Source organism: Desulforhabdus sp. TSK (genome assembly GCF_022836495.1).
Lineage (GTDB): Bacteria > Desulfobacterota > Syntrophobacteria > Syntrophobacterales > Syntrophobacteraceae > Desulforhabdus.
The window spans coordinates 1-57,671 of record NZ_BQXM01000010.1 but is presented as its reverse complement, the minus strand read 5'-3'; the positions used below and the strand labels follow the sequence as shown (position 1 = coordinate 57,671).

Annotated in this window: 48 protein-coding genes (1 of these 48 running past the window's edge); 14 read left to right on the top strand and 34 right to left on the bottom strand. The window is 56.0% G+C overall.

All coding sequences use genetic code 11. The features are described 5' to 3' along the window. The 3 genes in view from MWC30_RS07860 to MWC30_RS07850 are tightly spaced (at most 18 nt apart) and all read right to left on the bottom strand, a layout consistent with a single transcriptional unit that may run on beyond the window. Positions 1–210, bottom strand: partial view of a phospholipid-binding protein MlaC gene (locus MWC30_RS07860; RefSeq protein ID WP_244083617.1) — the 5' portion only. 414 nt of this gene lie to the left of the window's left edge; 210 of the gene's 624 nt are visible here — the first part of the coding sequence; its start codon is at positions 208–210; its stop codon lies beyond the left edge, outside the window. Next, positions 211–2,961 (bottom strand): MMPL family transporter, encoded by a 2,751-nt coding sequence (locus MWC30_RS07855; RefSeq protein ID WP_244083616.1) that lies wholly within the window; start codon positions 2,959–2,961, stop codon positions 211–213. An 18-nt stretch (positions 2,962–2,979) separates the two neighbouring features. Beyond that, positions 2,980–4,392, bottom strand: a complete 1,413-nt coding sequence (locus MWC30_RS07850; protein ID WP_244083615.1) for a TolC family protein — start codon at positions 4,390–4,392, stop codon at positions 2,980–2,982. Positions 4,393–4,631: 239 nt separating this feature from the next. Here MWC30_RS07850 and MWC30_RS07845 point away from each other — a divergent pair, with 239 nt between their 5' ends. Further along, positions 4,632–5,513 (top strand): carbohydrate deacetylase, encoded by an 882-nt coding sequence (locus tag MWC30_RS07845; protein WP_244083614.1) that lies wholly within the window; start codon positions 4,632–4,634, stop codon positions 5,511–5,513. Then, positions 5,510–6,523 (top strand): glycosyltransferase family 2 protein, encoded by a 1,014-nt coding sequence (locus MWC30_RS07840; protein WP_244083613.1) that lies wholly within the window; start codon positions 5,510–5,512, stop codon positions 6,521–6,523. The genes MWC30_RS07845 and MWC30_RS07840 overlap by 4 nt, the downstream gene beginning before the upstream one ends. A gap of 24 nt (positions 6,524–6,547) precedes the next feature. On the opposite strand, the gene MWC30_RS07835 is transcribed toward MWC30_RS07840, so the two are convergent. The 3 genes from MWC30_RS07835 to MWC30_RS07825 form a co-directional block, all read right to left on the bottom strand. After that, positions 6,548–6,841 carry a lipid-A-disaccharide synthase N-terminal domain-containing protein gene (locus MWC30_RS07835; RefSeq protein WP_244083612.1) on the bottom strand — a complete coding sequence of 98 codons (294 nt, stop codon included), beginning with the start codon at positions 6,839–6,841 and terminating at the stop codon, positions 6,548–6,550. 225 nt (positions 6,842–7,066) lie between these two features. Then, a complete protein-coding gene (locus tag MWC30_RS07830; RefSeq protein WP_244083611.1) occupies positions 7,067–10,288 on the bottom strand; it encodes a CHASE domain-containing protein in 3,222 nt (1,073 codons plus the stop codon). Between the two features lie 139 nt (positions 10,289–10,427). Continuing rightward, positions 10,428–10,889, bottom strand: coding sequence for a hypothetical protein (locus MWC30_RS07825; protein ID WP_244083610.1), 462 nt, complete (start codon positions 10,887–10,889; stop codon positions 10,428–10,430). Positions 10,890–11,315: 426 nt separating this feature from the next. On the opposite strand from MWC30_RS07825, the gene MWC30_RS07820 reads away from it, so the two are divergent. The 8 genes from MWC30_RS07820 (at position 11,316) to tsoB (ending at position 20,275) form a co-directional block, all read left to right on the top strand. After that, entirely contained in the window at positions 11,316–12,773 is a 1,458-nt protein-coding gene (locus MWC30_RS07820) for a cell wall metabolism sensor histidine kinase WalK (RefSeq protein WP_244083609.1), read from the top strand. An 8-nt stretch (positions 12,774–12,781) separates the two neighbouring features. Next, complete coding sequence (locus MWC30_RS07815) at positions 12,782–13,489, top strand: hypothetical protein (protein ID WP_244083608.1); 708 nt, start codon at positions 12,782–12,784, stop codon at positions 13,487–13,489. Beyond that, complete coding sequence (locus tag MWC30_RS07810; protein ID WP_368860818.1) at positions 13,486–14,907, top strand: sigma-54-dependent transcriptional regulator; 1,422 nt, start codon at positions 13,486–13,488, stop codon at positions 14,905–14,907. The genes MWC30_RS07815 and MWC30_RS07810 overlap by 4 nt, the downstream gene beginning before the upstream one ends. 55 nt (positions 14,908–14,962) lie before the next feature. Continuing rightward, positions 14,963–15,727, top strand: a complete 765-nt coding sequence (locus tag MWC30_RS07805) for a carbonic anhydrase (RefSeq protein ID WP_244083606.1) — start codon at positions 14,963–14,965, stop codon at positions 15,725–15,727. Positions 15,728–15,735: 8 nt separating this feature from the next. Beyond that, complete coding sequence (locus MWC30_RS07800) at positions 15,736–16,311, top strand: hypothetical protein (protein WP_244083605.1); 576 nt, start codon at positions 15,736–15,738, stop codon at positions 16,309–16,311. Positions 16,312–16,395: 84 nt separating this feature from the next. Next, positions 16,396–16,686, top strand: coding sequence for an Asp-tRNA(Asn)/Glu-tRNA(Gln) amidotransferase subunit GatC (gene gatC, locus MWC30_RS07795; protein WP_244083604.1), 291 nt, complete (start codon positions 16,396–16,398; stop codon positions 16,684–16,686). 68 nt (positions 16,687–16,754) lie between these two features. Beyond that, positions 16,755–18,224, top strand: a complete 1,470-nt coding sequence (gene gatA / locus MWC30_RS07790) for an Asp-tRNA(Asn)/Glu-tRNA(Gln) amidotransferase subunit GatA (protein ID WP_244083603.1) — start codon at positions 16,755–16,757, stop codon at positions 18,222–18,224. Positions 18,225–18,523: 299 nt separating this feature from the next. After that, positions 18,524–20,275, top strand: coding sequence for a rhodanese/DsbD fusion-like selenoprotein TsoB (tsoB, locus tag MWC30_RS07780; RefSeq protein ID WP_332113213.1), 1,752 nt, complete (start codon positions 18,524–18,526; stop codon positions 20,273–20,275). 142 nt (positions 20,276–20,417) lie between these two features. Here the strand turns inward: tsoB and glgC are convergent, their stop codons facing one another. The 7 genes from glgC to mfd are packed head-to-tail and all read right to left on the bottom strand — an operon-like array spanning position 20,418 to position 29,063. Beyond that, the gene (glgC, locus tag MWC30_RS07775; RefSeq protein ID WP_244083600.1) at positions 20,418–21,701 is read right to left on the bottom strand and encodes a glucose-1-phosphate adenylyltransferase; all 1,284 of its coding nucleotides are present in this window, start codon (positions 21,699–21,701) and stop codon (positions 20,418–20,420) included. Between the two features lie 8 nt (positions 21,702–21,709). Further along, positions 21,710–22,255, bottom strand: a complete 546-nt coding sequence (locus tag MWC30_RS07770; protein WP_244083599.1) for a peroxiredoxin — start codon at positions 22,253–22,255, stop codon at positions 21,710–21,712. Further along, positions 22,252–22,959: a cytochrome c biogenesis protein CcdA gene (locus MWC30_RS07765; protein WP_244083598.1), complete on the bottom strand. Its 708-nt coding sequence runs from the start codon at positions 22,957–22,959 to the stop codon at positions 22,252–22,254. The genes MWC30_RS07770 and MWC30_RS07765 overlap by 4 nt, the downstream gene beginning before the upstream one ends. Next, complete coding sequence (recO, locus tag MWC30_RS07760) at positions 22,947–23,738, bottom strand: DNA repair protein RecO (RefSeq protein ID WP_256461228.1); 792 nt, start codon at positions 23,736–23,738, stop codon at positions 22,947–22,949. Before recO ends, MWC30_RS07765 begins: the two co-directional genes overlap by 13 nt. Beyond that, a complete protein-coding gene (locus tag MWC30_RS07755) occupies positions 23,735–24,709 on the bottom strand; it encodes a helix-turn-helix domain-containing protein (RefSeq protein WP_244083596.1) in 975 nt (324 codons plus the stop codon). The genes recO and MWC30_RS07755 overlap by 4 nt, the downstream gene beginning before the upstream one ends. Positions 24,710–24,721: 12 nt before the next feature. Continuing rightward, positions 24,722–25,693: a peptidylprolyl isomerase gene (locus tag MWC30_RS07750; RefSeq protein ID WP_244083595.1), complete on the bottom strand. Its 972-nt coding sequence runs from the start codon at positions 25,691–25,693 to the stop codon at positions 24,722–24,724. Between the two features lie 34 nt (positions 25,694–25,727). Continuing rightward, positions 25,728–29,063, bottom strand: a complete 3,336-nt coding sequence (mfd, locus tag MWC30_RS07745; RefSeq protein ID WP_244083594.1) for a transcription-repair coupling factor — start codon at positions 29,061–29,063, stop codon at positions 25,728–25,730. Positions 29,064–29,509: 446 nt separating this feature from the next. On the opposite strand from mfd, the gene selA reads away from it, so the two are divergent. Beyond that, complete coding sequence (gene selA / locus MWC30_RS07740; protein ID WP_244083593.1) at positions 29,510–30,940, top strand: L-seryl-tRNA(Sec) selenium transferase; 1,431 nt, start codon at positions 29,510–29,512, stop codon at positions 30,938–30,940. 79 nt (positions 30,941–31,019) lie between these two features. Here selA and MWC30_RS07735 read toward each other — a convergent pair whose 3' ends face one another. From MWC30_RS07735 to mraZ, 15 genes are all read right to left on the bottom strand, one after another. Then, positions 31,020–31,919 carry a DnaJ domain-containing protein gene (locus MWC30_RS07735; RefSeq protein ID WP_244083592.1) on the bottom strand — a complete coding sequence of 300 codons (900 nt, stop codon included), beginning with the start codon at positions 31,917–31,919 and terminating at the stop codon, positions 31,020–31,022. 140 nt (positions 31,920–32,059) lie between these two features. Continuing rightward, positions 32,060–33,814, bottom strand: coding sequence for a radical SAM protein (locus tag MWC30_RS07730; protein WP_244083591.1), 1,755 nt, complete (start codon positions 33,812–33,814; stop codon positions 32,060–32,062). A 143-nt stretch (positions 33,815–33,957) separates the two neighbouring features. Beyond that, positions 33,958–35,172, bottom strand: coding sequence for a cell division protein FtsZ (gene ftsZ / locus MWC30_RS07725; protein WP_244083590.1), 1,215 nt, complete (start codon positions 35,170–35,172; stop codon positions 33,958–33,960). A 239-nt stretch (positions 35,173–35,411) separates the two neighbouring features. Next, positions 35,412–36,638, bottom strand: coding sequence for a cell division protein FtsA (gene ftsA / locus MWC30_RS07720; protein WP_244083589.1), 1,227 nt, complete (start codon positions 36,636–36,638; stop codon positions 35,412–35,414). 133 nt (positions 36,639–36,771) lie between these two features. Further along, on the bottom strand, positions 36,772–37,548 hold the full coding sequence (locus MWC30_RS07715) for a cell division protein FtsQ/DivIB (RefSeq protein ID WP_244083588.1): 777 nt from the start codon (positions 37,546–37,548) through the stop codon (positions 36,772–36,774). Positions 37,549–37,632: 84 nt separating this feature from the next. After that, entirely contained in the window at positions 37,633–38,601 is a 969-nt protein-coding gene (gene murB, locus MWC30_RS07710) for a UDP-N-acetylmuramate dehydrogenase (protein ID WP_244083587.1), read from the bottom strand. A 7-nt stretch (positions 38,602–38,608) separates the two neighbouring features. Further along, entirely contained in the window at positions 38,609–39,991 is a 1,383-nt protein-coding gene (gene murC, locus MWC30_RS07705) for a UDP-N-acetylmuramate--L-alanine ligase (RefSeq protein ID WP_244083586.1), read from the bottom strand. Position 39,992: 1 nt separating this feature from the next. Beyond that, positions 39,993–41,177, bottom strand: a complete 1,185-nt coding sequence (gene ftsW / locus MWC30_RS07700) for a putative lipid II flippase FtsW (RefSeq protein ID WP_244083585.1) — start codon at positions 41,175–41,177, stop codon at positions 39,993–39,995. A gap of 91 nt (positions 41,178–41,268) precedes the next feature. Further along, complete coding sequence (murD, locus tag MWC30_RS07695) at positions 41,269–42,645, bottom strand: UDP-N-acetylmuramoyl-L-alanine--D-glutamate ligase (RefSeq protein WP_244083584.1); 1,377 nt, start codon at positions 42,643–42,645, stop codon at positions 41,269–41,271. Then, entirely contained in the window at positions 42,642–44,036 is a 1,395-nt protein-coding gene (gene murF / locus MWC30_RS07690) for a UDP-N-acetylmuramoyl-tripeptide--D-alanyl-D-alanine ligase (protein WP_244083583.1), read from the bottom strand. The genes murD and murF overlap by 4 nt, the downstream gene beginning before the upstream one ends. 13 nt (positions 44,037–44,049) lie before the next feature. Next, complete coding sequence (locus tag MWC30_RS07685) at positions 44,050–45,588, bottom strand: UDP-N-acetylmuramoyl-L-alanyl-D-glutamate--2,6-diaminopimelate ligase (RefSeq protein ID WP_244083582.1); 1,539 nt, start codon at positions 45,586–45,588, stop codon at positions 44,050–44,052. 52 nt (positions 45,589–45,640) lie between these two features. Continuing rightward, positions 45,641–47,638, bottom strand: coding sequence for a penicillin-binding protein 2 (locus MWC30_RS07680; protein WP_244083581.1), 1,998 nt, complete (start codon positions 47,636–47,638; stop codon positions 45,641–45,643). A 29-nt stretch (positions 47,639–47,667) separates the two neighbouring features. Next, positions 47,668–48,003 carry a hypothetical protein gene (locus MWC30_RS07675; protein WP_244083580.1) on the bottom strand — a complete coding sequence of 112 codons (336 nt, stop codon included), beginning with the start codon at positions 48,001–48,003 and terminating at the stop codon, positions 47,668–47,670. A gap of 51 nt (positions 48,004–48,054) precedes the next feature. Further along, positions 48,055–49,002 (bottom strand): 16S rRNA (cytosine(1402)-N(4))-methyltransferase RsmH, encoded by a 948-nt coding sequence (gene rsmH, locus MWC30_RS07670; protein WP_244083579.1) that lies wholly within the window; start codon positions 49,000–49,002, stop codon positions 48,055–48,057. Between the two features lie 6 nt (positions 49,003–49,008). Continuing rightward, positions 49,009–49,461: a division/cell wall cluster transcriptional repressor MraZ gene (gene mraZ / locus MWC30_RS07665; RefSeq protein ID WP_244083578.1), complete on the bottom strand. Its 453-nt coding sequence runs from the start codon at positions 49,459–49,461 to the stop codon at positions 49,009–49,011. A 383-nt stretch (positions 49,462–49,844) separates the two neighbouring features. Here mraZ and MWC30_RS07660 point away from each other — a divergent pair, with 383 nt between their 5' ends. Continuing rightward, positions 49,845–50,045, top strand: a complete 201-nt coding sequence (locus MWC30_RS07660; RefSeq protein ID WP_244083577.1) for a hypothetical protein — start codon at positions 49,845–49,847, stop codon at positions 50,043–50,045. Between the two features lie 154 nt (positions 50,046–50,199). Here the strand turns inward: MWC30_RS07660 and acpP are convergent, their stop codons facing one another. The 4 genes from acpP to MWC30_RS07640 form a co-directional block, all read right to left on the bottom strand. Further along, complete coding sequence (gene acpP / locus MWC30_RS07655; protein ID WP_244083576.1) at positions 50,200–50,433, bottom strand: acyl carrier protein; 234 nt, start codon at positions 50,431–50,433, stop codon at positions 50,200–50,202. Then, complete coding sequence (locus MWC30_RS07650; protein ID WP_244083575.1) at positions 50,426–51,382, bottom strand: TetR/AcrR family transcriptional regulator; 957 nt, start codon at positions 51,380–51,382, stop codon at positions 50,426–50,428. The genes acpP and MWC30_RS07650 overlap by 8 nt, the downstream gene beginning before the upstream one ends. 160 nt (positions 51,383–51,542) lie before the next feature. Then, entirely contained in the window at positions 51,543–52,004 is a 462-nt protein-coding gene (locus tag MWC30_RS07645; RefSeq protein WP_244083574.1) for an NUDIX hydrolase, read from the bottom strand. A 116-nt stretch (positions 52,005–52,120) separates the two neighbouring features. Further along, positions 52,121–53,368 carry an aminotransferase class I/II-fold pyridoxal phosphate-dependent enzyme gene (locus tag MWC30_RS07640; RefSeq protein ID WP_244083573.1) on the bottom strand — a complete coding sequence of 416 codons (1,248 nt, stop codon included), beginning with the start codon at positions 53,366–53,368 and terminating at the stop codon, positions 52,121–52,123. A 550-nt stretch (positions 53,369–53,918) separates the two neighbouring features. Between MWC30_RS07640 and MWC30_RS07635 the strand changes: the two genes are divergently transcribed. Further along, positions 53,919–54,377 carry a DUF2914 domain-containing protein gene (locus MWC30_RS07635; protein WP_244083572.1) on the top strand — a complete coding sequence of 153 codons (459 nt, stop codon included), beginning with the start codon at positions 53,919–53,921 and terminating at the stop codon, positions 54,375–54,377. A 16-nt stretch (positions 54,378–54,393) separates the two neighbouring features. Then, the gene (locus tag MWC30_RS07630; protein WP_244083571.1) at positions 54,394–55,842 is read left to right on the top strand and encodes a diadenylate cyclase; all 1,449 of its coding nucleotides are present in this window, start codon (positions 54,394–54,396) and stop codon (positions 55,840–55,842) included. A gap of 112 nt (positions 55,843–55,954) precedes the next feature. Here MWC30_RS07630 and MWC30_RS07625 read toward each other — a convergent pair whose 3' ends face one another. Continuing rightward, positions 55,955–56,914 (bottom strand): hypothetical protein, encoded by a 960-nt coding sequence (locus tag MWC30_RS07625; RefSeq protein ID WP_244083570.1) that lies wholly within the window; start codon positions 56,912–56,914, stop codon positions 55,955–55,957. Positions 56,915–56,924: 10 nt separating this feature from the next. Further along, positions 56,925–57,671, bottom strand: a 747-nt coding sequence (locus MWC30_RS07620; protein WP_244083569.1) for a UPF0236 family transposase-like protein, incomplete at its 5' end; no start/stop codon positions are given.

The window sequence follows — 57,671 nt, the reverse complement described above, 5'->3', positions numbered from 1 at the left end:
GAAGTTCTCTGCAATGACCTGGCGAACCAGTTTTGCCCTTCCAGCCCTGTGTGCGTCTCCTTCAAGGTCCGGACGGGTCTGTATCTCCATGGCCTTTTCCAAAACCCCTTTCACCCGTGAAGTCGCCCCTCCGTCTGAGGCGTATACTTCCCCCACGCAGACGGCACACCATAAGGAAACCAGGAAAACTCCCCAACATCGCAGTTTCATCTAATCCTCCTCATCAAAGCTCGTTTGAGACGGCATAAAAGTGACCAAGAGAGCGGGCAGGAGTACGATGGCCGCTGCCAGCACACAAAGGCTTCCCACCGCCGAAACATACCCCAGACTGAAGATTCCCCGGTGGTGAGACAGCATGAGCGTTCCAAACCCCACAGTGGTCGTCAGGGCTGCAAGGATGACTCCCTTTGCCGTACTGAAGAGGAGCTCTCCCGGCAAGAGCCCCCCTTCCTTCCACCGATGCAGGATGATGACTCCGTACTCCACCCCGGCCGCCACCACGAGGGGCATGAAAATGCTGTTGGCCAGGTTGAAATCCATCCCCACCCAGCCCATGACGCCGACGGTCCAGAGGGTTCCGACGCCGAGAGGAGCCATGGCCAGGAGAGCCACTCCCAGGCTGCGGAATGAAAAAAACAGCAGAAGGAAAATCGCGACGACCGCATAGAAGGAAGCCAGAACGCAAGCTTGTTTGAAAGCGGAGGAAAAGACATAAAGGGAAACGGGATCCCCCACCACCTCAGGGTCCACACCTTGAAGGCTTTTGATGAATCGAGCAAGGGACCCGCTTTCCCACACGGACTCCCTGGGGTAAATCCGGATCATGTATTGATTGTTTTGATAAAATCGATCTCTCACCTCCCTGGGAATATCTTCGAGGCTCATGGGAGAGGCGGATGCTCCTTTCCTTACAAACTCCAGAGTTTCCAACAAATCCTGCCGGAACCGTGCCTGATAGTCTCCCAATCGCTGGAGAACCTCGGGGGAAGCATTCAGAGCCTGGATCACTTCCTCAGCCAGGGACCGCACCCTCGCCATCTGCTCCACCACTGGAGCGTCGGCACCCCACTGGTCCGCCTGATCCTCCTGCATCTTGAAGCGGATGCGCTTCAGTGTCGCCTGGATTTCCTCGACATCCTTCGGTCCGGGCAAAGACAGGAACGGATACAGCGATGCGCTTTTCACCAGGGGAATATCCGTCAGAAAAGATCGAAGGATTGCAAGCTTTTCGTCCTGGTCTTCGGGCAGAATCGAGTAGACACTTTCTACGGCGGCAACGGTGGGAAGTGCCTCAAAGGCTTCGATTTTCGTCTTCGCCTCTTCGGGAGAGCCGGCAAGAGCAGCACAGGACAGGAGAGATCGCTGGGAATGTTCCACAAGCCGTTTTTCCCAGACGACTGCTTCGGCGTTCTCGGCTTGAAGCCGCAGGGGATTGAGATCAAAACCCACGCGAACGGCGCTCCCCAGGCTGAGCAAGCAAAGGCTCACCACCCCTCCCAGGATCCACCGCCCCCCGGATGAGCTCAATCGCAGGAGTCGCCGTCCATCCCCTGAGGCCTCCCGAAACGCCGTGGAGCCGTTCTGATCTCCTGCCATGAAAACACTCAGGGCGGGGAGAACCGTGAGATAGGCCAGCAGCACGAGGAGGATCCCCACGCCGGCAATCACTCCCAGCTCCATAAGGCCGCGAAATCCTGTCAGCACAAATGGAAGGAATGAAAGAGAAGTGCTGAAGCCTGCCAGAACGATTCCCGGCCCGGAGCTATCCATGACTCTGCGGATGATGGATTGACGATCCTTGTATCCCAGACGTTCTTCCTCTTCATAGCGGCTGAACCAGTGGATGCCAAAATCGTCTCCAAGGCCGATCAACAGGGGTGCAAACACCGCCGAAAGCATATTCAAACGACCGACAAAAAGGGTCGCCCACCCGAAGGTCCAACAGAGTCCCACTCCCAGAGCCACCATTTGGATGAGAGGGCGGCGAAAGCTTCTGCGAAAGGTCACCAGGAGGAGCCAAACGCATAGAAATGAAATCCAGCTTGCCCGTTCCATATCTTTCAAGACCGTGGTCATCTGGTCATCGTTGAGGGCTTCCTGGCCGGTTACACCCGCCTGTATATCGGGAAACGACGCCTGAGTTTCATGGATCAGCCGCCGTAGATGCTTCAGAGCGTCCTGGAACTCGGTGAGAGTCCCATGGGTTTTTCTGGGAACAACGGTGACGAGGAGAAAACGCTTCTGTCCCTCCCAGAGATAACCTTCCTGGTGGAGGGCCAGTTTGTCCTGGGCAAAGAAAGAAGACCAGGGGGAGATATAGTCGGGATTTCCTTTAAGGTAACGGGAAAGCCCTTCCAAAGTTTCAATGAGGAAGCCGAGGTCCATCCCTTCCCCGGCACGCTCCGACCCCTCCTGGGTGGCCTCTTCGTCGAGGAACCCGGTGAAGAGCTCCCCCACCATGCGCCGGGCCATTTCATCATTGGCAAGAGCCAGAAACGTCGGTACGCTCGGCTGCTGCGCAAGCCCCTGAATCATGTGCGCATGCTCCTGCAGGGTGGTGCGAAGGGCGAGCAGATCTTCCCTTTCCAGGTAGAGAAGCGCCCATGGCTTGAAAACCCCGGGGTCCACCCGGTAAAAGACCTTCTCAAAATGCTGCGTTTCCGATTGGATGCGTGGAACGAGGGTCAGCAGGAACGACACCCCCCGATCGGGCGTGGGGGCTTCGATGACGACCGTAAGGCTCCTCTTACCCCCGTCGTCAAAGGGATCCACCCGATCGGAAAGGGCAATGAGGGGATGATGGGGGGAAATGAGCTCCAATTGATCGGTTGCCACGTCCAGATGCGCCGCCGTATAGGCAAGGGAGAGCGCCGCGGAGACAAAGACAACCCCTAAAACAAGACGTGGCCTGGGCAGGACCCAGGCCATCCAGGCTCGGATGCATCTCACGATCAGCTTCATTGGGTTTGGGTATTCCCTTCAAGGGCCAGATTGTGCATCAATTCCCGACGCGTATTCCAGGCGGGCCACTGCGACATGGTAGTCGAAGAGTGCTCGCAGGTAGTCCCCCTGATTTTTCCCGTAGCGGTCGATGGCTTCGAACATATCCTTTGCCGTGCCCACTCCCATGTCAAAGTTTGCAAAAGACGCCACGATCCATTTTCGCGATGCTTTGGCCGCCTTTTCGTAGGAAATGTAAGAGCTCCTCGCTTCCAGCACGTCCTGGTATTCCTTGGCCACCTGCAGAGGAATGCTTTGCTCGGCAAAATCCCTCTTGTGCAGCAATTTCTGATATTCGGCCGCAGCCTTGCGCACCTTGCCCTGCCCGATGCCAAAATCGAAATGCCACTGCCCACCCAGCAGAACACCAACATAAGCATGGTTGAAATCATCTTCAAAGTAGGAGATGGGCATGCGCTCACGGCCCGGTGCCCCGGCCAGCGACGCCACTCCCGCGAGAAAAAAAGAAGGATAAAGGTCGGCTTTGGCGGCATCCAGCATCGATTTTTGGGCCTGCAGCCCCTTTTCCAGCTGCTCCAGTTCCGGGCGCGTTTCCAGAGCCCGGCGGATATATTCCTCTCGATCCGCCAAGGTCCGCATGTCCTTGGGAAGTTCATACCGATCCAGCTTGAAGTCCTTGGCCGCTGGATAGCCGATGGTTCTCTTGAGGGCCGTGTAGGCCAATTGAGCCCCGGAATCCGCCTTGACCTTGAACCGTTGTATGTCGGCTTCGAATGCATCCAGGCGGTACAGGTCCGTCTCGTCGACGTTGGTGGAACCGGCTGCAATCAATTTTTCGATCCGCTGACGCGCATCCCGGATGAATCCATCGGCATCCTGGGCTGCATCCTTGCCCTGCCCCGCTACGATCAGGGCATAATAAAGCTCCTTGATGCTCAATATGATGTCGTTGTTCTTCTTGATCCTGGCAGACTTCTGGGCCTCCACCCCAAACGCTGCGGCATCCTGACGATGAGAAATCTTCCCGAAAGTATACAACGGCTGTACGAGGTTGAAATCAAGGCGGCCAAAGACACCGATACGGTCTTTGTCATTGTTCTGCAGCTCGCCCAGGAACAACCCGTTTCCCAGGGTTTCATTCACCACAACCGTGGGCAGATCGGCATCCTCCACCGGCCCTGTCACTCCTGTGATATCGAGCTGCGCCCACCGGCCGGCCTTCGCCTGGTCCAGGTCGCTCTGGGCCACTGCAATATCCTGGTCCGCCTCCTTGATTTCCGGGCTTTTCTCCAGGGCCATGGCAATCAGCTGGTCCAGGTTGAGGACTTCAGGTTCCGCAGCCCGGGCATTGATTACCGCCATCAAAGTTACAACAAGCAGCAGCAACAGGGAGCACACCACGCGGCACTTTTCCCTTTTACTGGAAGTCATATCTGTCGCCCTTTCCCGAATAAAGTTCACAGAATCCAAATGGGCTCAAAGTATCGTAAATCGCAATGAATGGAAAGCAGGAATACATCCGTTGCCAGCGTGCCGCCTTGACACGTTGAGGCGCTTCTGGTAGCTATTCCCCTATCTCGAGGGTCGAAAGAGTCATTGCTTGCGCAGTGAACGAGGGACAGGGTTACCCCTCGGGAAAACTATCAGCTCTTCGGATCCGACTCCAAACCATGACGCGCCAACTGATCATCAATGCCGACGATATGGGCTACACTGCGGGCGTCAATCGGGCTATCCTCCAGTGCTTCATGGAGGGAAGCCTGAGCAGCGCCACACTTCTGGCCAGGGGGCAGGCCTTCGAGGAGGCCGTCGAGGTCTGTAAGGCCACTCCGGCTCTGGGCATCGGGGTGCACCTTGCTCTCACTGAAATGCCCCCCGCCGCACCCCAGCATGAAATTCGGGAATTACTGACTTCAGACGGGCTTTTACTCCCAACACCCGGCTGTCTCCTCCTTTCCCTGAAACGGGGTAAAATTCCGCAGAAGGCTCTCGTGAGAGAACTGGATTTTCAGGTGAGCAGAGTCGTGGATGCAGGCCTGAGACCTACCCATCTAGACAGCCACAAGCACGTCCATGCCATCCCGGAAGTGCTGGAAGCCGTCATTCAGGTGGCACGAAGGCATGCCATACGATGGATCCGGAGCCCCTTTGAAACATCGGCAGGGTTGGACCTCTTTCCCTTTGTGGGAAGGGGAGAAAAAATCCTGTTCTGTAAACAGCATGCCAAAGCCAGGATCTTTTCCATCTTCAAGCGCCACTTTCTGCACCGCATCGGGCAGGAAGGCCTTAGGTGCGCCGAACATTTTTGCGGCGTCTCCCTGACCGGAATTTGGAACGAGGCTGCCATGATATTCCTGCTCCAACATCTCCCTCACGGCACCAGCGAATGGATGCTGCATCCCGCCTTCTGCGATAAAGACCTGTCCCGGCAAAAGACCCGGCTCCTGGAGCAGCGGCAGAACGAGCTGGACCTTCTCCTTTCAGCACGCTGGCGAGACTTCCTGGACCGATACAAAATTGCCCTCGTGCCCTATGGTGGAGCAACTGAGTGAAAACGAGCTTTCAAGCATCGCCGTCCCGATGCGATGCGGAACCGAGTGTGGACGGACCTGCCATTTCCGTCGTCGTTCCTTTGCACAACGAAGCCAGGACTCTCGAAGAGCTCTATCAGCGGATCAAGAATACCCTGGAGAAACAGGAGAAAAAGTGGGAATTGGTGCTGGTGAACGACGGCAGCACAGACGGCACGACGGGAATTCTGGACAGCATCTACGAAAGAGATTCCCGTGTGACCGTGGTCCAACTGCGCAGGAACTTCGGCCAGACAGCGGCGCTTATGGCAGGATTCGATCATGCCAGGGGAGAAGTTGTCGTGACGATGGACGGGGATTTGCAGCATGCGCCCGAAGAAATCCCCAATTTTCTCAGTAAGATCCAGGAGGGATATGACCTGGTTTCAGGCTGGAGGGTATCGCGTTCGGACGCCCTCCTGACGCGCACCATTCCCTCCCACATCGCCAATTGGCTGATGGCCAGAGTCTCGGGGGTACAGCTCCATGACTTCGGTACGACCTTCAAAGCTTATCGCCGGGAAGTTCTCGCGGATATCCGCCTTTACGGGGAGCTGCACCGATTTGTTCCCGCTCTTTCCTCCCTGAGCGGAGCACGCATCGTCGAAATTCCCATACAGGACATGGGACGTTACTCGGGCAAATCCCATTATGGGCTCTCCCGAACATTTCGGGTCATGTTCGATTTGCTGACGGTGGGATTTCTCCTGCGCTATATGACCCGCCCGCTTCATTTTTTCGGAAAGCTGTTCCTGCTGTGCTCAGGAGGCTCATTCCTCATGGGAATGTTCCTGCTCTTCCGAAAGGTGTTCTCCGGCGTTCATATCTTTCAGGAGCACGGTCCCCTGGCATTGCTGGCGTCAGTCCTGATGCTGGCAGGAGTTCAATTCCTCGCCATAGGTCTTCTGGGGGAAATACTGGCCCGCGTGTACTTCGAATCCCAAGACAAGAAGATCTACTCCGTCCGGAGGATTCTCCGGCGGGAGGTATGACTTCCGCGAGCCATCACTGCACCGTCACTCAAGCGATCCTGCCTTGACGGCGCTCCTGCCGGCCAAACGCTCCTTATAGATGAGGCAAACATTCCGAATATAGATGAGCAATCCGCCTGCCTGCCCAACGATGAACACAGGGTCTCGCCGCAGAATGGCATACAGGAGCAGGAGCGCTCCGCCCGCGAGGCTCAAAATCCAGAAAGCAAGTGGAATGACGCTTTTTCCAACTCGCTCACTGGCAATCCACTGCACCAGGAACCTTGCCGAAAAAAGTCCCTGGGCGATGAAACCCAGAGCAAGCAAGCTTTTGTCCATAAAATGACCCTAATTTTGCATTGTCAACATGCCGGTGAAAAGGACAACCGTCGGAGCGCCGGGGGCGATGAACTTCTCCACAGCGCCAGGACCATCCTGCACGCTTCTCTGCCGATGCGCCCTGTGGAGCAGCTTTGTCGGCTGAAAATCATGACAAACGGTTGTCTATTTTCATACACAATCAGGTGGTCGGAGCCAAGCCATTTTTCCTGGATGCACAAGTGCTCAATGCCCCAGCGCTTCTGCGACCTTGTCGGAAAGGGCCTTCGCGGCAAAGGGTTTTTGAAGGAATCGTACTCCGTGTTCGAGAATACCCTGGTGTGCGATGACATCGGCAGTGTATCCGGACATGTAGAGGCATTTCATTTCGGGATGCAGGACTTCCAGCCGCTTTGCCAGCTCCCGACCGTTCATTTCCGGCATCACGACATCCGTGATGAGAAGATCAATGAGCCCAGGATACTCCTGGACCCGGCGTATGGCCTCACCAGGAGTCCCGGCTGAAAGCACCGAATAGCCCAAGCGCCGAAGCATTCCGCCGGCAAGCTCCAGGATCGCATTTTCATCCTCGACAATGAGCACGGTTTCCGTGCCTTTTTTCGGCGAGCCCGGGTCACTTGGCATACCCGCAGCGGAATCGGCTGTCCCGGACTGAAAACGCGGGAGGTAAATATTGAAAGTCGAACCACAGCCCTTTTCACTGCAGAGGTTGATGTAGCCTCCGTTCTGCTTGATAATCCCAAATACCGTCGAAAGCCCCAGTCCGGTTCCTTTTCCAAGTTCCTTGGTGGTGAAGAAGGGCTCGAAAACCTTGGCCTGCATTTCCGGCTCCATCCCGCAGCCGTCATCGCGCAACGCTAGCAGCACGTACTCACCGGGTACGCATCCTGCGTGATTGGCACAAAATGTTTCATCGAGCGCCACGTTGTTCGTTTGGATGGTGACTCTCCCCACCCCGTCAATGGCATCGCGGGCATTGACCAGCAGGTTCGCCAACACCTGGTCAAACTGCGAGGGATCGATTTGCACATTCCAGAGGCCATGCCCCGGGACCCATACCAGGTCGATGTCCTCACCGATGAGGCGGCGGAGCATCTTGAGCATGTTTTCCACTGTTTCGTTCAAGTTCAGAGGGACGGGGTTGGCGACCTGTCTACGGGCAAAGGCCAGTAACTGTCGCACAAGATCCGCCGAGCGATGCGAGGCGGACTTCACTTCTTCCAGGATATGGTGGATCGGGTCTTGATCGTCAAGATCCATCAAGGCCAATTCAATGTATCCCAGGATGACTCCCAGCATGTTGTTGAAATCGTGGGCGACTCCCCCTGCCAGCCTTCCCACGGCCTCCATCTTTTGGGCCTGATGGAACTGTACTTCCAGTTTTTTGAATGCCGATTCCGCCCGCTTCTGTTCGGTGATGTCGATCCATGCACCCACAACTTCTTTGGCTGGGCCATTGCCACAGCGAGTCACCCGAAGCTGATCTCTTATCCAAAAGATGGCACCATCCTTTCCCAAAAACCGGTATTCCTGGGTGAGGCTCCCCTTTTCCATCAGATGGCTCATATTCTCCATGACCCCATCGACATCTTCAGGATGCAAGTGCATGGTCCACCATCCGGCCGTTAAAGCCTCACTCGCCGTATATCCCAGGAGGTTTTCAATATTCTCGCTCACCCATATGGGCTGCATGCGTCCAGCTTCCTTTGTTTTAAGGATATAGATGATCACCGGACTGACTGTGAAATAGTATTGGAGGCGTTCTGCCAGCTCTCGAGCAGTCTCTTCGACCCGCTTCTGCTCAGTGATGTTGGAAAGAGTGAAAGCGAATCGACCTTCATCCATGAAATGCGCGATAACGTTGAAATGCCGCTGTTCCTTTTCCAGGAACAATTCGAAGGCAACAGGCTCCCCCCTCATGAGAGCCTTTCCATATCTCTGGAGAAAGCTCATCGTTTCAACGCCCAGTTGAACCTCCGACGCAAGTTTCCCCAAAATTTCTGCAACCGGCAACCCGGTATGCGCCTCAAAAGCGGGATTGGCATGCAGGTAGATATAGTCCACGGGCTCTCCCTGCTCATCCAAAACAAATTCACACAGGGCGACGCCGCTCATGGAGTTTTCGAACAGAGCGCGGAACCGCTCTTCGCTTTCACGGAGGGCGGTGGTGCGTTCCACGACCTGGGCCTCCAGCCGCGCTTGACGATTGCGCAGGAAGCCGACAAACAGGGTGAGGACGGCTGTCCCGACCAACCCGGCGAATCCTGCCAGCAAGCCCTGCCGGAGAGGATTCGAGGCGTAGAAGCCGGAGGCTGGGTGAAGGACGAGAGCGAATGTGCGTCCAAAGGCAAACACCGGGAGCACCTGGGAGAGGGGATATCGCTGGAGACTATCCCTGCCCATGATGATACGACAGTCGTCCGCCGTTGCGTGCGGATAGGCGGCCAGAAGCGTCGGGCTCCTGGGGTTCATCAAGCCCAACAGGTGCGCCTCCAGCAAGGGAGATTCCGCAGTGTAGGACTTCAAGCCCGCTTCGAGAAAAGATTGCAGGCGCAGCCTCCCTGTGACAAAACCCCGAAGATTCGCATGGGCTCCACCCTCATCGCCCGGGAATTGGCTGTCGGCATTCGCTGCCTGGAAGACCGGTCGAACGGCCAGTATTTCGATCGCTTCAACACCGTCGAAGACCACGGACACGGGATCCGCAGGAATCCAGAATTCGACACAGGCTGCCCGATCGAACGCAGACGACCACAATGGCCTCGAGCTCATGTCGAACCCCATTTCCGCCTCCCTCCCGGTCTCCGGCGCGGCATAACGCACTGGAAAATAGGCTGGGCGTACCGAAGCGTCAACCCGCTCCCCTCGTGCCGATTTCTCCCATATGGCTGGATCCAGAGGGGCCTCAGCCGTTGCCTCCGCTTCATACCTGGACCGTTCACTCTGACGGACAAGCTCGACCCATTGGTATCCTTCTACGACGGCATTTCTTGCCAAAGGCTCCACGAAGGCGGCAAACTCCTGTCGCCTCACACGCCGGCTGGCTTCGAAAAACCGTGCGATGGACGCAAGGTCCTCGCAAATGCCACGAAATATGCTTCGAATGGCCTCCGCCTTGGAATCGCTGAATTCCACAAAAACCCTTGCCTCCTCCCTGCGTTCGGCCTCGATCAACACCAGGGTAGTCACAACCGTAAGCGCAAGTCCCAGGACTCCAACCATCGCGGTCTCCATGTGTCTCAGGGGACGCGCACCTTCCACGGGCAGATTATTGCGCCGGTGGATGCAAGCGGCACCGCCGAGGACAAGCAACCCGAGAAAAAGCGTCATCGCGGCAGGAGGCAGGCGCGCGGCGCTGACCGCAGCCCTCCAGTCATCGGCCAGGATGTCCATGCCGACGACCATGAGCACCTCTCCGGTTCGAGGGTCCAGAACTAGGGCGTCCAAATCGGCTTTCGGCCGTTGCCCGGTTTTTGGACCCGGCGAAAGCCTCCCAAGTCAAGCTCTGGCGGCCATTTTCCCGGAAAATCCGGGAGACCAAAAACCGGGTAAAGAATCTGGGCGATTCAGATCTTTTTTGGACGCCCTAGTCCAGAACCGGTGCGAATGCTGTCACAAACGTCCCGTATTCGTCCGTTACAGGCCCTATGGTCACCGGCTTCCGCCGTGAAAATACTTCATAGGCCTCCGGGGCGGGATTTTCATAGAGCGTACCCGGAGGGCTTGCCATGGGATCTCCTTCCTCGTAGTTCTCAGGACCGAAGAAAAGCTTCCCATGCCGCAAAGTCATGCTGTAGATGCCACGCTGCCAAATGAGGCGACCATAGGCCGTCATCTGCTCACGGAGACGCTCATAGGGCAGCGAACCTTTGTCCGCGGGGGTAAAGGAAAGCTCTTTGACCAGTTCGGGGTTGACTGCCTGAGCAATTCGCACCACCTGCCGCAGCATCTGTGCCCGCATCTCCTCATCCACTTTTCCGGCACGCCATTCCACGCAAAACCAACCGAGGAGCACCAACAGCACAAGCGCCGAAACAGCATGGATCATTAACTTGTTGTGCCTGATCCATGAGGGTTGAAAACCGGGGTCCATCACTATCCTTTCCGACAGGGCTTCCTACAACGGAGATTCATGCAGAGGCTTCTCGTCGAGAGTCGGAAAATGAGGGCAAATCGATGAATCTTTATGGCCATATTTCCAACGCTTCGAAGTGGACGAGGGAGATCCGGTTCTCTCGAAAACACTGGACTCCCAGGTGCGCATGGTATCCCCCCATTCCCCGGCAGGCCTCGCTTACACGCTTCATTCGTGCCGACGCACGCTGGAGGAATGACAGCCCCATGGACTGATTGACTCGCTGAAAATCTAAGTATATTCTACCTTCTCGCCCCCGCAGAGCACCATGGCTCCGGGCAAATGCGACATTCCGTTTTCAGCTGCCCCTTCACCCTGAAGACTGTCGACAGGAGATGGATGAAGATAAAATTTGGAATAATGATCAAGTTCTTCTTGTTTTATTTTATCCTCATTTCAATATTCAATGGGACGATCGTTGTTCTGTTCATCCATATTCAGGAAATCATGAAAATATCCGAGGATGTCGTCAACAAGAACTTCAGGATATCTTCAGCTTCGAAGAAAATGATCGAAAGTCTCCTGTGGATGGCGGAAACGGAGAGCAAATACAATCTACTGAAAAAGGATGATTACAAGACTTACTTCGCTTCAGCGCAGAGGCAGTTTGAGGAGAATCTGACAGAAATACTCCTGTTGATGCCCATGGAGGGCAAGGCCGAGAATCCCTGGAAGGAGCTTTTCAAAGATTATGTGGATCAGTTACCGGGAGGACTGGAAGGCCACAATGGCGAAGAATCCTCGGACGTCCTGTGGATTCCCGAAGAGGCCATCAACGACTGGGTCAAACGAATTTCCAAGGCCAGATCCGACAATGAGCTGCAGATAGAAGCCGAAATGCGGGGGCTGAACCACCGGGGAGAGATGGCCGTGAAGTGGGGGCTGGTGGGACTGGCGTGCTCCGCCCTGCTGGGTCTCATGGGCATCATCTTTCTGACGCGCTCCATGAGCAGGCCCCTCCGGGAGCTCCTCCGCGGGATACATTCCATTTCACGGGAAGGCCTTCGAGAACCGATCCGCATCCGATCCAAGGACGAATTCGGTGAACTGGCGGGAGCCTTCAACGACATGGCCAACCGCCTGAGGGATGAAGAGCGGATGCGATCGGATTTCATCTCCATGTTGAGTCATGAAATCAGGACTCCTCTGACCTCCATCAGGGAGTCCGTCAATCTCATTTCCGAAGAGGTCATGGGAAACATCAACGACCGGCAGCGTCGATTTCTGGAAATCGCCAGCAAAGAAATCGAGCGCATATGCGAACTGCTGAACCACCTCATGCAGGTGTCCCGACTGGAGGCAGGCGCCGTATCCATCCGACGCATTCCCTTCTCCCCGGCTGACCTCGTTTCGGGCAGCATCTACCGCGTGACGCCGGCCGCCGAAGCCAGAGACATCAAAATCCGGACGGAAATTCCCGCCCAACTGCCTCAAGCCATGGGCGACCCTGAAAATCTGCAGCAGGTCCTGATGAATCTTTTGGGGAATGCCATCAAGTTCTCTTCCCCTGGAGACAATATTGTTGTACGTATACATGTTGATCAGGGTCCGGCGGGGAAATGGCTGAAATTCAGTGTCGAGGACAACGGCCCCGGGATCCCGCCGGATGAGTTGACCATGGTTTTCCACAAGTACTACCGGGCTTCAGGAATACGGAATCAAGTCGATGGCGCAGGTCTCGGCCTGAGCATTTCCAAGCATATCGTCGAAGCCCATGGGGGGGTCATTGGGGTGGAAAGTCAGGTAGGGAAAGGCAGTAACTTTACCTTTACCCTTCCCATTTCCTCTGAGGAATAACAAGCATAATGAAAGCACGGGACCATCGGATCACGCTTCATATGGCATGGCTTCAGTTCACATTTTGCCCGCTCCTGCTTCTCCTGATGTTGAATCTTCCGGGATGTGCTTCCACACAGAGACCTGAGAAAACCGCAGTCCCCCAGACCAGCGAATCGGCCGTGGCTCGCGTTGAAGAGGGTTTTACCGAATCATGGAAGCAGGGCATGGAAGCCTTCCACCGAGAGGATTATAACGCGGCTGCAAGCCTGTTTGAGGTTTTGAGCGAAAGTGCCCCCCATGAGGCCAACCGGCAAAGGGCACTTTATGCCCTTGCCGCCACCAGGCTGATTCTGGCAGACAATCCCGAAGAATATACGCAGGCCATGGGCGTTTGGGAGCTTTGGAGCCGGAAGCATCTCCCAGAGTCCGAGGGGGAGGATCCCGCCATGCTGACTCCTTTTTTGGAGCGGCTGGTCCCTCCTGGAGCACCCCAGACTTCGACTGTGGCAGAGAGCCCCCCGAAACCACACAAGCACGTCGAGCGCAGCAACATTTACAACAGCTATATGGTCTGTAAAGAGCTCCTGCGTACCCGGGAGAAGGAGCTGGAACGTATGAAAGCCAGCATTGGGGCAAAGGACAGAGAGATCCGAAAGCTGAAAAAACAGATCACTTCCCTGGAAGAAATCCATTTAAAATTCCAGGAAAAAAAGCAAGAGATAACCTCCCCATGACCCCCGTGAAATCGGAGCGAGCTTTGACCACGAAACAAACCATTCTTGTGGTGGACGATGACCCCCATATTCTGGAAGTATTGGAAGCACGGCTCACTTCTGCAGATTTTCGTGTCCTGACAGCCTGTGAAGGTCCGGAAGCCATCGAGATCCTGAGGGACCAGCCGGTGGATCTCATGATCTCCGATGTCAAGATGCCTGGAATGGGAGGAATGGACCTTTTCCAGGAAGCACGCTCCCTCAATCCAGACCTGCCCGTGATGTTTCTTACCGCGTACGGCACCATTTCCGATGCGGTGAGCGCCGTGAAAGCCGGCGCGGTGGACTACCTGACAAAGCCCTTCAGTGGACGAGACCTCCTGCAGAAAATCACCGAAATCCTCAAAAAACGAAGCGTCCCTGAGCGCCGCAAGGAAAAGGAGCCGATCCTTCCCCTGGAGCAGGTGCTCTACGGGGGGAAGAGTCCGGCCATGCGGGAGCTTTACGACCTCATTGAACGGATTGCTCCCAGTGACGTCAATGTGCTCCTGCTGGGAGAGAGCGGAGTCGGGAAAGAGCGTGTGGCCCATCTGATCCATGAGAGAGGTCCTCGCCGGGAGCATCCTTTTGTCGTGGTGGACTGCGGTTCGACTCCCACCGGACTCCTGGAAAGCGAGCTCTTCGGGCATGTGAGAGGCTCTTTCACCCACGCCATTCGGGACAAAAAGGGCCTCATTGAGGCTGCGGATCATGGGACCCTCTTCCTGGACGAGATCGGAAACATTTCACCGGAAATGCAGGTTCGCCTGCTGCGTTTCCTGGAGGATCGAAAGATTCGAAGGATCGGGGACCTGAAGGAGATACCGGTGGATTGCCGCGTCATTGCCGCTACGAATGTGGATTTGCCCGAAGAGGTGGAGGCAGGGACCTTCCGGGAGGATCTCTACTACCGGCTGCGGGTGGTCACCCTCAAAATTCCTCCTCTGCGTGAGCGGCGGGAAGATATTCCCATATTGGCTCAACATTTTACTCAGGTGTTCTGTGAAAGCCACAAGCTGCCCCCGGTGAAGCTGCCTCCCGAAACCGTCAAATGGCTCACCGAATACCCCTGGCCCGGAAATGTGCGGGAGCTCAAGAATGCACTGGAAGCGGGCGTGGTGCTCTGCAGAAGCGGGGTCCTGCACCCGAGTGATCTGCATCTCTCCGGGCTTCCTCACGCCCCGCAGCGATCGGCGCCCTCCCAGGAAATCGACACCCTCTCTCTCGAAGGAAGCGAGAGGAACGCCATCATCCGCGCTCTGCAGCAGGCCAACTGGGTTCAAAAGGAAGCGGCGGAGCTCCTGGGAATCAGTCGTCGGGCGATCCATTACAAAATCAAGAAATACGGCATCGAGCTTTCAGGGAAGCGTTCGGGTGGAGAAAGCCAGCCCGAAGATTAGGCCATGTAGTGTTTTGCTGACTCATGAACCACTGACCCAAGACCGGAGGAGACCCATGATGAAGAAGACAAGCCTGCCCCTTGCCCTCACCATGCTTTTGCTGCTGAACAGCATTCCCCTCCAGGCATCGAGTGCCGGACCGGGAGTATCCGCCGACGAGGCCATGCAACAATTGAAGGAGGGAAACGCCCGCTATGCTGCCGGGGCACCGACCCACCCCAACTGCACCCAGGATCGCCGCAGGGCGACCACAACCGAGGGGCAGCACCCCTATGTCACCATCCTGTCCTGTTCCGATTCGCGGGTGCCGGTAGAGATCCTTTTCGATAAAGGACTTGGGGAAATATTCGTCGTCCGCGTCGCAGGAAATGTGGTGGATACGGATGAAGCCGGATCCATCGAATACGGTGTGGATCATCTGGCCACGCCACTCATGGTGGTTCTGGGCCACACCCGCTGCGGCGCAGTGACGGCAGTAGCTCAGAACGCAGCCGTCCACGGCAATATTCCTCGCCTGGTGGACAACATCAAGCCGGCAGTAGCTGCCGCCAAAGCGAAGCATCCCGACCTCGCCGGAGAGCCATTGGTGGAAGAAGCGGTCAAGGCCAACATCTGGCAGGCCATCAGCGATCTGCTCCGGACCAGCGAGGTCACTCGAGAGCGTGTGAAGGATGGAAGGCTCAAGGTCGTGGGAGCCCTTTACGACATCGATTCGGGCAAGGTCGAATGGCTTGGGAGCCACCCGGATCAAGACCAACTCCTCAAAAAATACAGTGTCGAGGGCAGCAAACCTCATCATAAGGCCAAAACAAAGAAATAAGACGTGCCGTGAGCGAAATGCCCCAAGAAATGAAACGGGTTCCGTTCGGCCGGGAAGAGATCGAGGTCCTGAGGCAATCCATTTCTGTTGCGGAAGAGCTCATCAGCGATTTTTACAAAATTTCCACATCGGAATGGAAGCGCTACCGCTACGATATTCAGTCGCTGAAGGACCTGCTGGAGGAGGAAATCATCGACACCGCCTTCGCGCAGGTCCATCGCTACTCTCAGTCGCCCCACCAACGGCTGCGGGGCAGCGAACGAGGGGAATTTTTCAAGATCTGTATCCAGGATCACATGGTCCGGAAGGCTGTGCAGCGTGACGCGCACATCCAGCTGTTTCCCCTCATGACCTATATCGTCACCCATGAGCTCATTCATGTGGTGCGCTTTGCCAGGTTTCTTCACCAATTTTACAGTACTCCGGCCGAAGAAGCCGCCGAGGAAAGGCGGGTCCATGCACTGACCTATCAACTCCTGGAGAATCTGAAAATCAAGGGCCTCCCGGAGGTCTTGCAGGCCTTCACGGACTGTCGCACCATGGAAACCTTCCATGGAACGCAGGAAACGGCCTCCCAGGGATGAAAGCTAACCATTTTCGAGATTAAGATAGCGTTTACATTGTGTTTTGTGCGATTAAAGCCCCTCAAGCAAGGATGAGTTAGACAGATGAAGGAAAAGATCACGCGCCAAGAAGTCCGCCATGTTGCCCAGTTGGCGAGACTTGAGCTCTCCGAAGAGGAAGAAAAGCAGATGACTGCAAAGATGAACCAGGTACTGACCTACATGGAGAAGCTCAACTCCCTGGACACCTCCCGGGTCCCTCACATGACACACGCCATTCAACTGCAGAACGTTTTCCGACCGGACGAGGTTCTGCCGTCCATGGATCGGGAGCAGATTCTGGCCAACGCCCCCGAATGCGACGGGGTCAGTTTCCTGGTCCCCAAAGTCATCTGAGCGTTCCGACACGGTACCCGGTCGTTCTCAAACATTTTTTTGTGTCAATACCAAAAGAGGTAATCAGCATGGATCTCCATTCCCTCACCATTCACGAACTCCACGATCACCTGCTCCGTAAAGAGGCAAGCGCCACCGAAACGGTTACAGCCTATCTCCAGCGCATTGAACGCATCGATCCCCTGCTGAATTCCTTTGTGACCTTGATGGGCCAGGAGGCACTGCGAGAGGCGCAGCTCTACGACAACGGCCGGAAAGACCTGGAGGCATCCCCACTCGCCGGGGTCCCCCTGGGGATCAAAGACGTGATCTGTACGAAAGGGTTCCGCACCACCTGCGCATCGCGCATTCTGGAGAATTTTGTTCCCCCTTATGACGCGACGGTTACCGAACGTCTTCACAAAGCCGGGGCCATCTTGCTCGGAAAGACCAACATGGACGAATTTGCCATGGGATCGTCCAGCGAAAATTCGGCATTTTTCCCCACACGCAACCCATGGGATACAGAGCGCGTCCCCGGCGGGTCGAGCGGCGGCTCTGCCGCGGCCGTTGCGGCCGATCTCTGCGCCGGCTCCCTGGGCTCCGACACGGGTGGATCCATACGCCAGCCGGCTTCCTTTTGCGGCGTCATAGGATTGAAGCCCACCTACGGCCGCGTTTCCCGCTTCGGCCTGGTAGCCTTCGCGTCCTCCCTCGACCAGATCGGCCCTTTCGCCAAGGATGTGGAAGACGCCGCCATTCTCCTCCAAGCCATCGCAGGCCACGACCAACGGGATTCCACCTCGGTGGATCAACCGGTTCCCGATTACCGCCTGGCCATGAAGCGATCCATCAAAGGCCTTCGCCTGGGAATTCCACGGGAGTATTTCATCGACGGAATCGAGCCCGATGTGGCGGCGGCCGTTCAGCAGGCCATGACGACATTGAAGGAACTGGGTGCGGAAATGGTGGAGATTTCTCTGCCTCATACGGAATATGGTGTGGCGGCCTACTATATCATTGCTCCGGCCGAAGCAAGCTCCAACCTGGCCCGCTTCGACGGCGTCAAATACGGACTGCGTGCTCCCGATTCCAAGGACCTCATGACCATGTACTGTCAGACCCGTTCCAGGGGGTTCGGGATGGAGGTGAAACGCCGCATCATGCTCGGCACTTACGTGCTTTCCGCCGGCTACTACGACGCGTATTACAGAAAGGCTTCCCAGGTTCGAACCCTCATTCGCCAGGACTTCCTTCAGGCTTTCGAACAGTGCGACGCCATCGTAACGCCTGTGACCCCTATTCCGCCTTTCAAAATCGGTGAGAAAACCGATGATCCGCTGCAGATGTATCTGAGCGACGTATTCACTCTGCCTGCCAGCCTGGCGGGCATTCCCGGCATATCGATTCCCTGCGGTTTTTCGGCGGGAAATCTGCCTGTAGGCCTGCAGGTCCTCGGCCCTCACTTTCGGGAGGATCTCATCCTCCAGATCGCCTATCAATTCGAACAGGCCACTCCCCACCATAAAGCCAGACCGCAGATGGACAGCCACGGATAAGCTCCCTGTCGCCCACAGACATTGGGATGGGCAGAGGCTTTTGCCCGTCCCCACCACTGCCATTGTAAAAACCCCGTCCTTTGCAGAAAAGAACGGGGTTTTTGCATGGATTACAGCAGGCAGAAAATCGACCCCATTGGATGCGGAGAGGGGGCCGTTGCCTGCCCGTGCCCTCCTTCAAATTCAGTATTGACATCCTAAAGTATGAGCATATAAATGATCACTAATATGATTGCACCCTGCTGTGCCAGGTTCCGGGGCATGCTAACCTGATTTTTTCATTCCGGGAAAGGTCATTCATGCAGAACAAGAAAACGACAATCGTCGCCATCGTGGCGGTGGTGCTAACGGTCGGAGCCCTGTGGCTCACCAGGCACGCCGTCACTCCAGGGCAGGCCACATGGGATGATGTCTTAGGCGAGGCGAAGGCAGGTGGCTATAAGCTCATCACCACCGAAGAGCTTTCCGAGCGTTACCTGAAAGATGCAAAAAACCTTCTTCTTGTGGATACTCGCCAAGGTTGGGAATACCGTACAGGGCATGTCAAAGGGGCGGTGAACTTTCCCATGGAGCCTACCGCTTGGTCGAGGTGGCGCAGGGCATCTGCCCTTGAAATTTTCCTGGGACCCGATAAGAATCGGACAATAGTATTCTACTGAGCGGGCCTCACATGAGTCCGCAGTGACTCGGCAGCCCGTGTGGCCGTTAAACTTGGTTATAGAGATGTCTATCGCGATCCTGTCGGCTATCCTGAATGGCAGGGAAGAGGTCTGCCTGTTGAGAGTACCCCGGCCGGACCCGCTCAAACGAGTGAAGAACCAAAGGCGCCGGGACCCTTCAACGGCTGGGCGATGCTATGGACACTCCTGGGGATCTTTGCAGGAGGCATGGCTTTGAACCTCACCCCGTGCGTCTATCCCCTCATCCCCATCACGGTCTCTTATTTTGGGGGCCAGGCTGCCAGGGGAGGAGAAGGCCAGGGGAGACTCGTCGTGCATGGTTTGTGTTACATGCTGGGCCTTGCCGCCACCAATTCCGTGCTCGGAGTCGTCGCCTCCCTCACAGGAGGCCTCATGGGATCCATGCTGCAAAATCCCATTGTCTTGATCTTCGTGGCTGCGGTTCTCGTCTCTTTTGCCACAAGCCTCTTCGGACTCTGGGAAATGCGTCTTCCAAGCGGCCTCACCCAGGCTGCGGCCAAATCCTACACCGGCTATTTTGGAAGCCTCTTTATGGGGCTCACCCTGGGAATAGTTGCAGCGCCCTGCATAGGCCCTTTCGTGCTGGGGCTACTCACCTGGGTGGCCAGCATGGGAAGTCCGTGGCTCGGGTTTCTGATCTTCTTCACCCTGAGCCTCGGCCTTGGGCTGCCTCTATTTCTACTTGCCATGTTCTCGGGGCAGATGGAGAAGCTCCCCCGCTCGGGCGGGTGGATGATCTGGGTGAGGAAGCTCATGGGCTGGATCCTGGTGGGAATGGCCGCTCACTTCATACGACCTCTTCTTCCCGGTCAGTGGGGAATGATCACTCTTGCCCTGGTGGCACTGGCAGCGGGTCTGCACCTTGGCTGGATCGACAAGAGCCAGGCCGGCTTCCGCGCTTTCCCATGGCTTAAAGGCGGAGCAGGCGTAACATGCCTGGTTCTTTCAACCTTCCTCATCACGTCCTGGGCCATGCAAGGCCCCGGTGTCACCTGGGTGCCCTACTCAGAGGAAGTATTGAAAGAGGCTCAAAACACCCAAAAGCCGGTCATCATCGATTTCTATGCCACATGGTGCACACCTTGCCGGGAGCTCGAGGAGGTCACCTTCCACGATGCCTCGGTCGTTAAGCAGGCGGATAGTGACTTTGTCATGGTGGAAGTCGATGTCACCAAAGGTGGAAACCCCGTGCACGAGCGTCTGCTGGAGCAATACGAAGTGAAGGGGGTTCCGACCATAGTGTTCCTGGATGCCAGCGGTCAGGAGAGGCGGGACCTGCGCCTGGTCGATTTTCTCTCCGCCGATCAGTTCATGAGTCGTATGACAGAGCTTAAAAAGGGCGGCAAATAGAGAAAGGATCTTTGGGCCGGCTCTTCGGAAACTAAGCCTGTGTGCAGCAGTAATTTTAAAATTCTTGACTGCCATCGAACCCGTCATTCCGGCATGTTGCAAGCCGGAATGACGGTCCTGCAGAAAAGCACGCGCCGGAAAATTATCCGTTGGCAGCTGGAAAATACCGCTTAGGAACCACCACAATGCCTCGCGGAGTCACATGGAACCTCTTGCGGTCTTCCTGGGGATCGATTCCAATCCGCGTGTTTGGGGGAATGACGTTGTGCTTGTCGATGATGGCTTTCTTGATCTTGCAGTAACGGCCGACTTCCACGTCATCCATGATGACGGATTCATCGACTTCCGCCCAGCTGCGCACGGTGACCTTGTAGGAAAGCACCGAGCTTCGGACGGTGCCTCCGCTGATGATGCAACCCGGGGAAACGATGGAATCCACGGCGCTGCCCACCCGGGGAGGATTGCTGTCGGGCTGGTTGAACACAAACTTAGCCGGCGGATACTGACGCTGGAATGTCCGTATCGGCCAGAGGGACCCGTAGAGATTGAAGAAGGGATCGACCCCCGTGAGATCCATATTGGCATTCCAGTACGCATCGAGGGTTCCGACGTCCCTCCAGTACTGGGAATCGCGCGTGCCGTCCACCAACTGCAGCCTGCGGACGCCGTCGCGATCCATCATGTGAATATAATCCTGAATCTTGTTCATGCGCCGATAGGGATAGGCGAAAACCTTGAAGTCATCGATGAGCTTGGGAATGATGTCTCGTCCGAAGTCATCGTCCTCGCTCTTGGTGAGCAGATCCAGCAGAAGGTCCGTCCTGAACAGATAGATCCCCATGGACGCCAGGGATCGCTCAGGGTCGTCAGGAATGGCTTTGGGATCCTGGGGCTTCTCCACCCATGCCCGAATCCTGAAGTCGTTGTCCACTTCAGCGATTCCAAATTCTGACGCCTGGCTACGTTCCACCTCCAGGAGCCCCACGCTCACATCCGCTCCATTTTCTTCATGATATTGGCGGAACGCGGCATAGTCCATCTTGTAGACGTGATCCCCCGAGAGGATCAGCACATACTTGGGGCGCTCCCGCTCCAACAAGTAGAGGTTTTGCCGGACACAATCGGCCGTTCCGCGGTACCACTGCTCCCCAGTTCTCTGCTGTGGGGCTGCGATACGCAGGTAGTGTCCCAGATCCCCTGAAAAAATGTTCCACCCCTCCTCCAGGTGATCCACCATGGACTGCGATTTATACTGCGGAAAAATAAGGATCTTGTAGAGCTGAGAATTGATACAGTTGCTCAAAGGAATGTCGATGAGGCGATAGATGCCCCCAAAAGGCACCGCAGGCTTGGAACGATCCTGTGTGAGCGGCATGAGCCGCTGCCCTTTCCCTCCGGCCATGATGATGGTCAGAACATCTTTCATAATTCCCCTTACTTCAAATATTTCATGGGATTGTCCGGCAGCGAATTTCCTCTGTAGACTTCCTGTCCTTCCTTGTTCACGATGACGAAGAGGGGAATTCCCTGGACTCCGTAGCTGCGGGAAACCTTTCCCTGAGCATCGAACAAAATGGGAAAGGTCGAAGGATGCTCTTCTTCGAATCGCTTCACACGATTCAAGGAATCTCCGCCCCCTACGTTGATGCCGAGAATCTCCATCTCTTTGGGGTCGATCTCCTGCCTCAATTTCAGAATGCCGGGCTTTGCCGCCACACAATAGGGACACCATGTGGCCCAGAAATAGATCAGCACGGGCCGCTGCCCCTTGTAGCTGCTGAGTCGAACAGCCGTTCCCTTGAGATCGTTCAATTCGAAGTCGGGCGCTTGCGTCTTGGAATCCGACCCCAAGACCGAGGCCAGCACCGTATTTCCTTCGCTGGCTGACGTTTCACCCGGCAAAGCCCACACGAGGTGAGCACCCAACAGCAGAACGAGGGCAAATTTCAAAACACTCTCACACTTTCTTTCGAGACTCATAGCCAAAATTCTCCTGCTTTAATGAAGAAATACTGAGAAGCCAAGATCATGACCAGGCCAAAAAACCGTTGAACGCGTCGCATCCAAATCCCCGAGCGAGGGAAAGACGCCAGCAACCCGGTAAAAGTCCCCACCAGTATCACCAGCCCCCCCATGCCGTACGCAAAGGCAAAGAGCATCCCCATTCCCCAGACCAGATCCTGCTTTGTCGCCACTATGGCCAGGAGAACACCCAGGATGGGGGTCGTACAACTGCTGACCACCAGGGCGGAAGCCCCTCCCAACAAAATACTCGTCATGATATCATGACCTTGGAGAGTCTGCACTCTGAGCCGGTTCAAAAATGCAGGAGGCGAGAGAGGCATCACTTCGAGCATCACCAGACCAAAGAACAGGCAGACATTGCCGACGAACAGATAGGTCCACTGATTGTTGGTCAGGGTTCCAAACAACTGGCCTGTCAAGGCGGCAAAAGCCCCCAGCGCAGCATAAACGAGGGCCAGCCCGAGGACATAAAACACCGAAAGCACAAAGCCTCGCCACCGACTCCCCTGGGACCTGCCTCCAATGTACGCCACCGTAATGGGCATCATGGGGTAAACGCAAGGCGTGAAGCTTGCCAGGAGGCCACCTCCGAAGGCCAGGAAAACTGCCAGGATGGGATGAGAGACAGCAATTTGTTCAAACTGATTTATCCACTCCAATTTCGGTTCCTTTCACTCTTGCGACTGCATGCTGCACGGATTTGCTCCAGCAGCTTCAAGCTCTTCAAATCCTTTCTGATGAGGTCTTGAATCACACGGATCAATCCCTGGAAAAGGGGAGCCTTTTTCTCCTGCAGCAGGTGCAGGCGCCACATCCTGTCCAGGCTCAACACCCTGGACTGCTCCATCAATACGAGTGTTCCTACATCTAAAGGAAATCCAGAGGGCTGAATCGAGCCATGCTTCTGACAGACGAGATCTCCCTGCTTCACCCGCCACAACCATCTCCTGGAAGCACGAAGGGGCGACCGGCAGACACTGCAATGAGAGAGCTCTGGAAGGTACCCCATTTTGTCAAGGAACCGGACCATGAACAACAGCATCACATTCAAGGGGTCCCTGTTTTTTGTAAGCTGCAACAAGGTCGCGTTCAGAAGGTCAAAGAGCTCTTCCTGGGCCTCCCCTTCCGGGGCCATTTCCAGGAAAATCTCGGAGAGGAGAGCCGCATACCCCCACCGCTCCACCTCAGCCCTCAACTCTAAGTACGGCTCCAACAACTTGCAAGCTTCGATCCAAATGAGGGATTTCCGCTCACGGCAGGTCATCAGCACAAGACTGGAGCTTTCAAAAGTGTGGACAAATCGTTTTTGACTTCGCCGTGCTCCTTTGGCGATCCCTCTCAGCTTCCCCGCCTCCCGGGAGTAAAAGGTGATCAGCCGGTCCGACTCCCCATGGTCTCTCGTGCTCAAGACAATGGCTTCCGTCTCGAAAATCTTCATTCCTTCAAATAGCGTGGATCCGGGAGGCGAATTTTGACAACACTTCCGGACTTACCGGGAAGGGAAACGGCTTTGCCGTCCCATTTCACCTGCACGCCGCCTGCATTGCCGACCAGGATAGCGGCAGTTTCCTCCATTTCCCATTCCCGCGTGTCCCCGGGTTTGAGCAGCACACTCTGGGACTTCCCATTGTCTGTTTTGACCTGGACCCAGGTCTCCTGGGTCGCTTCGAAAAATAGCCGGTGCTTCTGGCCTTCGCTGCCTGTAGAAAGCGTCGTCGGCTGAACTGCCTCCGTTTCCCGTGGTGTATTTTCCACGGGAGCCTTGGGCAAACTTGCTTCCACAGGTGCCTCAGGGGCAGGCTTGGGAGCAGGTGGGGGCTGGACAGGGGGAGCGTCAGCCGTGGCGCTCCGGGATTCGGCCCCCTTTGCTTTCAGTTCCGGAGGGGACGACTGACGGACAGTGGCTGGAGTCTGAGCTTTCTCATCAGGCAGTTTGGAAGGAGCCTGCTTTGTTGAGAGATCGGACGGTAATTCCTGCTGAGGGTAGCCCTCCTGTTTCACCGGTTGAGACTCGGACAATTTTTCCTGGCGATTGGAGATCAAGACGCCCCCGTAGAGTGCCCCCACCAGGGCCAGCCCGAGAAGCAATATGGAGAAGACGCGCGTCTGCCTGGTTCGCTTGAAGGATTTCGTCATGGTTCTGTAACGCTGAATCCCTTCGTCCTGCCAGTTGCGGGCTTTGATTTCCCCGGCATATTTCTCCAGCACAGGACCGGCTTCGACGTTCAATGCTCCGCAATAGGACGAGACAAAACTGCGCAGGAGGAGAGGGGCGCCAATACGGGCAAAATCTCCATCCTCCAGCGCATGGAGCACATTGACGCTCAGCTTGCTTTTTTCCGAAACAGCCTTGAGAGTCAAGCCCTGGCGCAATCGCTCAGACTTCAAAAATTCCGACAGCTCACTCATGGATTCAATCCCCTATAGAGAGACCTGAATGAAGGATCGTGCTTCCAGTTCTTTGACCCAGTTCTCGAACTTACGGCTCATTTCCTGTTGAAACAAAATTCTTCGCGCTTTCTCTCTGGCGCCCTCACCCGAAACATCCAGCTTTTCCCGGCGGGTATCGATGACCTTCACGATATAAAAGCCCGTGGAGGACTTCACCACGTCGCTCACCTCATTGGGCTTCAGGTCCCGTACCGCCGCAGCAATGTAAGGTGCCAGCTCTTCCGTTGCGATGTATCCTATATCACCGCCATCCGCGACAGCCGGTCCTTTGGAATATTCCCTGGCGAGCTTGGCAAAGTCCTCGCCCTTCTTGATGCGATCAAGCAGATCTTTGGCGAGCTTTTCAGCACCTTCTCCCGTCTTTCCCTGAGCCCCCTCCGAGACGGGAAGAAAAATGACGCCGAGCCTCAAGCGGTCCGGACCACCGCTTTCCTGCGTCCCGGCCGTTTTCAGATAAGCATCGACCTGTGCATCCGTGATGACGGTCTTGGATTTGAGCACACGCTCCAGCAGCCGCGATCGCTCCATTTCCTTCTTGATGCCCTCCCGGAACTGCTCCACCGTCTGCCCGCTCTGCCCCACGACGTACTCGAATTGTGCATCCGTGAAGTTATTATCCTTCTTCATGGCCTGGAGGGCATTGTCCACTTCCTGCTGGCTGACGGAGATCTTCATACGGCGGACTTCCTGATCGGTCAATCGATCTCGAATCATCTGATTCAGCACTTCTCGTTCAAACTGAGGCTGGAGCGACGGATCACCGGGTCTTGCCCCGGGAGTTGTTTTTTCTATGAGACGTATTTTAGCCTGAAGATCACTATACAGAATAATGTCTCCATTCACAACCGCCACAATCCGGTCAAGTGTCTCTCCGAAGGCAGCCCCAGCCCACAGAAACGATATCCACAACACCAACGCACACCCTTTTCTCGAGATACGCATGCAGTCCCCCTGCTCAATCAGTCACGTCATCTTTTCAAGCCGCCGCATCCTGGCGACATTTCTCTTCGAGATCACTCAAGATCTTCTTCAGTCGAGCCAACCGCTGGGGCAAATGACGCCCCCAGATTTCTATCTTGAGTCTACGATCCGCTTCCATTTTCCAGTTGTATTTATGTTGTTCGAAAAAGAGCTGCACCCTTTTGTTTTCAGTGTCTTTGGCAAAATGAAGTGTAAATGTCTCTTCCCCTCCGTCCATTCGGACAATCCCGAACCGCTTCAGCAGCAAACGAATCTTAGCCATCAAGACCAGGTTCCGCACACTGTCGGGAAAAGGTCCATAACGATCCCTCCATTCACTGGAGAGCTCGTCCACATCCTCTTCACCGGAAACCGTTGCCAGCCTTTTATACGCCAAAAGCCTCTGATCGGTGTCAGGAATGAACGCATCGGGCAGAAAAGCCGAAAGAGGAACATTGATTTCCGTATCGAGGGCTTCCGTCTCGGAAGTTTCACCCTTCATCTCCTTCACCGTCTTTTCAAGCAGTTCCAGGTAGAGCTCATAGCCGACGGCGGCTATGTGACCGGATTGGGAAGACCCGAGGATGGTTCCTCCGCCCCGGATCTGCAAATCATTGAGGGCGATTTTGAAGCCTGCACCCAGTTCACTGAAATCCATGAGTGCCCGCAGCCGCTTCTGCGCATCCCGGCTGATAATGTCCTCGCCGGGGACAAGCAGGTAAGCATAGGCCTGCTCCGTGGATCGACCCACGCGGCCGCGCAACTGGTAAATTTGGGCCAGTCCAAACTTGTCGGCCCGGTTGATGATGATGGTGTTGGCCGCTGGAATATCCAGGCCTGATTCGATGATGGTGGTACAGACCAGAATGTCTATTTTGCGGCCGATAAAGTCGAGCATCACCTTTTCGAGCTCCCGTTCCTTCATCTGTCCATGAGCCACGGCGATGCGCGCCTCCGGAACGAGCCGGTTCAGGGCATTGGCCATCTGAAAAATACTCTGCACATGGTTGTGGACGAAAAACACCTGCCCCTTCCGGTCGAGCTCCCTGCAGATGGCCTCCCTGATGGTGAAATCGTCATACTTGCACACGAAGGTTTCAATGGAATGACGGTCCTGGGGTGGGGTTTCAATGGTGCTGAGGTCCCGGATTCCTGCAAGGGACATATGAAGCGTGCGGGGGATGGGAGTGGCGGTCAGGGTCAGGACATCAACGGATACTCTGAATTCCTTCAACTTTTCCTTGTGCTTCACCCCGAAACGATGTTCTTCGTCAATGATGAGAAGTCCCAGGTCCCGGAACTCCACATCTTTTTGGATCAGCCGATGGGTGCCGATGACAACGTCGATGGCTCCCTTTTTCAGTCCTTCGATCACCTGCTTTTGCTGGGTAGGGGGCTTGAAACGGCTGAGACTCGCCACGACCACGGGAAACCCTTCGAAGCGCTCCCGAAACGCCTGGTAATGCTGTTCGGCGAGGATAGTCGTGGGCACAAGCAGGGCCACCTGCTTTCCGTCGGAGACCGCCTTGAATGCGGCCCGAAGGGCCACTTCCGTTTTACCGTACCCTACATCACCACAAATGAGGCGGTCCATGGGGCGTCCCGAGGCCATGTCCTCCAGCACATCGTCAATGGCCTTCAACTGATCGGGAGTTTCCTCGTAGCCGAAAGTCGTCTCAAATTCCTGAAAGAGGCTGTCGGGGGGTGAAAATCGGAATCCTTCCCGGACTTCGCGGGAGGCGTAAAGATTCAGAAGCTCCTCTGCAATCCGTTCCGCCGATTCGGCAGCCTTCTTCTTGGCAGCTTCCCAGGATTTCCCGCCCAGCTTGTCCAAACGGGGCTCCTGCCCTTCCACTCCCAGGTATTTCTGGACCTTTTGCAGCTTGTCCACCGGCACATAAAGGCGGTCGGCGTCCTGGTAGTGAATGAGCAGAAAATCGCTTTCAATACCCCGGACGTTCAGATGCACCAGTTCTTTGTAGATCCCTATCCCGTGGTCCACATGGACGACATAGTCATCAACGTGCAGATCCTGGAAAGAATTCAGAAACACGCCGGCCAAGGACTTCCTGGCCTGCCTTCGAGACCGCCTGCCGAAAATTTCTTCTTCGACGACGACAGCAAGTCTTTCAGCCGCCCAGAGAAATCCTTTTTCCAGCTCCCCTTCCATGACTTTGACGGCGGGGGCCTCATAGGATTCTTCCCCAAAGGGGGCACCGCTGAAAAGGGCATCGACGCCATAGCCTTTCAGCAATTCCACCATGCGTTTGGCCTGCCCTTTTTGATGGCAGACGAGAAAGCATACGATTCTCTCCTGCTGCCACTTTTGAAACTGCCGCGCCAGTGGTTCCAGCAAACGATCTTTGTGAGGGAAGGACTTGACGGCGAGGGTGAGCTCTTCGTGACCGCCGGCATCCAGGTCAAAACGTACCGCCTTGTTGGCTGAACCGGAAATGGAATTCACCCAGACCTGGCGCAGAGGCTCCAGGGCACTCTGCAGCTCCTCAGGCTCCAGAAACAATTCCTCGGGCGGGCGCTTCCATTCGTGAGTAGACCGGTTGTCACTCCAATCCCGCCAAACTTTCCAGTGGTGCTCATTGATCTCTTTTCGCACCAGGGCATCATCGGACCAGACCATCACGGTTCGAGGCTCGAGATAGTCCGCAAGGGTTCCCAGGCGCTCATGGAAAATGGAAAGAACTGATTCAAATGTTCCAGACTGGTGGCTTTCCTGCAGCTTTTCCAACCAGACATTCCCGGCAGCCCGCGTCAGGTGCTCCGCCTCGATATCGTCGTAGATGGCCTGACGCGCACGCTCCCGTGCTTCCTCATCCAGTATGATTTCGCCGGCGGGCAGGAGGATCACGTCTTCCAGCGCTCCCATGGAGCGCTGGGAAACGGGATGAAAAAGCCGGATGGATTCCAGCTCCTCTCCGAAAAATTCCAGCCGCAGGGGCCATGGATAGAGTGGGGCATAAATGTCCAGAACTCCCCCTCTTCGGCTGAAATCCCCGTATTCCTCTACGAGTGGCACCCCATAGTAGCCGCAGTCCACCAGTCTTCGAGTCAATGCCTTCAGATCGATTTCCTCGCCGGCGACTCTATATTCGGTGTGTTTCAAGAGATGCTCGGGAAGGGGGATGCGCTCCATGAGTGCCAGGGCCGAAGTCACCAGCAGACGGGGCGTGGAGCTGTTCCTCAACGCGTAGAGAGCCTCCAGCCGACGGGCTGTCCCCTCCATCTTCCCCAGAGACTGCACTTTTCTGCCCGTCCGGGAGGGGAAATACCACACGCGCTGGTCCAACGGAGCATCCGGGCGGGAGGAGTGTTTTCCGAGAAAAAAGCGGATCATCTCCGCATATTTTCCTGCTTCCCGGTCCGTAGGAGCAACCAGCACAAAGTTGCGTTTTACAGCTTGGATTCCTCGGGACAAGAGATAGGCTAAAGCTGTGGGATGCGCACCGCGCAGCGAAAACGAGTCGTTTGAATCACTCAGGAATGAAAGAATTTCCCCGGAAGTATCCTTCAAGGAAACGTCATTCACATCGTCTCTCACGGAAGAGTCCTGTTCTTCCCTAAATACCGGTGTTTCCATCTGAGGTTGAACGTCCTCTTGTATCCTTGGGCGGCAGGCACATCTAAAGCCGCCATGGGAAGCAACGAAAAGGGTTTCATTCTGTTTAAAGTTTGAAATATAACGGAGAAGCCTTTAGAAAGAAAGTTTTCATATGGTCTGCCTCAACAGTAAAGGCAGCTCCATGGATTCCCAAAGAATCACTCAGGAAGGATGAATCGATCATGGCCAACACGAGCGTCCAAGACTTGCTGCGAAAGCTCCCGGGCGTTGATGCCCTCCTTCAGTTGGAACCCCTCCGGGAAGCTCTCACCCAGCACCCTCGGAAACTGCTTCTGGAAAGCATCCGTCACGTCCTGGAGGAACAGAGGCAGCGAATCCTGGACCCCAAAGGATCCGGTGCTTCCGTCAACCTGGAGCCGTCACACCTGGTCCAGCTCATCCTTCAGCGCCTGGTGCAGGTCAGTGACTATGCTCTGCGCCCCGTCATCAATGCCACCGGCATCGTCATTCATACCAACCTGGGACGCTCCCTTCTCCCACAGGAAGCCATCGAACGACTGGCCCTGCTCTGCCGCAGCTACAACAACCTTGAATACGACCTGGAAAAAGGGAAAAGAGGCTCCCGTTACGTCCATGCCGAAGCGATCCTTTGCGAGCTGACCGGCGCCGAGGCTGCGCTGGTGGTGAACAACAATGCGGGCGCGGTCTTCCTGGTGTTGAATACTCTGGCCCAGGGAAAGGAAGTCATCGTCTCACGCGGCCAGCTCGTGGAAATTGGAGGCTCCTTTCGCATTCCGGACGTCATGCGCAGCAGCGGGGCCATTCTGAGGGAAGTCGGATGCACAAACCGCACGCATGCAAGAGACTATGAGGGGGCCATCAACGGTGAAACCGCCCTTCTCATGAAGGTTCATACCAGCAATTATCGCATTGTGGGCTTTTCTTCGGAAGTATCACTGGAAGAACTGACTGCTCTGGGCAGGACACACGGTCTGCTGGTCATTGAAGACCTGGGAAGTGGATCATTCATCAACTTCGCCCCCTTTGGCCTGCAGGGTGAGCCGACAGTTCAGGAGACGGTCCGTGGCGGGGCAGATGTCGTCACATTCAGCGGAGACAAGCTCCTGGGCGGCCCCCAAGCGGGCATCATCCTCGGCAGAAAATCCCTCATCGAGAAGTGCAAGAAAAATCCCCTCACCCGCGCTCTGCGTGTGGATAAAATGACACTTGCAGTTCTGGAAGGGACCTTGCGCCTTTACCGCGATGAAAGACTGGCGATGGAGCAAATACCGACCCTGCGCATGATTGCCACCCCACTGTCGGTTCTGGAGGAGCGGGCTGCAAAGCTGGCCGCAATGATCTCAGGAGCCGATGCTCATTCCATCTTCGAAGTTACCGTGGAGCCCAATGCATCTCAGGTGGGCGGGGGATCCCTGCCGGCGCAAAACCTCCCGACCTTTGTCGTCGCGGTGAGATCCGAGCGGTTGAGCACCCAAAAAGTAGAGCTCTTTATGAGGAATTACACGCCTCCCCTTATCGGGCGCATCGAATCAGACCGTTTTCTCATGGATGCCCGGACACTTCAGGATGATGAATTCACCGTTATCCAGCAAGCCTTCAAAAGCCTTCTTGCAACCATCGTGACGGACTGAAGGCCCTTGAAATGGCGGCTCCCTTCGCGCAAAATGTCAACCAGTCCGGCTTCAGGCGACCGGCAGTGTACCGCTTACCTCACATCACTTGCAGCTCGATATAGAGATCGCCACGATCGGACATATTGCTCGCAAAGTTGCGTCCCATATCCTTCAGGCGGAGCTTCGTACCGGATTTGACTCCGGGTGGAATACGGATGGACACCCGCTTTCCTTCCCCCATATGGGGAAGTCCCACTTCCACGACCGCCCCGTTCATGGCGTCGCCCGGAGAAATCACCAATCGGTAGGTCATGTCATGGTTTTCCTCATGTAGAGCACCCTGATCTTCAGAGGTGGAGGGAGCGCCCGACCATCCCAATGCTTTCCTGAGGAGATACCCTCCGAGCTTTTTCCCCGCCTTGACGAGCAGCGAAGCTCCCTGCTCCAGAAGACCTTTTGGCTTTTCAGGCTCGGGACGAGCCTCTTGACGCATGGTCTGCCCCCAATTCGGCGCCTTCTGCCCTGTCGTCCCACTGTATCGGAAGACACGGGTACCCTCGGGGCCGCCCCAAAAGATTCCTTGAAAGAATATGGTCTTGTCTCCGAAAAAGAGGCGGTTGAGGAATGTATCGTCGAAACGGAAGCCCATGCGCTGAAATTCCCGCTGCATATCTGCAAAAGCATCCTGAGCATACCGGCTGCTGAAAAAGTCGCGGAAAATTTCTTCCTGCGAGTATCCAAAACCCGGCCCGGCGGTTCCATTGGGACGCTGCTGGAATCCCAGATTGCGATACTGATCGTATTGTGAACGCTTGTTGGGGTCAATGAGCACTCCGTAGGCCTCACTGATTTTCTTGAAACGCTCCTCGGCGTGCCGATCGTTGGGGTTCCTGTCTGGATGAGTCTCCAACGCCAATTTGCGGTAGGCCTTTTTGATGTCATCCCCTGAAGCATCCGGCGAGACGCCCAGGATTTTGTAGTAGTCTTGCTGAGACATATTTATATCGCTTCTCCTTTGGATCTTCTCCCCCATCGGGTAGAAAACAGTTTGCATAGATCATAACACGTCGCAAATTCAGCGTCAGAAAATAAGAACCATATTTGGCAAGATCAATACCTTATGACCGCTCGCCCCCTTCAGGGTGAGCAGGCGCCGCACCTTCTGCAGTTTTCCTCCAGCCGGCAGGGAGGGCTGCTCACTCCTTTCAGTGCCCGCTGGTATTCTTCCCACAAATAAGATCGCTTCACTCCATGATCGATGATCTCCCAGGGGAACAATTCCTCCGATCCCCTCTCCCGCATGACCCAGAAGTCCGGATTGAAGGGGAATTCTCGAAGTGCCTGCGTCCAGGCCACTCCCCCCAAAGCAACCCTTTGGAGCAGTTCTGCGGCCCGGCGGTCCCCCCGTGCCAGCAGGGCCTGCACGTAGGCCCATTTGGGCATATCGAAGTGTACCCGGACATTGGGAACCTTTTGGAGAGCCTTCTGAATCCACCTGGACCGATCCTTCAATTCCCTCACGCCTGCAAAGGGAGCCCACTGAAAGGGTGTAAAAGCCTTGGGCACAAATCCATGAATACTCAAGGTGATCGTCCCCAATCGTTTCTTTCCCCGGCTGATCTTGAGCACATGGTGCTTGATGTCCTTGGCAAGGTCTACAATGGCCTGAAGGTCTTCCAAAGTCTCCGTAGGCAACCCGATCATGAAATACAGCTTCAGATGGAGGATGCCCTTTTCGGTCAGCAGATCGACTGCCGCGTGAATCTGTTCGACGCTAATGTTCTTGTTGATGACCCTTCGCATGCGTTCAGACCCCGCCTCGGGAGCGATGGCAACGGACTGATGCCGGCTCTCCTGTAGGGCTGTCACGATTTCAGGGGTGAGACTATCGGCCCTCAGGGAAGAGAAGGAGAGCGCGCCTCCTTTTTCCAGGAAAGCATCACAGAGAAAAGTGATCTCGGGATGATCCGAAACCGCCGCGCTCACCAGTCCCACTCGTGGGATTTCCCGGATCACCGGTTCGGCCGCATTCAATAAGGCATCGGCCCTGTGGTACCTCACGGGGCGATAGACATAGCCGGCGGCACAAAAACGGCAACCACGTCCGCAGCCCCGCCCGATTTCCAGGAGCAGGACATTGCTGAACTCCGCATGGGGAGTGAAAATGACCGTATGACAGGGTTTCCCCTGCGAAAGATCGGCACGTCGGTAGCGGATCCGGCGAGGGATGTTGCAGCCAGCCAGAGGCTCCATGGATTCCAGAGCTCCCTCGGGGCTGTACGAAACCTCGAAGAATGACGGTACGTAAACACCGGGAACCTGTTCCGCAAGGGTTTTGAGAAAATCCTTCCGTGGAAGGTCTCCTTCACGCAATTCCTTCCAGAGGCTTTCAAAATCCGGCAGAAGCGCCTCCGCCTCCCCCACAAAAATGAAATCCATGAAGGGGGCCAGGGGCTCGGGATTTAAAAATACAGCGACCCCGCCGGCCGCCACGAAGGGATCGGACTCGCTGCGGTCCTCGTCTCTGAGGGGAATCCCCCCCCACTGCAGCATTTCAAGGGCATTGACGTAATCGTTTTCAAAAGGAAGGGAAAAGGTCACGAGGTGAAAGTCGGCAAGGGGCCTTTGCGACTCCACGGAGAGGAGCTTCCCCGGGTCCCGGCGCAAAAGCGGTATGTCTTCAGGTTCCGGGTAGAAGACCCTTTCGCATACCACGTCATCCAGCGTGTTCAGGGCTGCATACACAGACTGGAAGCCCAGATTGGACATTCCCACGGCATAGCGATTGGGGAAGGCGAGGGCGATGTGCACTCTTCCCCGCCAATCCTTGAGGATGGTTCCTTTTTCCTCGGCCAGCCATTGCTGCTGGCGTTTCTTGAGTTTCCAGAGCATAAATCGGACCGCTGTTCGGGGGCCACGGACAGTGTCCCAAAGAGGGGGTGAAGGTGGAAATGAGAGCCGGGTGATCGAGAAGCGGGGTCCTCCACCTGCCCGCCATGCTCACATGAGGAGGACCCCTGCTTTCAGATGGATTTTCAGTCAGCCTGACGACGGATGAAGGTGGGTATGCTCAAATCTTCCTCCTCCTTGGGTGCCCCCGTCAATTTCTGAAGAAAGGTGCGCCTCTTGGGCTGCTGCTCCTGCATGGTATCCATTTCCCGGGTCGGGCGATGCCGCACGACCGTGGGAACCTGGAGATAGTCGTAATTCAGCTCTGGAACGATACCTTCCGAAGCGAGCCGCCTGGATCGCGTGGGAGCTTCCTGTTTTTGGGGATGCTCCATTTTGCCGATGCCCGTGGCGATGACCGTCACTCGAACCTCTTCTCCAATCCTGGGATCCAGCGCCATTCCCAGGAAAATATTGGCATCCTCGTCCATTTCCTTGTGGATGAGAGACGCCACCTCTTCAAACTCGTGCATTCCCAGATCCACACCCGTGGAAATGTTGATGAGGGCCGCACGGGCGCCATGAATGGAGATATCTTCCAAAAGCGGGCTGGAAATGGCCTGCTGAGCTGCCTGGGAAGCACGGTTTTCGCCCACGCCCATGCCCGTCCCCATGAGGGCCAGCCCTTTTTCGCCCATGACGGTTCTGAGGTCGGCAAAATCCACATTGATATAACCCGGGTGCGTGATGAGGTCCGAAATACCCTTCACTGCGTAGAGGAGGACGTCATCTGCGCGCTTGAACATTTCGAGAAAAGTGGCCCGACGATCGGCCAGACACAGGAGGCGGTTATTGGGAATCGTGATGAGGGTATCCACCGAATCCTGGAGGGCTTTGAGGCCCTCTTCCGCGTTGCGCTGCCGCACTTTCCCCTCGAATGCAAAAGGCTTCGTGACCACAGCCACCGTCAACGCCCCGATTTCTTTGCACACCTGGGCCACCACGGGAGCCCCTCCCGTTCCCGTTCCCCCACCAAGACCGGCGGTGATGAACACCATGTCGCTCCCGTCTATGGCTTCGCGGATCTTATCCATGTCTTCCTGAGCCGACTTGCTGCCGACCTCGGGATTGCCGCCGGCACCCAACCCCTTGGTGAGGTTCACGCCCAGTTGGATTTTAGTGGCAGCCAGATTTTGATCCAGCACCTGAAAATCAGTGTTGGCGGCGATGAATTCAACTCCATCCAGGCCCGCACTGATCATGTTGTTGATGGCATTGCCGCCACCGCCGCCAATTCCCAAAACTTTGATTTTCGCACGGCTGCTGCTTGCTACGACCGGACTCTCGATTTTTTTCTCCATATCTGCGCCTTTCCCCGTCCTTGAACCAGTCATCTCCAAATGACATTCAAGATCGCCACCCTGTTTCGACTTCACTCAAAAATTACAGAAAACAAACAGCTTATTCTTCCGAACCAATATCACGCAGCACGCATGCTCAGGCTGAAAAATCGCCTGGGGCTCAAACCCACGAGCCGGGACGCCCCCGCCTCTTCAGAGTTGGAGGAGCGGCATCGCCCCCATGCCCTGCAGTTCCAACCTCACCAGAATTCCTTAAACCACCGCTTCATGATCATCAGCACTTTGTTCACCAAACTGTTGGATTCCTCCACAGGAAGACGCACTTTTCCACGTTTTCGGCCATACGCAAGCAAGCCCGTCGCCGTGGCGAACATGGGATTCTTGACCACGTCTCCCAACCCTCCAAATTGATAGGGAACACCGATGCGCACCGGCAGATCGAAGATCTTCTCCGCCAATTCCCGTATGCCGGGCAGCAGGGATACCCCTCCCGTGAGGACGACTCCTCCATGAAGCGATTCCACAAAGCCCGAGCGGACAAGCTCCCATTCTATGATCTTGAGTATTTCTTCAACCCTCGCCTCGATGATCTGGGCCAGGATGGATTGTGCCAGCTGACGCGGTTTCTGCCCCCCCACGGAACCGACTTCGATCATGTCCTGCTGCCCGATTCGGTCTACCAGGGCGCAGCCATATTTCTTCTTGATCTTCTCCGCCTCGTCCATGGAAGTGCGCAGGCCGACGGAAATGTCCGACGTAATGTGATTCCCTCCCAGTCCCACGACACAGGAATACCGGATGGCATGGTCTTGAAATACCGCTACATCGCTCGTTCCACCCCCGATGTCCACGAGAGCCACGCCCAGGTGCTTCTCATCCGCATCCAGTACCGCCTCACTGGAGGCCAGGGATTCGAGCACCACATCCTGAACATTCAGGCCGGCCTTTTCACAGCACTTGATGATGTTCTGAACCGCACTGACCGCCCCGGTGACAATGTGGACCTTGGCTTCGAGGCGTACGCCTGCCATGCCGACCGGATTCTGTATCCCCTCCTGATCGTCCACCAGGAACTGTTGGGGAAGGACATGGAGAATCTGGCGGTCATAGGGAAGAGCCACCGTTTTGGCGGCATCCAGGACCCGGTCAATGTCCGACTGCGTGACCTCTCGGCTCTTGACGGCGATGACACCGTGGCTGTTCAGGCTCTGAACGTGCGTCCCCGCAACCCCCGCATAAACGGAAGAAATCTCGCAGCCGGCCATGAGCTCCGCCTCTTCCACCGCCTTGCGAATGGACTGGACGGTCTGCTCGATATTGACGACCACGCCTCCTCTCAGCCCGATGGAAGGGTAGGTTCCAACCCCAACGATATCGATTCCTTCGGAAGTGACCTCCCCCACCACTGCACAAATTTTGGTGGTCCCGAGGTCCAGGCCGACAATCAATTCCTCTCTTCTTCCCATCGATTCCTTCCCCCTCCAAATCATGAGAGCTGGCGCATTGCATCCGTGTCATGTGCAAAAAGAACCTCATGGACCTTCCAACCACCGCCCCTCAGGTCCAGGGTCGCTCTCTATCCTTGCCTCTCCCCTTCCGTCATGCACCGTTCGGTGGAGAGACAGCCCGCTCCACATACACCCGATTTGTATAATCGAGATCGATCCGTGTCACAGAATCCAGCCATTGCCTCTCGCGCAGCACCGCCAGGACAGCCTTCAAACGATGCAGTCGTTGATCAAGATCTTCTGCCCCCAACTGGACGGCAATCGGCTTTTGAGCCATTTGCAGGGCGAACCCCGCCGCTCCCAGCCAGCGGCATTCGGCAATGGACTGGACCGGAAGCCAATCCCTGGATACCGCCAGAGCGTCGCTGAGCTCTTTCAGGCCGTCCAGGAGCTCTTCGGGAAAATCGCCTCCCTCTTTCAGGTCCATCCCCTCGAAGCCGGTGACCAAGAGTAGATCCGGATTTGCTTCCCGCTCGGTGCGCGAGAAAATATTGCCCTCGCGATCGACCAGCAGGAGGGCTCCTGCCTGCACCATCGCCAGGGGCTCCCGCTCTTTTAATTCGACCACAATGCGCCCCGGGGGATCGATCCGCACCACCGACGACTGGAGCCAGAGGATCGGCTTCAACCGTTGGGAAAGCTCGGATGTCTTCAAGGTCAGCAGATTGGCGTCTCTCGGCACCCGAAGGGCATTCAAAACATCCTTCCGGTCCACGTGCTTCAAACCGATGATCTCTATTTCTTCCACACGAAGCCAGGGAGCTTCGAGGAGCGCGTAATACGCGTGGGCCAGGGCTGAACTGATGAAGGCCACCGCAGCAAACACCAGGACCAGAGTCAGAACGGCCTTGAGGCCCCTTCTGACCACTTTCCGGCGCCTGACGGTATCAGGGCGATATCGGTTCTGTTTTTTCCGCATGGCCCTCATACCGGAGGAAAAAGGCACAGTACATCATTCACCCCATACCCGGATCTCCCGTTCCAGCCGGATTCCGGATCTCTCCCAGACAGTCTTTTCTATATGCTGGATCAGCCCCAGGATATCCTCACGGGTGGCATTGCCTCGGTTGATGATCCAATTGGCATGCTTGTCCGAAATCTCCGCCCCCCCCCATCGAACCCCCTTCAACCCCAATGCATCGATCAGCGCACCAGCAGCAGCATTTCCGGGATTCTTGAAAACACAGCCCGCTGAAGGCCATCCGAGGGGTTGTGTTCTCCTGCGCTGCCCCATGATTTCACGAAGCCGGGCTTTGATGCGGTCCACCGGCGATCGCTGCAGCTCCAGGCAGGCGCCTGTCACGATCTTGTCGAGAGGAAGGCCCATGGAACGATAGCCGGCCGGCAGCTGCCACCGATGGATTCTGTCGGGATTCCCCCGTTCATCCAACAAATCCACCCAGGACAGCACCTGAGAAATGCTGCCTTCCCTCGTCCCGGCGTTCATGACCAAAGCGCCCCCCACGGTACCAGGAATCCCCACCATGGGCTCGAGGCCGCCCCACCCATGCTCGACGCAGAAGCGAAGCAACCGTGCCAGATGCACCCCTGCTCCAGCATAGACACGCACTCTACCCGCTTCGAGGTCTTCACAGTGCAACAACTCCAAATTCGATAGGGTGAGTTGGACGACCAAAACATCCCAGGGGGAATCGGGGGGCAGCACGTTGCTTCCGCCACCCAGGATGATGCGCGGAATCTTTGCGCTCCAGGTCGCTTTCAGCAGCTCCCTCAAAGAGCTCTCGGTGCGGGGGCGCACAAGACAGGCAACCGGTCCCCCCACCCGAAAAGTGGTGTGCCTGGCCAGGGGTTCGCTCCAACAGACCTGGAGATCCGGAATCCCTGCCAGAACAGAAGCACAAAGAGCGGCAAAAGCCGGTTCCGGCAGATCGAGCTTCGGAGCTGAACCTTCACCATCCATAGGTTGATCACCGAGTCTCTTCAAGGCGTTTCAACAGAGCCTCGCCCACCTGGTACACATTTCCGGCACCGAGCGTCATGACCACGTCCCGAGGCTGAACGATGGCGCTCAGCTTTTCCAGCATATCATCGACACCGGCGCAAAAATGGAGATTACTGTGGCCATGGGCTCCAATCTGCTCCACCAGACGAGCCCCTGAGACTCCGGGGATCGGTTTCTCACTGGCTGCATATATTTCTGAAACGAAGAGAACGTCTGAATGATAAAAACATCGGGCAAATTGATCCATGAGGGCCTGCGTGCGTGAGTAGCGATGTGGCTGGAATGCCACGATACGGCGTCGATCGGGGAAGCAACCCGCCAGAGTCTCCAGAACAGCCCTTATTTCTGTGGGATGATGCCCGTAGTCATCGAGCACCAGGACACCCTTCGCCTCTCCCTTGATCTGAAAGCGGCGCTGGACCCCGGTCATGTCTCTCAATCCGCCCTGGATGTTTGCCCAATCCAGCTCCAATTCCCTGGCCACCGCCACGGCAGCAAGGGAATTGAGCACGTTGTGGCGACCTGGAATGGGGATTTCGATCTCCCCCAGCTCCTCTCCATGGCAAAAAACCCGATATGTCGTAGAAAGTCCGCCGGTCTTGATGTCGCGCGCCTGAAAATCCGCCTGGGACGAAAAGCCGTAGGTGACAAAGCGTTTGCTCATGCGGGGAAGAATCTGCTGAATGTTTTCATCTTCCAGACAAAGAACCGCCTGGCCGTAAAAAGGGATCTTGTTGATGAATTCCAGAAAGGTTTCCTGAATGTGCTCGATGTTTCGATAAAAATCGAGATGCTCCAGGTCGATGTTCGTCACGACTGCAATGGTTGGCGAAAGCAACAGAAACGTCCCGTCGCTTTCGTCCGCTTCCGCCACCATGAAATCTCCATGGCCGAGCTTGGCGTTGGTTCCCCAGGCGTTCAGCTTGCCTCCGATGACGACTGTCGGATCCATTCCCCCACGGGCCAAAACCGTCGAAACCATGGAGGTTGTGGTCGTTTTCCCGTGTGCTCCCGCCACCAGCACCGAATACTTGAGGCGCATGAGCTCCGCCAGCATCTCTGCACGTCGAATGACAGGGACCTTCGGCAGAGTCCGGGCCGCCTGGACCTCTGGATTGTCCTCGGTGACGGCGGAAGAGAGCACGACGACATCCGCACCATGTACATGCTCTGCCTGGTGACCGATCCAGACTTCCGCACCCAAACCTGCCAGGCGGCGGGTGATATCCGATTCCTTTACATCGGAACCGCTGACACGGTATCCCAAATTCAAAAGGAGCTCGGCAATCCCGCTCATGCCGATTCCCCCGATCCCGATAAAATGAATGTGCTGGTAACGTTTGAACATTCTATTCCATTCGCCTTTCAACGCTCCGGGCGATATTCATGAGGATACCGACGGCCAGGCAGTTTGCCGTAAATGCGCTCCCGCCATATGAAATGAATGGGAGCGGCAGGCCCTTGGTGGGGACCAGCCCCAGGACCACTCCCATGTTGAGCATCGCCTGCAGAGCGAAGAGCATCGTCAGCCCCAGTGCCAGGAGCATCCCCATAAGATCCGGCGCCTGTCTCGAAATGGTCATGCCAGTGCGGAACAACAAAAAGAACAGCAGGCACACGGTCAAAATCCCTATGAAACCCAATTCCTCCCCCACGACCGCCAGAATGAAATCCGTATAGGATTCCGGGAGATAAAAGAGCTTCTGTTGTCCGGCCCCCAGCCCCTTTCCCAACCAGCCCCCGGAACCGACTGCTATCCAGGCCTGAATGAGCTGATAGCCCGTATCGAGAGGATCGGTCCAGGGATTCAAGAAAGCAGTCACGCGATCCCAGCGATAGGGAACGAGGTAAACAAATTTATAGAACCCAATGACCGCAATGGGTGTGAAACAAAATATGTGGCGCAACAAGACTCCGCCAGCCATCAACATGATGACTGTCAAGCATCCAATGATAAAAGTCGTTCCGAAGTCGGGTTCCTTGAGAAGCAATGCGCCCAAAATACCGCACAATATGACATGAGGCAAGAAACCAATTTTAAATTGTCTGATTCTTTCCTGTTTTTTGACGAGGGAAACACTGAGATAGAGGATCCACACGACCTTGGCATATTCTGCCGGCTGAAGAAGAAAAAACTTCAAAGGGAACCAGCGCCTTGCATTGTTGATTTCCGCACCGATCCCCGGTATCAAAACGAGAATCAGGGCGGCAATTGTTCCAAGGACAAGCAGGCCGATAAAGTTCTTGTAGCGTGCATACGGGATACGGGCCGTAGCCAGAATGATGGCCATGCCGAGGACGATGCAGAATACTTGGCGCTTGAGATAATAGGACGGGTCTGAAAATTTCTTCAAGGCCATGATGGAACTGGCGCTGTAGATCATGACAAGTCCGAACAGGACAAGGAGGGATATCTCGATCCACAGCTGATTTTCGAGAGAGAGTGCACGCCAGGACGCGTTCGTCCTCTCTTCTTCCCGGGGCTCTGCCCGGAGCATTGGGCCATCGACAGCGGGTCTGGATACCTGGCTCATGGTTCATCGCTCACAGTGAATGGTCCATCGTTCATGCTCTCCTCTCCCACCCCTCCAGGAAAAAACAGCCCGTCAAGGATTCAAACGATCTTCAGGAAGCCCAGACTATTTCCGGAAGTCCCCTCACGAGGCTCTTGAAATGATTCCCCCGTTGCGCATAGCTCGTGTACTGGTCAAAAGAGGAGCAGGCCGGGGACAGCAAGACAACGTCTCCAGGCTCCGCACAGGTCATGGCGTCGGCAAAAGCCGCTCCCAGGTCGGGATAGGACTGGGTGGACACAGAGGACTCCAGGGCCGCCTGAAGACGCGGAGCCGCTTCTCCAAAGACAAACGCCTTTTTCCCCTTGTGCTTCAGAACCTCTGCCAAGGGACCATAGGATCCCAGCTTGTCCCTTCCTCCCAAAAAGAGGAGTACTCGGCCCGGGAAATTTTCCAGCGCCTTGACCACCGCCCCCACATTCGTCCCTTTGGAATCGTCGTAGAAATCTACCCCCCTCCAATTGCCCACCCATTCCACACGGTGAGGCAGCCCACGATACACATCCAATACCTGCTGTAGTACATCAGGGGAAACATCCAGCGCTGCCGCCGCCAGGACTGCAGCCAGGATATTTTCTTCGTTGTGGATTCCTTTGAGCCTGCAGCGCTCCAGACTCAACTGAAACGGCTCCTTTCCCGGTATCCCCACCCGTACCCTCCGGCCTTCAATACTCGCGTGTGCCCGAGGGTCATTGCGCCCGGACAGGAGGAGTCTGCCCGGAACCTTCATGGCCCTTTGGCGGCACAGGGGATCATCCAGGTTCACCACCGCCACCTGAGCGGGACCCTGACGGGAGAAGATGGAGAGCTTCGATTCCACGTAGGCTTCGAAGTCTTCATAGCGATCCAGGTGGTCTTCCGTGATGTTGAGGAGAACCCCGACGTCCGGAGCAAACTGTGAAGCCGTATCGAGCTGAAAGCTGCTGACCTCCAGTACGAGAAGGTCGGCTGTTTCCCCCTCCAGGAGCCACCGGCTGAGAGGCGTCCCGATGTTCCCTCCGACGAATACCCGCCTTCCAGCAGCCTTGAACATCTCTCCCAGGAGGGAAGTGGTCGTGGTCTTGCCGTTGGTTCCCGTCACCGCCACAGTAGGGACTTTCACCTGGCGCCAGGCCCAGTCCAGTTCGCCGATGATTTCGATTCCCTTATCCCTGGCCATACGCAACGGTTCCACATCCAGGGGGATTCCAGGACTGACGATGATCCGGTCGGCATTCACAAAGTCTTCGGGGTCATGAAATCCCAGCCTCAGCAGGCAGCCCTTCCCTTCAAGGGCATCCAGGGAGCCCTCGAACGACTCACGACTTCGAATATCGTTGCCGATGACCTGCACACCTTGCCTCAAGAGCAGCTCGCACACGGATTGGCCGGAAATCCCCATTCCCACCACCAGGGTCTGTCCGGACCGGCTGTTTCGCTCCGATTTCATGCCTTCAGAATTCCTTCCACCACCCGTTCCATAGCCATGGCACGGGAGCCTTTCACCAAGATCCATGCCTTGGCCGGGCAATTCGCCCGCAGCCAGGAAAGTATTTCCTCATGAGTACCGAAAGAGCGGCAGTCGGTATCCGACATCCCCGCTTCCTTCGCTCCGCGCACGATCTCAGCGCCCATGCCCCCCAGGGTTGCGAGATACGACACTCCTAATTTTGCGATTTTAATACCCAATTCATGATGCAATGCGGCGCTGGTGGAACCAAGCTCCCTCATTTCCCCCAAAATGACAAGCAGCGGATGTCCTCCGCTGCTCGTGTGCGCCGCCTGAACCGCTGCGTAAGTTGATCCCGGATTGGCGTTGTAGCTGTCATCGATCAAAACCCCGCCATCCGGCAGGTGATGCACCTGCATGCGCTGCTTGACGGGGAGATGCCGCGAGAGACCTTCCACAATGGTATCGGGAGCCTCTCCCATGGCCCAGGCCACCGCTGCCGCGGCTACCGCGTTTTGCACCTGGTGCAGTCCGAGCACCGGCAGTCGAACCTCTCTCTTTTCTCCTCCCAGAACCAGGGGATACACCGAGGCGTCTTCCTGGACCTTCACAGCTCCCGCCAGCCGCACATGAGCCGAGGGATTGTTCAGGGAGTACGTGACAAGAGGCCCTTTCAGATTTCTGGAAGATTTCACCAGAAGCTCATCGTCCAGATTGACCACCGCCGGATGGCCTGCTCCCAGTCCCTCCCAGAGAAAGGTTTTCTCATGGACAATCCCCTCCAGGGAGCCGAGCCCCTCCAGGTGGGCAGGGTGGATATTGGTGATCAAGCCCACGGTGGGGCGGGTGATTTCCACCAGACGCTCCATTTCGCCGGGCACATTGATCCCCATTTCCACGACCGCCGCCTGGTGTTCCGGCAGCAGGGAGAGGAGGGTCAGGGGCACACCGATGAGGTTATTGAAATTGCCCTGGTTTTTGAGCACCCGATGCTTGAGGGAAAGAATACCGGCAACCATCTCCTTGGTGCTGGTCTTGCCATTGCTGCCGGTTATGCCCGCGACGGGGATGGAAACCTGCTTCCGGCAATAGCGTGCCAGTTCTCCCAATGCATACAGGGTATCGGGCACCTCCACCACCGCAGCCTCCCCGGCAGTCGGCAATTGAGCCTCCGGCCTCCGCTGGGCAACAACGAGTACAGCGGCCTGCTGCTCGAGGGCCTTGTCCAGGAAGCGGTGCCCGTCGTGGTTTTCCCCGATGAGCGCCACAAAGCAGCTCCCGGGCTCTATGAGACGCGTGTCCGTGGAAATGCTCCGCACGTGGGAATCGGGACTCCCCTGCAGAAGGCGCCCGCCCGTGGCTTCTAAAATTTTGGCGACTGTCCAGTCCATTCCTGCATACTCTCTAAGGGGTCGTTCCCCCAACTCTTTCATAATATTCTCGAACCACCAGGCGGTCATCGAAGGGATGCACCTCACCTCCAACGATTTGGTATGTTTCGTGCCCTTTTCCACCGATGAAAATCATATCGCCCGGTTCCGCACCGGCAAGGGCCCACTCGATGGCCTTTCTACGGTCGGGTTCAATACGATAGCCCTTTTCTCCGACACCCGGTTTATCGCCGGAAACAGGGCTCAGCCCTCCAGATCGCACCCCCGGTTCAATCTCACGGATGATGTCTTCAGGGACTTCACTCCGGGGGTTATCGCTCGTGATCACCACGACATCCCCTGCCCTGGCTGCCACTTCTCCCATGATGGGACGCTTGGTACGGTCTCGATCACCGCCGCAGCCAAAAACGACCCAGAGGCGTCCCCGGGTCATTTCGCGCAGGCAGCTCAGGCTCTTTTCCATGGCGTCCGGGGTATGGGCATAATCGACAATCACATCCACTCCAAGGTGCCGCGGAACGGGCACGCGCTGCAAGCGCCCATCCACATGACTCACCGCTTCCAGTCCCTCCTGAACCGCATCCCCGGGGCAACCCAGAGCGAGAGCCGTTGCGACGGCGCAGAGCACATTGTAGAGATTCAGACGCCCCAGGAGAGGAGAACGGATGCTCAAATCCCCTCCAGGTACGGCCAGGACAGCACGGATGCCCTCGGCCGAAAGCTCCGACGATTTCACAGAAACCCTCGCGCCGGCCTTTTCCGTCGAATAAGACCAGAGGTTCGCGTCCTCGGCATTCTGGAGGAAACGCGCGCCAAAAGGGTCATCGGCATTGATCACCGCGATGAAGTCTTCCCCGCAGGAAAGGGATGCGTCGCGGAACAGGATCGCCTTGGCGGCGAAATAATCCTCCATCGTTGCATGGAAGTCCAGATGGTCCTGGGAAAGGTTGGTAAAGACTCCCGCACGGAATACACAGCCTTCCACCCGTCCGAGGGCCAGAGCGTGGGAGGAAACTTCCATGACCACGTGGGAAACATCGTCCTGGAGCATTTGGTGGAAAAAGGACTGGAGGTCCAGGGATTCGGGCGTCGTCATGGGGGCCGTCCGATTCTCTCTTCCCCATCGATAGCCGAGGGTCCCCAGAACTCCCACCGTATAGCCCGCCTTTTTCAGAATGCTTTCCATCAAAAGGGTGGTCGTCGTTTTGCCGTTGGTACCCGTCACCCCGATCAACTGCATCTTGCGGGAGGGGTGATCATAAAAATTGGCAGCCATGCGCGCCAGAGCACTCCGGCTGTCGGAAACCCGCACCAGGACGACATTCTCACAGCCTTCGGGCAGGGTTTCAGCCACGACGACACGGGCTCCCCGCCGGATGGCATCACCGATGTAGCGCGCCCCATCCTCCCGGGTTCCCGGGATGGCAACAAAGAGATCCCCCTCCGTCACTTTCCGGCTGTCGTAGGCGAGGCCCGCCACTTGAGTCCCAAGGTCTCCAAGGACGGCCAGACAATCCACTCCATCTATGAGCGATTCTAACGTCTTCAGCATTTAAGGAATTTCATTTTCTAAGAGTTGAGTGCATCCAGACTGGAATGAGTACTCAGTCGATCCTTTTCGTATCGCGCTTCTCAGCTTTAAGGGTATAGAGATTCACAGGAATGGGGGCAGTGACTTTGGGACGGGCGGCAGCCGATTCCGGGACAGGGGCAGCGACCTTGACGGCTATCGCCTTTTTGGGGACAGCAGCCTGCTCGGTACTTTGTTTAGCCTGAATGATTGCAGCGCTCTTCGGGCCGTTGTCCTTTCGAGCCGCAACCGCAGGCCCTGGAGCAGGTGGAGCTGAATTATTTTTGGCCGAATGGACGCCGGGAGGATAACTTTCTCCCCTGGTCGACGGCAGCACTCCCAAGTGAGGCAGAGCTTTGGCTGCAAAATTTCTGAAGACAGGCGCAGCGACCACTCCACCATAAATGGCCCCGTGTGGCTCGTGGATGACAACCGTAATGACGAGTCGGGGGTTTTCAACCGGGACAAAACCGGTGAAGAGCGACGTATATTTGTGGCTGTCATAGTGCTTGGACACAGGATCCATCGTTTGCGCCGTCCCCGTCTTCCCGGCTACCTCATATCCCTCGGGGGCAGCGCTCACGCCCGTCCCCCCCTCCTCGGTGACTTTCCGCATCATGTTGGCAACCTTCTTTGCGGTAGCCTTTTGAATGACGCGATTGCGGGGCCGAGGCGGTAAATCCTTCACCGGATTCCCCTCCGAATCCACGATCGCCTTGACGATACTGGGCTGGATATATTCACCGCCATTGGCGATGGCCGCTACGGCCGCAGTGAGCTGCATGGAAGTCACACCAATGCTCTGTCCAAATCCGGTTGTCGCCAGATCGATGGGGCGCCACTTTTTAGCGGGCCTCACAAGGCCCTTCACTTCCCCGGGCAATTCGATCCCCGTCGGCGAACCGAAGCCGAAGGCCTTGATGTACTTGTAATAACGTTCATTGCCCAACTGCAGGGCGATCTTGCTGGCTCCGATGTTGCTCGAATACTTGATGACCTCGGGCATGTTCAGCCATCCGTACGGATGGGTATCGTTGATAAAATGCCCGGCGATCTTCGCTTTTCCATTTTCACAGAAAACGCGGTCATGCTCCCGGAAGACTCCCTCCTCCAGGGCAGCGCTCATCAAGAAAACCTTGAAAGTCGACCCGGGCTCGAAGGAGTCGGTGATGATCCGGTTTCTCCAGGCATCCGCCGTTTTTCTGGCGGCAAAATTCGGATCAAAATAAGGCCAACTGGCCATGGCCAGGACTTCGGAGGTCCCGGCATCCAGAACAACAATTTCCGCAGCCTTGGCCTGATATTGCTCTACGGCTTTTTCCAGCTCAAACTCACAGACATACTGGAGGAACGCGTCGATGGAAAGCTTCACGCCCAGACTTTCCGCCGGTGCCGGCGGCGGCTCGTCTTCGATCCAGAGGCACTTGCGCACGCCGTCACGGACTTGATCCACTTTTACGGGGTTTTCACGCAGAACGGCATCGAAGCCTTTTTCTACCCCTTCAAGCCCGGCGCCGTCCATCCCCACGAACCCCAGGACCTGCCCGGCCAGCTGCCGATAAGGGTAGAACCGCTTGTAGTCACTGACAAGCCGTATCCCACGCCCCTTCAGGTCCTCCACTGCCAGCGCCTGCTGATCTGTGAGATGGCGCTTGAGATAAACGAAATTCCGTTTGCTCTCGAACTTGCGCTTGATGGCGTTTTGGGGCTCACCCAATACAGCAGCCAACTGCCCGGCCAACAGCTTCATGTCCTGCATGGCCTTGGGCTCGGCACCCAACGAGCACTGCGGCACCGAAAAGGACAGGAGGCGCCCCTCGCGGTCGTAGATGGACCCCCGGTAGGCCGGCACCTGGAGCTTGACTTCCGTCTGAGCCCGTCCCCGCTCCACCCACACGGAGTGATCGAGAACCTGCAATTGAAAAGCCTTGGCCAGGATGATACACGATCCCGCAGCTACGAGGATGTTGAAAAACACATAACACGACCAGTAGCGTGCATTGAGAAAATTTCGAGAATTGCGCCTCTCCACCAGCAGCCCCTTTTTAAAATTCTGTATGTTCAGCGCATCATGAACTTTTGATCAGCCCGGGGTGGCTGCAATCCAAATTGATTGCGGCCCATCTCCTCCAATTTGTAAGGATCTTCAAAGCGGCACCACTCCAGGCGCAGTTTCCTCTGTGTCGCCAACAGCTGCTCCTGTTCATGGTACAGCTTTGCCAAACGATAGCCGTTCTGGACCTGTAAATCATAAAGCCACACATATGCGATGGCCATGATCGCCGCCGTCACGCCCAGGGCCGCGGAAAGGAAAAGCCAGTTTCTGAAGCCAAAATCCAGGCCGACCAACAGTTTTTCATGGAAATCTAGATTTTTCCCGGATTTCAGACTGTCCATTCCCAACCTGCCTCGCCGAAAAAGACCGGCCACCCCCCACCGGTCCGGCCATCAACACTTTTCAATTCCCCGCAACCTCGCACTGCGCGCCCGAGGGTTCCGGTCCAACTCCTCTTCCCCGGGACGGAGCACTTTTTTTGTCAGGATCTTCCCCAGAGGCCGACCTTCACAGTGACAGGCGAGCACCGCTCGGGGGCATCGACACGCCCTGGCCCAGTCTTTGAACTGCTCCTTGACCATGCGGTCTTCCAAGGAATGGAAGGACACGACACAAAGGCGTCCCCCCGGCTTCAAAACATTCAGCACACCCGACAGGAATCCCTTCAACGCCTCCAACTCCCCATTCACAGCCAGCCGCAATGCCTGAAAAGTACGCGTAGCCGGGTGAATGCGCCGGGTGTCGGGGCTCCGGGGAACGATTTTCTCTATCAACCGGGCCAGTTCCCCGGTGGATTCAAAGCGGCGCTCTCTGCGATGGGCGACAATGGCTCGTGCAATCCTTCGCGACAACCGCTCCTCCCCCAGGTGAAAGATCAGGTCGGCCAGCTCTCCCTCCGGCAGTTCATTCACCAGGTCTGCAGCCGTTCGGGGAAGTCCTCTGTCCATGCGCATGTCCAGGGGACCGTCCTGTTGAAAGCTGAACCCCCGTGAAGGATCATCCAAGTGGAAACTGGAAACGCCAAGATCCACCACGACGCCGTCTACCGGTCCCAAACCCAGCTTTTCGATGACCTCCGGTAAAGCGGCGAAACTTGCCCTTTCGAGGATCAAGCGATCACCATAAGCCGAAAGTCGGCGATGTACCCGGAGAATCGCTTCGGCATCCCAATCCAGCGCCAGCAATCTCCCATCCGGCGCGGTGGCATGGAGAATGGCCTCAGCATAGCCGCCTCCCCCCACGGTCCCATCGACATAGATGCCCCCAGGGCGGCACTCCAGGATGGTCATCACCTCCCGAAGCAGGACCGGCACATGCTGTTGGGCCGGAGCGGGTTGCATGATCTCCTATAATCCTTCAGCAGCAATGCCTTCCAAGATTTCCTGGTAATGACTTCGATTCCACTCGTCGTGACTCTCCCACGCTGCCACATCCCAAATTTCAAAGCCTTTCAAGACACCCACCAGGATCACCTCCGAATCCAGGCCGGCTTTGCTCCTGAAGAACGGAGAGAGCAGAATTCTTCCTTTGTTGTCAAATTCGCATTCCTCCGCCGAAGAGATGAACCATCGCATGAAAGCGCGGTGTTTGGGATGGACGTCCGAGAGGTGCTCCGCCTTCTCCTCCAACTTTTCCCACCTCTCTGGGGGATAAGCCACAAGACACCCTTCCAGCAGAGCGACAACCAGCGCGTCAGTATAGTGATTCTTGAGAATATCCCGGTATTTAGAAGGAATACGGAGGCGTCCCTTGGCATCCAGCCGATGAATGGAGCGTCCTCTGAAGTAAGGCTTCGTCAAGATCCCCAATCTTCACCTCACGTTCCCACTTTTTCCCACTTGAAAGAATTTATCACCGCGTTATGAGCATTGTCAAACTCAAATCCTCGAAAATTAAATGAAGATTCGTTAAATTTTTCTGGGGCGCACCCTCTTTCACCCGAAGAGAGCTTTTACAACAATTATATTGTAAATACAGTATCTTATAGTTAAGTATCGCAGGAGGCAGCTGTTCCCATTTTCATTGCAGAGGAAGGTCGCTCTATGTTAAAGGGAGAGTGGGCGCCGAGATGCCTTCAGGGGTATTTCCATCAGCCCGAAAAGCCTCTGCAAACATTCGTAGGCCTTCCCAAGACCGGCAGAGGCTTTTTTATTTTTTGGGGAAGGTTTCAAAGGAGGGGAAGATGCAGCCGGATGACGAAAAATTCCTCAGGTTATCCAAAGAGATCATCATCAAGTTCATTGAGTTGGGAAGGGTTTCCCCTGGAAACTTCGAGGAGAATTTCAAAAGCGTCTTCTGGACCCTGAAGCGCACGGTTGTGGACGCGCAGGTTCCTCGGATTGACACAAACGCTCTGCAGACAGACGACTCGGATGAATCGTGAGATCCACGTCGAGCCTGGAAAGCGGACAGAGGGAGTCAGGTCTGGAGATCCGACCAGATCTTGAGCCCGAAAGGCATGACCCTTTTGGTTGACCAGCGGGATTGAAGCGGTGAGCGGCAAACGCACCGCCCACCTGCCGTAGGGAGTTGGAAAGCTATTTGTTCTTTTCCAGATAGTCGTAGATGTCTTTGACAGTACGGATTTTTTCGGCATCTTCGTCGGGGATTTCCAGGTCGAAGGCTTCTTCCAGAGCCATGACCAGTTCCACCACGTCGAGGGAATCCGCTCCCAGGTCGTCCACCACACTGGCTTCAGGAGTGATGATCTCCTTGTCCACGCCCAATTGATTCGCTATGATGTCCGCCACTTTGTTCTGCATGTCACTCATGTTCCATTTCCTCCCGGTTCAAACAATGTTCACTGCTTCCATTTTTCGGTGTATTCACAAACCCATAAAAGAGCACTTCCACAACACTCGGTAATTCTTCCACGAGGGAATACGAGCAATCACGAGCCAGCCATTTCTGAATGACTCCGTGCATGAAGCCGATAACGCCATAGAAAACCGTATGAAAGTCCACATCCTTCAGGACCCCCTGCTGGCTGGCGCCGTAAATCTTCCGCTTCAAAAGGGGAATGCGTCTCATGACCTTTTTGAAGTAAAGGTCGTGAACCTGGTCTCCCACATCCAGCCGCTCCTGCACAATGAGACGATAGAGCTGCTGATTGCGATCGAAAAATTCGAAATAGATCCTCAGGTACTTGGTGATCATGGTGAGCACGTCATCATGCCTATCCAGAACCGCCATGGCACTTTCTTCCAGCTCCGCCAGGCGCAAACGCATCAGTTCATTGAAGAGTGTCTCCTTGTTTGCGAAATAGCGGTAGAGTGTGCCCTTCCCCACACCGGCGCGTTCGGCGATCTCATCGACGGTGGCAGGATGAAAACCTTTCTCAGAAAAGACGTGGAGGGCCGCGTCCAGGATCTTGTCTTTCGTGGAAGCCTTGGGGGCAGTCTGCATGGCGCCGTTCGATTCCAAAAGGACTCTTTCCAGCATCCCGGTATAGAAGCGATCGGGATGCACGTTTCTCGATTCCGCACTGCGCTGGAAAGCGGAGATGAAGGCCGGCAGGGAAAATTCGGGCGGCAGGGCACCCTGCCGGGATAGATCCCGTAAGGCAATGAGCCACCGCACGATTTCTTCCAGCACCTCCTCCTCCGCCCCCTCGGGGATAACACTGTCCACGAGACGGTCGAGAGTCTCTCGTTTCCCTCCTTTTTGAGAAAGCTTTTTCAGCCAGGCACGCACAGCGTGCTGGTTATTTTCCTGGCCCATACCCCACTCCTTCAGATCCCTCTTGAGACGGACTGGTCAGTCATAAACCACAGAACGAGGGCGAAAGTCAAGGAGGAAAGGGATGTATGGAAGGGAGCCCAAAAAAATTAAGAGGCAGCGAAGGGGACGCAGCTGGGGAGAAGAGCGGAAACCGCGACAATTAAAGGCTGGAATCGTAAATGGGAAACCGAGCTCCGTGTACGTGAGCAAGAGCACGCGCGACCAGCTGCTCGGTTCCCTCGGTCAGGTCGTACCGGGACAAGGCATCCAGGCCGACGAAGGCGCAGTCCATGACATCCGTGGCGGGTGAGGGATCTCCTTCCAGGGAGACACAGAGAAAATCCAGCAGAACATAATGATATTCGATGCGACCGGCCTCATCCAAAAACACGCGGTCCAGGGCGGCAATCAAAGCGTCCACCCTTACCCGCAGCCCCACCTCCTCCTGCACCTCCCGCTTCACCGCCTCTTCGAGGCTCTCCCCCACTTCCACCAGCCCCCCAGGCACCGTCCACTTCCCCCGGGACGGTGGTTTGCCCCTTTGCACCAGGAGCACGCGGTCATTGCGAAAAATCACTGCACCCACTCCCACCATGGGATGCTCGGGATAACGTCGATTCATGTGGAGGCTCCGAAGGAAGTGCCCGGTTCCGGTCGAGGCAGGTTGTCTCGGTGATGCCCGGCAGGCCCCATGTGGAATGGCACTGCCGGAAACAAAAATGCTCCGTGCGCCAGGCCTCAGGCCTCGGCCGCTTCCAGCTTTGCTTCGGATTCGTGGTCCGGCATTTCCTCCGACCATTTGCGCAGCGCCTTCCCCATCTGCCTCAGGGCTTGACGGATGCGATGTTCATTTTCCACCAGGGCGAGGCGCAGGTACCCTTCCCCCTCTTCACCAAAACCGATCCCGGGGGCCACAGCCACGTTGGCTTCTTCCATCAGCCGGATTCCAAATTCCATGGAGCCCCACTTTGCAAAGGGTTCAGGAATCCTGGCCCACACAAACATGCCGGCTTTGGGCTTCGTTACGGACCATCCCAGGCGCTCCAGCCCCTGGCACAAGACGTCGCGACGCTGCTGATAAATCTGAGCCTGTTGTTCCACCTCCGCCGCGCAGTCCCTCAGCGCAACGATGCCCGCAATCTGGATGGCCGAAAAGATGCCGTAATCGTAATAGCCTTTGATCTTGGCGAGACCCTCTATGATTTCCCGGTTCCCCACGCAGTAGCCCATGCGCCACCCCGCCATGTTGTAGGACTTGGAAAAAGAACCGAACTCCACGCCCACTTCCCTCGCACCGGGAACTTCCAAAAAGCTGGGAGCCTTGTAGCCGTCAAAAGTAATTTTGGAATAGGCAAAATCATGAATGACCATGAATTTGTACCTGTGTGCCAGCTTCACAACCTCTTTGTACAGTTCCAGGTTGGCAACAACGGAGGTGGGGTTGTGGGGGTAGTTGAGAATGAGAACCTTTGGCGTGGGGTAAAGGGATTCACACATGGTGGAGATGCGCTCGAGAAAGAGCTCTTCAGGAGCGAGAGGGATGCGTATGACATTGGCGCCGGCAATGATGGCGGCATAGATATGGACGGGAAATGCGGGCGTTGGTACCAGCACCGTGTCTCCAGGCCCCATCAGGGCCAGGCATAAATGCGAAATCCCTTCCTTGGAGCCTATGGTGCAGATCACCTCCGATTCACTGTTCAATCCCACACCGTATTCCCGATCGTAGTAAAGGCCGATTTCCCTCTTGAGATTTTTCAAGCCCGCCGCCACGGGATAGCGGTGGCTCTTGGGGTCTTGAACGACCTCACACAGTTTCCGCGTCACGACCTCCGGGGTCGGATCGATGGGGTTCCCCATCCCGAGATCGATCACGTCGTGTCCCTGGGAGCGCTTGGTCATCCGCATCTTGTTGATCATCCCGAAGAGATAGGGAGGCAACTGGTTCATTCTCTGGGCAAAACGGACTATGGAATCTTCCGACATGACCTTCTCCTGTATTCAATGATCGTTATCAAGGCAAAAAAAAACCCTGGGCTGTGGGCTCAGGGTAAAAAAAAACGCCATGAGCCCGCTTCAGCAGCCCATGGCGTCCAAAGGAAATATAACTTTAAGGTTTCGTCACATCTCCGACCGTCGCCCAGGCTGTCTTGCGCGCGGCGGCGGCAGCTGCGTTCATCCACAATTTGTTTCGCACCACTGTATCCTTAATTTTGCAGTTTGAGGCAATCTGCAATGCTGATATGAGATGAGCTTTAATATCCCATGTCCCAATACAAGTCAATACTCTCACGCAGGCTGAGAGGCCCCATGAAACATCCTACAGGCAACTATCCAAAGGCAACTATCCAAAGGAAAGTATCTTTGATTTCGCAGGAGAAAATTTCTTGACGCACGAATGCAGCATGGTATGCTTCTCAGGATTCAAAATTATCGAGAGCATTGATTCTCTCATCCGCCACACCCGAAACAGCCCCTTGGCGCTATCGTTTCGCCGTTTAGATTCCCCTCATTTATGAACCGGAGGATAACTTCGATGGCCGTACTTTCCAGGATCTTTTTTCTCGTCACTTTCCTGGCCGGCATATGCGTCATCCCAACACCTCAAGCATGGGCACAGAATACTCCGGAAGTCCCCGAGCAGGCTGCACCAGCCGATCATTCCCTTCAAAAATTGATACTGCACCAGGCTACCATGTGCGAGAAGGTCGAAAACCTGACTCCCATCCGATCTGCAGTCGCCTTCTCTGTATCCGCCGGACAGGTCTGCTGCTTCACATCTTTCGATCCCGTTCCTCAGCCCACGCTGATTTACCATCGCTGGTTTCACCGGGATGAGCTCAGCACTCAAACCAGGCTCAGGCTCTATCCGCCCAAGTGGGCCACCTACAGCGTCATACAGCTGAGAGAAACGGACAAGGGCCCCTGGCGCGTGGAAGTGACCGATCAAAACGGCCACGTGTTCGATGTTTTTCGATTCAGCATAACCGACTGATTCAGTCTGACCCATTATGAAATTTCTCGCCTTTCTCTATACGGTCCGCTGGCAAGACTTGGTGGACATCATCATCAACAGCTACATTTTGTTCCGGGTGTACGTTCTTTTCCAGGGGACAAACGCCTTTCGTGTTCTAGTGGGCATCACATCCCTGTGGATCCTTCAGGAAGTAGCCGCATCCATCGGGCTCATCCTCACCAGCTGGGCCATTCGAGGCATCACCACCGCAGCAGCCGTCATCATCATTGTGGTCTTTCGCAATGAAATCCGAACGGCCCTCCAGGTCCGGAACCTCAAGACCTTTCTCTGGGGCTCACCCAAGAGAGAGCAAACCACATCCGTTGAAATCATTACTGAAAGCGTCTATCAAATGGGGAAAAAGCGCATCGGCGCCCTGATTGTTTTCCCGGGTAAAGAGGACCTGTCAGAAGTGATCCATGGAGGCATTGCATGGAACGGAGTGGTTTCGCAGGAAATGCTCGTGAGCATCTTCTGGCCGAAGAACCCTGTGCATGACGGCGCCATCATTGTGCGGGGAAACCAGATTACGGAGGTGGGTGTCCTGCTGCCCCTCTCCCAGCGCCAGGATCTGCCCACCTTTTACGGAACGCGTCACCGGGCCGCTGCGGGACTGGCCGAGCGCACCGATGCCCTGGTGGTGGTCGTATCGGAGGAACGCGGGCGTGTGACCGTAGCCAAAGACACCTGGATCAAGCCCATCGCTCAGCCTGAGGAGTTGACTCAGCTCCTGAGAAAGCACCTCAATCTTTCGGACGGCTTTTCCGTCGATCAACAGAAACGCGAACAGCTGAAGCTGAGCCTGGCGGGGATACTGTCGCTCCTTGTCATGACGGGCATCTGGTTCGGGTTCACACGAAGTGACGACACGGTCATCGCCCTCAATGTTCCCGTTGAATATGTCAACCGGCCGGCCAATTTCGAGATCCTAGAAACCTCCATGGACGAGGCACGCCTGCAGCTCTATGGCTCCAGTGCGCTCATCAGATCTCTGCGCTCCGGCCAGGTGCAGGTGCGCATCGACCTCGGGAAAGCCACCGAAGGACGCAACATATTCCCCATCACACAGGAGAACATTGTCCTGCCTCCCGGCGTTGCCCTCAACAAGGTCTTTCCCCCGACCATCGAAGTGACCCTGGACGTTCCCATTACCAAGGAAGTACCGCTCCAGGTGGACTGGGTTGGACGCCTGCCGGAAAACCTGCTCCTCGTCAATACAACGTTAGCGCCTGAAACCGTCAAGGTCACCGGAGGGAGCAAGATTCTGGAAAAGGTCCATACGCTTTATACCGCCCCCGTAAAACTGGACAATCTCAGCAAAAGCGGCAGTCTCACGGCCCCCGTGGTCTTGACGCCTCCCTCGCTGAAACTGGTGGCCGGCTCCCCGGACAAAGTGACCGTCAACTACCAGATAGCGGAACGGTCCACGGGAGAGAAGAAATAGCCCCGGCGGGAGCATTGCACCCCGGAGCATCAGGGATGAGAAACGATGGCGTTGGACTGCGGCGCCTCAGGAAGACGCCTGTAAAACCGCCCCATACACCCCTCACCGTTTCTCACCAATCCCGGCAGGAGCTCCCGTTTTTCAGATAATCCATAATCCGGTCGGCTCGTTCTGAGATTTCAGGGATGATTTCGGCCAGGACCTTCAGGTAAATCAGGACTCTTTTGGACTGATGCTTGTGGGGAATGTCAAGGGAGGGATGGTCCAGAAACTTTATGACCTCATTGAGGAGATGCAGGTTGTCCTTATTGAGATCCACATAAGCGAGCTCCTGCCATTTCTTCCTGAGATCCTCCGGGAGATGGGTCATTTTCATGGCCAGACCCTCATCCAAACCCATCTGTATTCCCTTGTCCAGCCGATCCAGGAGGTCCTTGCACTCGTCCCGCTCATCCTCCCAGGCCCGGCTTTCCAGCAACTGCTTCCACTTGGGTCGAATTTTATTCTCGAGCCATGTCTTCCCCAGGCTGGGCAGGATCGGCATCTGGGCCAACTCGGTCTGGTCTGCCACCAGGGCCCCACCGAGCTTCACCAGTTCGCCCTTCCCCTTCACGCTGTCCAGGCGAAGCCGGACCAGTTCGTTCAGGCGCATGAGGACAGCACTTTTTCGATCCAGCTCGGGAAACGTTTTGTTCAAAAGAGATTCCCACTCCGCACGAAGCAGGCCGATTTCTGTATTGATGGCTTTGAAGAGGAAGCGGAACTTTATGAGCAGATTTCTCAGCTCGTGGGCCAGGTCATTGCAGCTTTGGAGGCGCTCCCTGGCAAGTTTTTTCTGTTCTTCCGCAAGAGTTTCACGCACATGGAGGGAAAGCAATTCGGTGCCGAGCGTGCGGGACAATTTCTTGATGATCTTGGTGGAACGGTCCCCGCGCTTGATGCTGTAAGGCCTGAAGTGGATCTTGATGACGGCAACGACAACGTACTCACAGTCCTGCCAGATGGGTTTGCCCTGATAGTCCAGGGAGTACTGAAGCTCCTGAGCACGGTCCCCGTAAAGATACGGGCGCATTCCCCGTTTTTTACAGGTCGGTATCCCCGCCAAGTGAGCCCCGTTTCTTCCCTGGGCGGACAGCAGTGATGGGATGGCGCTCTCGATACAACTCGATCACTCTGTCGTAGGTCCCGTTGTATTTGGCACAGCGGAGCTTGAGGATGTTGTTGGCACAAGTCGGATACCACCATGCTCCTGTCCGTTTCAACCTACCGTGGCAGATCATCTTGTTGGCCGATTCGATTGCACCGGATCCAATGTGGTACCCGCCCCGCCTGGCGGAGGCATAGTCAAGCCTGCCGGAGTGTTTCGTGAGATGCTCGATCGCATTGTCTATGAGCTTTTTCGCTTCCTCGGATGCCGGCTTCATTCTCTTGAGGCCTCCGATGACCTGGGCTTCCTCACTCAAGGAAAGCCTTACCAGGGTGGCATGGACCCATTCCCGTGCTTTTTCGCTCCCTTTGCCATATTGGGCTGCAGCCACTTTGTGGAGATACTCTGAGCAATGATAGAAATCCATGACCTGCCTGGCATCGGGGAAGAGCTCCTCGACTCTGTTCCAGATCCAGTCCGCTCCGTCCGCCACCACACAGAGCCTGACCTTCTCAATGGGAATGAGGCCGGCTTCCTTGATGGTGCGGAGAGCAGCGGCTATCTTATGATTGTCCGCCATCTGATGCCAGCTGATCAGGTGCTCGATTCTGTCCTCGTCAATGAGATAGAGCCTGAATCCTTTGACTTCCTTCCAATCTCCCTTGCCTCTCTTCCCTTTGCG

Excerpts from the sequence above, each read along its gene's own strand:
- MWC30_RS07855 (WP_244083616.1), bottom strand. The coding sequence starts at position 2,961 with ATGAAGCTGATCGTGAGATGCATCCGAGCCTGGATGGCCTGGGTCCTG.
- MWC30_RS07850 (WP_244083615.1), bottom strand. The coding sequence starts at position 4,392 with ATGACTTCCAGTAAAAGGGAAAAGTGCCGCGTGGTGTGCTCCCTGTTG.
- MWC30_RS07845 (WP_244083614.1), top strand. The coding sequence starts at position 4,632 with ATGACGCGCCAACTGATCATCAATGCCGACGATATGGGCTACACTGCG.
- MWC30_RS07835 (WP_244083612.1), bottom strand. The coding sequence starts at position 6,841 with ATGGACAAAAGCTTGCTTGCTCTGGGTTTCATCGCCCAGGGACTTTTT.
- MWC30_RS07825 (WP_244083610.1), bottom strand. The coding sequence starts at position 10,889 with ATGATCCATGCTGTTTCGGCGCTTGTGCTGTTGGTGCTCCTCGGTTGG.
- MWC30_RS07820 (WP_244083609.1), top strand. The coding sequence starts at position 11,316 with ATGAAGATAAAATTTGGAATAATGATCAAGTTCTTCTTGTTTTATTTT.
- MWC30_RS07815 (WP_244083608.1), top strand. The coding sequence starts at position 12,782 with ATGAAAGCACGGGACCATCGGATCACGCTTCATATGGCATGGCTTCAG.
- MWC30_RS07810 (WP_368860818.1), top strand. The coding sequence starts at position 13,486 with ATGACCCCCGTGAAATCGGAGCGAGCTTTGACCACGAAACAAACCATT.
- MWC30_RS07805 (WP_244083606.1), top strand. The coding sequence starts at position 14,963 with ATGATGAAGAAGACAAGCCTGCCCCTTGCCCTCACCATGCTTTTGCTG.
- gatC (WP_244083604.1), top strand. The coding sequence starts at position 16,396 with ATGAAGGAAAAGATCACGCGCCAAGAAGTCCGCCATGTTGCCCAGTTG.
- gatA (WP_244083603.1), top strand. The coding sequence starts at position 16,755 with ATGGATCTCCATTCCCTCACCATTCACGAACTCCACGATCACCTGCTC.
- glgC (WP_244083600.1), bottom strand. The coding sequence starts at position 21,701 with ATGAAAGATGTTCTGACCATCATCATGGCCGGAGGGAAAGGGCAGCGG.
- MWC30_RS07770 (WP_244083599.1), bottom strand. The coding sequence starts at position 22,255 with ATGAGTCTCGAAAGAAAGTGTGAGAGTGTTTTGAAATTTGCCCTCGTT.
- recO (WP_256461228.1), bottom strand. The coding sequence starts at position 23,738 with ATGAAGATTTTCGAGACGGAAGCCATTGTCTTGAGCACGAGAGACCAT.
- MWC30_RS07755 (WP_244083596.1), bottom strand. The coding sequence starts at position 24,709 with ATGAGTGAGCTGTCGGAATTTTTGAAGTCTGAGCGATTGCGCCAGGGC.
- MWC30_RS07750 (WP_244083595.1), bottom strand. The coding sequence starts at position 25,693 with ATGCGTATCTCGAGAAAAGGGTGTGCGTTGGTGTTGTGGATATCGTTT.
- mfd (WP_244083594.1), bottom strand. The coding sequence starts at position 29,063 with ATGATCCGCTTTTTTCTCGGAAAACACTCCTCCCGCCCGGATGCTCCG.
- selA (WP_244083593.1), top strand. The coding sequence starts at position 29,510 with ATGGCCAACACGAGCGTCCAAGACTTGCTGCGAAAGCTCCCGGGCGTT.
- MWC30_RS07735 (WP_244083592.1), bottom strand. The coding sequence starts at position 31,919 with ATGTCTCAGCAAGACTACTACAAAATCCTGGGCGTCTCGCCGGATGCT.
- MWC30_RS07730 (WP_244083591.1), bottom strand. The coding sequence starts at position 33,814 with ATGCTCTGGAAACTCAAGAAACGCCAGCAGCAATGGCTGGCCGAGGAA.
- ftsZ (WP_244083590.1), bottom strand. The coding sequence starts at position 35,172 with ATGGAGAAAAAAATCGAGAGTCCGGTCGTAGCAAGCAGCAGCCGTGCG.
- ftsA (WP_244083589.1), bottom strand. The coding sequence starts at position 36,638 with ATGGGAAGAAGAGAGGAATTGATTGTCGGCCTGGACCTCGGGACCACC.
- murB (WP_244083587.1), bottom strand. The coding sequence starts at position 38,601 with ATGGATGGTGAAGGTTCAGCTCCGAAGCTCGATCTGCCGGAACCGGCT.
- murC (WP_244083586.1), bottom strand. The coding sequence starts at position 39,991 with ATGTTCAAACGTTACCAGCACATTCATTTTATCGGGATCGGGGGAATC.
- ftsW (WP_244083585.1), bottom strand. The coding sequence starts at position 41,177 with ATGAGCCAGGTATCCAGACCCGCTGTCGATGGCCCAATGCTCCGGGCA.
- murD (WP_244083584.1), bottom strand. The coding sequence starts at position 42,645 with ATGAAATCGGAGCGAAACAGCCGGTCCGGACAGACCCTGGTGGTGGGA.
- murF (WP_244083583.1), bottom strand. The coding sequence starts at position 44,036 with ATGGACTGGACAGTCGCCAAAATTTTAGAAGCCACGGGCGGGCGCCTT.
- MWC30_RS07685 (WP_244083582.1), bottom strand. The coding sequence starts at position 45,588 with ATGCTGAAGACGTTAGAATCGCTCATAGATGGAGTGGATTGTCTGGCC.
- MWC30_RS07675 (WP_244083580.1), bottom strand. The coding sequence starts at position 48,003 with ATGGACAGTCTGAAATCCGGGAAAAATCTAGATTTCCATGAAAAACTG.
- rsmH (WP_244083579.1), bottom strand. The coding sequence starts at position 49,002 with ATGCAACCCGCTCCGGCCCAACAGCATGTGCCGGTCCTGCTTCGGGAG.
- MWC30_RS07660 (WP_244083577.1), top strand. The coding sequence starts at position 49,845 with ATGCAGCCGGATGACGAAAAATTCCTCAGGTTATCCAAAGAGATCATC.
- acpP (WP_244083576.1), bottom strand. The coding sequence starts at position 50,433 with ATGAGTGACATGCAGAACAAAGTGGCGGACATCATAGCGAATCAATTG.
- MWC30_RS07650 (WP_244083575.1), bottom strand. The coding sequence starts at position 51,382 with ATGGGCCAGGAAAATAACCAGCACGCTGTGCGTGCCTGGCTGAAAAAG.
- MWC30_RS07645 (WP_244083574.1), bottom strand. The coding sequence starts at position 52,004 with ATGAATCGACGTTATCCCGAGCATCCCATGGTGGGAGTGGGTGCAGTG.
- MWC30_RS07640 (WP_244083573.1), bottom strand. The coding sequence starts at position 53,368 with ATGTCGGAAGATTCCATAGTCCGTTTTGCCCAGAGAATGAACCAGTTG.
- MWC30_RS07635 (WP_244083572.1), top strand. The coding sequence starts at position 53,919 with ATGGCCGTACTTTCCAGGATCTTTTTTCTCGTCACTTTCCTGGCCGGC.
- MWC30_RS07630 (WP_244083571.1), top strand. The coding sequence starts at position 54,394 with ATGAAATTTCTCGCCTTTCTCTATACGGTCCGCTGGCAAGACTTGGTG.
- MWC30_RS07625 (WP_244083570.1), bottom strand. The coding sequence starts at position 56,914 with ATGCGCCCGTATCTTTACGGGGACCGTGCTCAGGAGCTTCAGTACTCC.